This is a genomic window from Achromobacter sp. GD03932 (assembly GCF_029839485.1).
Classification (GTDB): Bacteria; Pseudomonadota; Gammaproteobacteria; order Burkholderiales; family Burkholderiaceae_B; genus Achromobacter; species Achromobacter bronchisepticus_A.
The window spans coordinates 281,349-338,660 of sequence record NZ_JAOCAT010000001.1 but is presented as its reverse complement, the minus strand read 5'-3'; the positions used below and the strand labels follow the sequence as shown (position 1 = coordinate 338,660).

General features: G+C 65.1%; 48 protein-coding genes (2 of these 48 running past the window's edge). 17 read left to right on the top strand and 31 right to left on the bottom strand.

What is annotated here, in order from left to right; translation table 11 throughout:
• The 3 genes from N5C88_RS01575 to N5C88_RS01565 all read left to right on the top strand — a co-directional run.
• Positions 1 to 177, top strand: the final stretch of a protein-coding gene (locus tag N5C88_RS01575; RefSeq protein WP_059377005.1) for an Lrp/AsnC family transcriptional regulator. 249 nt of this gene lie to the left of the window's left edge; the window shows 177 of its 426 coding nt (coding positions 250-426); its start codon lies beyond the left edge, outside the window; its stop codon occupies positions 175 to 177.
• 266 nt (positions 178 to 443) lie between these two features.
• Positions 444 to 1,913: a dihydropyrimidinase gene (gene hydA, locus N5C88_RS01570; RefSeq protein ID WP_280014518.1), complete on the top strand. Its 1,470-nt coding sequence runs from the start codon at positions 444 to 446 to the stop codon at positions 1,911 to 1,913.
• An 83-nt stretch (positions 1,914 to 1,996) separates the two neighbouring features.
• A complete protein-coding gene (locus N5C88_RS01565; RefSeq protein ID WP_187523969.1) occupies positions 1,997 to 2,929 on the top strand; it encodes an N-carbamoyl-D-amino-acid hydrolase in 933 nt (310 codons plus the stop codon).
• On the opposite strand, the gene N5C88_RS01560 is transcribed toward N5C88_RS01565, so the two are convergent.
• The gene (locus tag N5C88_RS01560; RefSeq protein ID WP_251878586.1) at positions 2,926 to 3,882 is read right to left on the bottom strand and encodes a LysR family transcriptional regulator; all 957 of its coding nucleotides are present in this window, start codon (positions 3,880 to 3,882) and stop codon (positions 2,926 to 2,928) included. The two genes, N5C88_RS01565 and N5C88_RS01560, sit on opposite strands and share 4 nt — an antisense overlap.
• 77 nt (positions 3,883 to 3,959) lie before the next feature.
• Between N5C88_RS01560 and N5C88_RS01555 the strand changes: the two genes are divergently transcribed.
• Positions 3,960 to 4,619 carry an aspartate/glutamate racemase family protein gene (locus N5C88_RS01555; protein WP_280014517.1) on the top strand — a complete coding sequence of 220 codons (660 nt, stop codon included), beginning with the start codon at positions 3,960 to 3,962 and terminating at the stop codon, positions 4,617 to 4,619.
• A 5-nt stretch (positions 4,620 to 4,624) separates the two neighbouring features.
• Here the strand turns inward: N5C88_RS01555 and N5C88_RS01550 are convergent, their stop codons facing one another.
• The 5 genes from N5C88_RS01550 to N5C88_RS01530 form a co-directional block, all read right to left on the bottom strand.
• A complete protein-coding gene (locus tag N5C88_RS01550) occupies positions 4,625 to 6,385 on the bottom strand; it encodes an ABC transporter ATP-binding protein (RefSeq protein WP_118932308.1) in 1,761 nt (586 codons plus the stop codon).
• 12 nt (positions 6,386 to 6,397) lie between these two features.
• Positions 6,398 to 7,852, bottom strand: coding sequence for an amidohydrolase family protein (locus N5C88_RS01545; protein WP_280014516.1), 1,455 nt, complete (start codon positions 7,850 to 7,852; stop codon positions 6,398 to 6,400).
• A 66-nt stretch (positions 7,853 to 7,918) separates the two neighbouring features.
• Positions 7,919 to 9,496 carry an ABC transporter substrate-binding protein gene (locus N5C88_RS01540; RefSeq protein ID WP_251878580.1) on the bottom strand — a complete coding sequence of 526 codons (1,578 nt, stop codon included), beginning with the start codon at positions 9,494 to 9,496 and terminating at the stop codon, positions 7,919 to 7,921.
• Positions 9,497 to 9,547: 51 nt separating this feature from the next.
• Entirely contained in the window at positions 9,548 to 10,453 is a 906-nt protein-coding gene (locus tag N5C88_RS01535) for an ABC transporter permease (protein ID WP_059376989.1), read from the bottom strand.
• Positions 10,450 to 11,388, bottom strand: a complete 939-nt coding sequence (locus N5C88_RS01530) for an ABC transporter permease (protein ID WP_059376986.1) — start codon at positions 11,386 to 11,388, stop codon at positions 10,450 to 10,452. The genes N5C88_RS01535 and N5C88_RS01530 overlap by 4 nt, the downstream gene beginning before the upstream one ends.
• Before the next feature lie 414 nt (positions 11,389 to 11,802).
• On the opposite strand from N5C88_RS01530, the gene N5C88_RS01525 reads away from it, so the two are divergent.
• Complete coding sequence (locus N5C88_RS01525) at positions 11,803 to 12,747, top strand: ornithine cyclodeaminase family protein (RefSeq protein ID WP_059376984.1); 945 nt, start codon at positions 11,803 to 11,805, stop codon at positions 12,745 to 12,747.
• A 19-nt stretch (positions 12,748 to 12,766) separates the two neighbouring features.
• Here N5C88_RS01525 and N5C88_RS01520 read toward each other — a convergent pair whose 3' ends face one another.
• Positions 12,767 to 13,666 (bottom strand): LysR substrate-binding domain-containing protein, encoded by a 900-nt coding sequence (locus N5C88_RS01520; RefSeq protein ID WP_059376982.1) that lies wholly within the window; start codon positions 13,664 to 13,666, stop codon positions 12,767 to 12,769.
• Between the two features lie 122 nt (positions 13,667 to 13,788).
• Between N5C88_RS01520 and dkgB the strand changes: the two genes are divergently transcribed.
• The 5 genes from dkgB to N5C88_RS01495 all read left to right on the top strand — a co-directional run bounded on the left by dkgB (position 13,789) and on the right by N5C88_RS01495 (position 22,675).
• A complete protein-coding gene (gene dkgB, locus N5C88_RS01515) occupies positions 13,789 to 14,592 on the top strand; it encodes a 2,5-didehydrogluconate reductase DkgB (protein ID WP_280014514.1) in 804 nt (267 codons plus the stop codon).
• A 178-nt stretch (positions 14,593 to 14,770) separates the two neighbouring features.
• Positions 14,771 to 16,792 carry a hypothetical protein gene (locus N5C88_RS01510; RefSeq protein ID WP_280014513.1) on the top strand — a complete coding sequence of 674 codons (2,022 nt, stop codon included), beginning with the start codon at positions 14,771 to 14,773 and terminating at the stop codon, positions 16,790 to 16,792.
• Between the two features lie 46 nt (positions 16,793 to 16,838).
• Positions 16,839 to 19,667, top strand: a complete 2,829-nt coding sequence (locus N5C88_RS01505; protein ID WP_280014512.1) for a PAS domain-containing protein — start codon at positions 16,839 to 16,841, stop codon at positions 19,665 to 19,667.
• Positions 19,625 to 21,313, top strand: coding sequence for a CHAT domain-containing protein (locus tag N5C88_RS01500; RefSeq protein WP_124260359.1), 1,689 nt, complete (start codon positions 19,625 to 19,627; stop codon positions 21,311 to 21,313). The genes N5C88_RS01505 and N5C88_RS01500 overlap by 43 nt, the downstream gene beginning before the upstream one ends.
• Before the next feature lie 24 nt (positions 21,314 to 21,337).
• Positions 21,338 to 22,675 (top strand): hypothetical protein, encoded by a 1,338-nt coding sequence (locus N5C88_RS01495; RefSeq protein WP_280014511.1) that lies wholly within the window; start codon positions 21,338 to 21,340, stop codon positions 22,673 to 22,675.
• 15 nt (positions 22,676 to 22,690) lie between these two features.
• Here N5C88_RS01495 and N5C88_RS01490 read toward each other — a convergent pair whose 3' ends face one another.
• Positions 22,691 to 23,338, bottom strand: a complete 648-nt coding sequence (locus N5C88_RS01490; RefSeq protein ID WP_280014510.1) for a fused MFS/spermidine synthase — start codon at positions 23,336 to 23,338, stop codon at positions 22,691 to 22,693.
• 290 nt (positions 23,339 to 23,628) lie between these two features.
• On the opposite strand from N5C88_RS01490, the gene N5C88_RS01485 reads away from it, so the two are divergent.
• Positions 23,629 to 24,684: a DnaJ domain-containing protein gene (locus N5C88_RS01485; RefSeq protein WP_280014509.1), complete on the top strand. Its 1,056-nt coding sequence runs from the start codon at positions 23,629 to 23,631 to the stop codon at positions 24,682 to 24,684.
• Between the two features lie 18 nt (positions 24,685 to 24,702).
• On the opposite strand, the gene N5C88_RS01480 is transcribed toward N5C88_RS01485, so the two are convergent.
• The 5 genes from N5C88_RS01480 to N5C88_RS01460 all read right to left on the bottom strand — a co-directional run bounded on the left by N5C88_RS01480 (position 24,703) and on the right by N5C88_RS01460 (position 29,222).
• Entirely contained in the window at positions 24,703 to 25,122 is a 420-nt protein-coding gene (locus tag N5C88_RS01480) for a universal stress protein (protein WP_118932288.1), read from the bottom strand.
• Positions 25,123 to 25,145: 23 nt separating this feature from the next.
• Positions 25,146 to 26,129 carry a TerC family protein gene (locus N5C88_RS01475; RefSeq protein WP_118932287.1) on the bottom strand — a complete coding sequence of 328 codons (984 nt, stop codon included), beginning with the start codon at positions 26,127 to 26,129 and terminating at the stop codon, positions 25,146 to 25,148.
• Between the two features lie 169 nt (positions 26,130 to 26,298).
• Entirely contained in the window at positions 26,299 to 27,075 is a 777-nt protein-coding gene (locus N5C88_RS01470) for an SDR family oxidoreductase (protein ID WP_251878557.1), read from the bottom strand.
• A gap of 12 nt (positions 27,076 to 27,087) precedes the next feature.
• Positions 27,088 to 28,002, bottom strand: coding sequence for a 3-keto-5-aminohexanoate cleavage protein (locus tag N5C88_RS01465; protein ID WP_192330587.1), 915 nt, complete (start codon positions 28,000 to 28,002; stop codon positions 27,088 to 27,090).
• Between the two features lie 5 nt (positions 28,003 to 28,007).
• The gene (locus N5C88_RS01460) at positions 28,008 to 29,222 is read right to left on the bottom strand and encodes an ABC transporter substrate-binding protein (protein ID WP_118932351.1); all 1,215 of its coding nucleotides are present in this window, start codon (positions 29,220 to 29,222) and stop codon (positions 28,008 to 28,010) included.
• 149 nt (positions 29,223 to 29,371) lie between these two features.
• On the opposite strand from N5C88_RS01460, the gene N5C88_RS01455 reads away from it, so the two are divergent.
• Complete coding sequence (locus N5C88_RS01455) at positions 29,372 to 30,121, top strand: Crp/Fnr family transcriptional regulator (protein WP_223283354.1); 750 nt, start codon at positions 29,372 to 29,374, stop codon at positions 30,119 to 30,121.
• Positions 30,122 to 30,253: 132 nt separating this feature from the next.
• The gene (locus N5C88_RS01450) at positions 30,254 to 30,748 is read left to right on the top strand and encodes an Ohr family peroxiredoxin (RefSeq protein ID WP_059376950.1); all 495 of its coding nucleotides are present in this window, start codon (positions 30,254 to 30,256) and stop codon (positions 30,746 to 30,748) included.
• Between the two features lie 58 nt (positions 30,749 to 30,806).
• Here N5C88_RS01450 and N5C88_RS01445 read toward each other — a convergent pair whose 3' ends face one another.
• From N5C88_RS01445 to N5C88_RS01425, 5 genes are read right to left on the bottom strand one after another with little or no spacing between them, the layout of a single operon-like run.
• Entirely contained in the window at positions 30,807 to 31,469 is a 663-nt protein-coding gene (locus N5C88_RS01445) for a hypothetical protein (RefSeq protein WP_059376948.1), read from the bottom strand.
• Positions 31,466 to 32,281: an SDR family oxidoreductase gene (locus N5C88_RS01440; RefSeq protein WP_059376945.1), complete on the bottom strand. Its 816-nt coding sequence runs from the start codon at positions 32,279 to 32,281 to the stop codon at positions 31,466 to 31,468. Before N5C88_RS01440 ends, N5C88_RS01445 begins: the two co-directional genes overlap by 4 nt.
• Positions 32,278 to 32,949, bottom strand: a complete 672-nt coding sequence (locus N5C88_RS01435; protein ID WP_059376942.1) for a biliverdin-producing heme oxygenase — start codon at positions 32,947 to 32,949, stop codon at positions 32,278 to 32,280. Before N5C88_RS01435 ends, N5C88_RS01440 begins: the two co-directional genes overlap by 4 nt.
• Positions 32,950 to 32,955: 6 nt before the next feature.
• Positions 32,956 to 34,434, bottom strand: a complete 1,479-nt coding sequence (locus N5C88_RS01430; RefSeq protein WP_280014508.1) for an AMP-binding protein — start codon at positions 34,432 to 34,434, stop codon at positions 32,956 to 32,958.
• Positions 34,431 to 35,078 (bottom strand): thermostable hemolysin, encoded by a 648-nt coding sequence (locus tag N5C88_RS01425; protein ID WP_223283353.1) that lies wholly within the window; start codon positions 35,076 to 35,078, stop codon positions 34,431 to 34,433. Before N5C88_RS01425 ends, N5C88_RS01430 begins: the two co-directional genes overlap by 4 nt.
• Positions 35,079 to 35,186: 108 nt before the next feature.
• Here N5C88_RS01425 and N5C88_RS01420 point away from each other — a divergent pair, with 108 nt between their 5' ends.
• Together N5C88_RS01420 and N5C88_RS01415 are read left to right on the top strand one after the other, a co-directional pair.
• A complete protein-coding gene (locus tag N5C88_RS01420) occupies positions 35,187 to 35,858 on the top strand; it encodes a response regulator (protein WP_118932282.1) in 672 nt (223 codons plus the stop codon).
• Positions 35,855 to 37,225, top strand: a complete 1,371-nt coding sequence (locus N5C88_RS01415; RefSeq protein WP_280014507.1) for an ATP-binding protein — start codon at positions 35,855 to 35,857, stop codon at positions 37,223 to 37,225. The genes N5C88_RS01420 and N5C88_RS01415 overlap by 4 nt, the downstream gene beginning before the upstream one ends.
• A 17-nt stretch (positions 37,226 to 37,242) precedes the next feature.
• Here the strand turns inward: N5C88_RS01415 and N5C88_RS01410 are convergent, their stop codons facing one another.
• A complete protein-coding gene (locus N5C88_RS01410; RefSeq protein WP_280014506.1) occupies positions 37,243 to 38,373 on the bottom strand; it encodes an MFS transporter in 1,131 nt (376 codons plus the stop codon).
• 92 nt (positions 38,374 to 38,465) lie between these two features.
• Between N5C88_RS01410 and N5C88_RS01405 the strand changes: the two genes are divergently transcribed.
• On the top strand, positions 38,466 to 39,233 hold the full coding sequence (locus N5C88_RS01405) for a helix-turn-helix transcriptional regulator (RefSeq protein WP_059376929.1): 768 nt from the start codon (positions 38,466 to 38,468) through the stop codon (positions 39,231 to 39,233).
• A 30-nt stretch (positions 39,234 to 39,263) separates the two neighbouring features.
• Here N5C88_RS01405 and N5C88_RS01400 read toward each other — a convergent pair whose 3' ends face one another.
• The 12 genes from N5C88_RS01400 to glmS form a co-directional block, all read right to left on the bottom strand.
• Complete coding sequence (locus N5C88_RS01400) at positions 39,264 to 40,616, bottom strand: type II toxin-antitoxin system HipA family toxin (RefSeq protein ID WP_280014505.1); 1,353 nt, start codon at positions 40,614 to 40,616, stop codon at positions 39,264 to 39,266.
• A gap of 4 nt (positions 40,617 to 40,620) precedes the next feature.
• The gene (locus tag N5C88_RS01395; RefSeq protein ID WP_280014532.1) at positions 40,621 to 40,881 is read right to left on the bottom strand and encodes a helix-turn-helix transcriptional regulator; all 261 of its coding nucleotides are present in this window, start codon (positions 40,879 to 40,881) and stop codon (positions 40,621 to 40,623) included.
• Between the two features lie 184 nt (positions 40,882 to 41,065).
• On the bottom strand, positions 41,066 to 42,286 hold the full coding sequence (locus tag N5C88_RS01390) for a polysaccharide lyase family 1 protein (protein WP_280014504.1): 1,221 nt from the start codon (positions 42,284 to 42,286) through the stop codon (positions 41,066 to 41,068).
• Between the two features lie 12 nt (positions 42,287 to 42,298).
• Entirely contained in the window at positions 42,299 to 44,203 is a 1,905-nt protein-coding gene (locus N5C88_RS01385) for a Vi polysaccharide transport protein VexE (protein WP_280014503.1), read from the bottom strand.
• Positions 44,196 to 45,371: a sugar ABC transporter gene (locus N5C88_RS01380; protein WP_280014502.1), complete on the bottom strand. Its 1,176-nt coding sequence runs from the start codon at positions 45,369 to 45,371 to the stop codon at positions 44,196 to 44,198. Before N5C88_RS01380 ends, N5C88_RS01385 begins: the two co-directional genes overlap by 8 nt.
• The gene (locus N5C88_RS01375; protein WP_251878543.1) at positions 45,349 to 46,065 is read right to left on the bottom strand and encodes an ATPase; all 717 of its coding nucleotides are present in this window, start codon (positions 46,063 to 46,065) and stop codon (positions 45,349 to 45,351) included. The genes N5C88_RS01380 and N5C88_RS01375 overlap by 23 nt, the downstream gene beginning before the upstream one ends.
• A gap of 9 nt (positions 46,066 to 46,074) precedes the next feature.
• Positions 46,075 to 47,415, bottom strand: coding sequence for a sugar ABC transporter permease (locus N5C88_RS01370; protein WP_059376917.1), 1,341 nt, complete (start codon positions 47,413 to 47,415; stop codon positions 46,075 to 46,077).
• 7 nt (positions 47,416 to 47,422) lie between these two features.
• Complete coding sequence (locus N5C88_RS01365) at positions 47,423 to 48,577, bottom strand: polysaccharide biosynthesis/export family protein (protein WP_059376915.1); 1,155 nt, start codon at positions 48,575 to 48,577, stop codon at positions 47,423 to 47,425.
• 41 nt (positions 48,578 to 48,618) lie between these two features.
• Complete coding sequence (locus N5C88_RS01360; RefSeq protein WP_059376913.1) at positions 48,619 to 50,673, bottom strand: glycosyltransferase; 2,055 nt, start codon at positions 50,671 to 50,673, stop codon at positions 48,619 to 48,621.
• Positions 50,670 to 53,150, bottom strand: a complete 2,481-nt coding sequence (locus tag N5C88_RS01355; RefSeq protein ID WP_059376911.1) for a hypothetical protein — start codon at positions 53,148 to 53,150, stop codon at positions 50,670 to 50,672. The genes N5C88_RS01360 and N5C88_RS01355 overlap by 4 nt, the downstream gene beginning before the upstream one ends.
• A gap of 39 nt (positions 53,151 to 53,189) precedes the next feature.
• Positions 53,190 to 54,449: a nucleotide sugar dehydrogenase gene (locus tag N5C88_RS01350; RefSeq protein ID WP_118932272.1), complete on the bottom strand. Its 1,260-nt coding sequence runs from the start codon at positions 54,447 to 54,449 to the stop codon at positions 53,190 to 53,192.
• 586 nt (positions 54,450 to 55,035) lie between these two features.
• The gene (gene glmS, locus N5C88_RS01345) at positions 55,036 to 56,868 is read right to left on the bottom strand and encodes a glutamine--fructose-6-phosphate transaminase (isomerizing) (RefSeq protein ID WP_054455423.1); all 1,833 of its coding nucleotides are present in this window, start codon (positions 56,866 to 56,868) and stop codon (positions 55,036 to 55,038) included.
• Positions 56,869 to 57,020: 152 nt separating this feature from the next.
• Here glmS and N5C88_RS01340 point away from each other — a divergent pair, with 152 nt between their 5' ends.
• Positions 57,021 to 57,312 carry the 5' portion of an Lrp/AsnC family transcriptional regulator gene (locus tag N5C88_RS01340; RefSeq protein ID WP_118932270.1) on the top strand. 197 nt of this gene lie beyond the right edge of the window, so only the first 292 of its 489 coding nucleotides appear in the window; the start codon lies at positions 57,021 to 57,023; its stop codon lies beyond the right edge, outside the window.

Below are 57,312 nucleotides of genomic sequence, written 5' to 3'. Positions count from 1 at the left end.
ATGGGCGAACCCAGCGTGGCGGGCCTGCACGACACCAACGGCCGCTGGGACCTGCTGGCCGAGCTGCGCGTGCCCACCATCGACCAGCTGTCCGAAGTGCTGGACCGCCTGCGCACGCTCAAGGGCATCTCCGCCACGGAAACCAGCATCCATCTCAAGACCTTCAAGGCACTCTGAGCGCGGATTGCCCCGGGGAAACCCGATATAAAACTTTGCATAGCCTCCATGATCCAGCGTTATGCATCGTGCGCGGGCAACCTCTCCCTGTCCGTCAAATAGCCCGCCGAATCATGGCCTTAGCGTAAATCCCGCTGAGCCGCTCGCGGCGGCGCGCGGGCCTGCCGCGTGGTTTCCGATTTCCCGATACGCATGCATGCTTGCGTCTTCCGCCGGGCACGCCGCCGCGCGCGCCGCGGCATGCCCTTCCCCGCGCTCGGATTCCCATGACAGACTTCGATCTGACCCTGCACAACGGCCGCATCGTGACGGCCGACGCCGACTTCATCGGCGATATCGGCATCGTGGACGGCGTCATCGCCGCGATATCGACATCGTTGCCAGCAGGCCGCCGCGCCATCGACGCAAGCGGCAGGCTGGTCATGCCTGGCGGCATCGACAGCCACTGCCACGTAGAACAGCTTTCCAGCATGGGCGTGCTGTGCGCCGACGATTGGCACAGCGCCTCCATCTCCGCGGCCCATGGCGGCAACACCACCATCGTGCCGTTCGCCGCGCAGCATCGCGGCCAATCGTTGCGCCAGGTGGCGGATGCCTATGCCACGTCGGCCGCCGAAAAATCGGTGATCGATTACAGCTACCACCTGATCATCTCCGACCCCACACCCGAAACGCTGAACCGCGACCTGCCCGAGCTGATCCGCGCGGGCATCACGTCGTTCAAGGTCTTCATGACCTACGACAAACTCAAGCTGGATGACAAACAGCTGCTGGACGTGTTCGCCATTGCGGCGCGCGAAGGCGCGCTGCCGATGGTCCACGCCGAAAACAACGACGTCATCAGCTGGATCACGCGCCACCTGCTCGCGGCCGGACACACGGCGCCCAAGTACCACGCCGTCAGTCATGACCCCATCGCGGAAACCGAAGCGACACAACGCGCCATCAAGCTGGCTGCAGTACTGGAAGTGCCGGTCCTGATCGTGCACGTGTCGACCCAGGGCGGCGCGCAGGCGATCCATGCGGCGCAAACGCTGGGCGCGCCCGTGTATGGCGAAACCTGCCCCCATTACCTGCTGCTGACCGCCGAAGACATCGACATCCCCGGCGTCGAAGGCGCCAAGTTCTGCTGCAGCCCGCCACCGCGCGACCCGGTATCGCAGCAAGCGCTGTGGCAGAGCCTGGACAGCGGCACGCTGGCGCTGTTGTCTTCCGACCATGCGCCGTACCGCTATGACGAATCCGGCAAGCTGCCCGCCGGCGACGCCACCACGTTCAAGCAGATCGCCAACGGCCTGCCGGGGCTGGAAGTGCGCATGCCGCTGCTGTTTTCGGAAGGCGTGCGCAGCGGCCGGCTCAGCCTGCAGCAGTTCGTGGCGCTCACCTCGACCAACCATGCCCGCATGTACGGCCTGTATCCGCGCAAAGGCACGCTTTCGGTCGGCGCCGACGCCGACATCGCGATCTGGGACCCCGAGAAGACCGTGACGGTGAGCGCCGCCGGCCTGCACGACGCCGTGGGCTACACGCCGTACGAAGGCCGCCAGGTCACCGGATGGCCCGTCACGGTAATCAGCCGCGGCGCCGTCATCATCGACGAAGGCCAGCTGAATGCCGAGCGCGGCCGCGGCCAGTTCATCGCCCGCGGCCTGCCGGCCCCGCTGCAGAAAACGCGCGAGGTCAGTCCGCGCGCGGCCCTGCTGCGCAAGATTTTTCCGACCGTGATCGAGCCGTAGACCACGGCGCATGGCACGCAATCCACAACGACAAGCAATACCTGGAGATCTACATCGTGAGTAACGCAACTCCCGCCCGCAAGATGGGCCTGGCGGTCGCCCAGATGGGCGCAGTCAACCTTGCCGATTCCCGCGCGGCGGTAGTCCGCCGTCTGGTCGAAATGATGCGCGAAGCCGCCGCCCGCAAGGCGGAGTTCGTCGTCTTCCCCGAACTGGCGCTGACCACGTTCTTCCCGCGCTACTGGATGGACGACGCCGAGGCCGTCGAGCGGTACTTCGAGAAGAGCATGCCCAACGCCGACGTGCAGCCGCTGTTCGACACCGCGCGCGAGCTCGGCATTGGCTTTTATCTCGGCTACGCCGAGCTGACGCCCGAAGGCCGCCAGTTCAACACCGCCATCCTGGTGGACCGCAGCGCCCGGATCATCGGCAAGTACCGCAAGATCCACCTGCCGGGCCACTCCGACCACAAGATCGGCGCGCCGTTCCAACACCTGGAAAAGAAGTTCTTTGAAGTCGGCGACCTGGGCTTCGGCGTCTGGGAAACCAACGACGTCAAGATCGGCATGTGCCTGTGCAACGACCGCCGCTGGCCCGAAACCTATCGCGTCATGTCGCTGCAAAGCGCCGAACTGATCGTACTGGGCTACAACACGCCATCGCTGAACATCCACTGGAACGAACCCGCGCACCTGCGCACCACCACGCATGAGATCGTGCTGCAGGCCAGCGCCTACCAGAACGCGGTCTGGGTCGGCGCCGCCGGCAAGTGCGGCCATGAAGACGGCCATCACATGATAGGCAGCTCCATGATCGTGGCGCCGTCCGGCGAAATCGTCGCGCGTTCCAGCGGCGAAGAAGATGAAGTGATCACGGCAAACATCGATCTGGCGATGGGCCAGACCTTCCGCGACCACGTCTTCAACTTCGCCAAGCATCGCAGCCCGCATCACTACCGGCTGATCATCGAACGCACGGGCGCCGGCGATCCGCTGCCGGTGCCGGAAGTGGTCTAAGCCCGGTTGACGATGGCCTGCGTCATCGCAGGCAGTTCTTTTTTGACGATCTGGGAAAACTGGGCCAGAAACGCCTTGGCGATGGACGGCGGAGGTTCGATCCGGGAATGGGAAATGTGCACCGAGAGCGCGATCGCGGGTTCGATCCGGCGCACCACGATGCCCTGCATCAGCGCGTCCGTCAGTCCATACGAATCCACCAGGGCGATGCCGACGCCCTGGCGCACGAAGGAGCACGCGGTCTGCGAAGAACGCACCTCGATGGCCGGCGTGAATCCCTGGCCCAGCGGATCCAGATAGTCGTGCAAGGTCTCGCCCAACGGCGTGTCGCGGCCATAGCCCACCAGCATTTCGCCCGCCAGCATCGCCGGCTCGATTACGCTTTCGCGTGCCAGCCGGTGGCCGGCCGGCAGCACGCAGACGATCTCGCCCTGCGCCAGTTCACTGGTAATCAGGTTGGGATGCTCGGGCTTGAACGTGGAAATGGCGATATCCGCATGTCCCAGCAGCACCTGGGGCAGCAGCGCGTCCATGCCCAGCGGCCGGTAGCGGATGCGCACGCCCGGATTGCGCGCGCAGAATTTCGCGGTAGCGGCAGGGATCAGCCATTCGCCGAAGCTGGGGCTGGACACCACGCTGACCAGTCCCGCGCCATGGCCCGCCATGCCGGCGGCCATGTCGTTCAGGCGGCTGACCCCGGCCTGAATCGATTCAACCTCCTGGAAGAGCTTGCGCGCCTCCTTGGTGGGATGCAGGCGCCCCTTGAACCGCTCGAACAAGGCGTAGCCCAGACGCAGCTCTATCGATGCCAGCACCCGGCTGATGGCGGGCTGCGTCACGTGCAGCAGCCGGCCCGCCGCGCTGAGCGAACCCGTGATCATGATGGCGTGGAATACCTCGATCTGCCGCAGGTTCAACGGCCCGGACCGGACCTTTCCAGGTAACTCCGACATGCTGCTTTATTTCCTCCAGACCTGAACCACGCGCGCACCGCGCCTTACCGCCTCTTTCGCAGGGATTCTACTCAATCGTGTCCAACGCCCGCATCACCCTCGTAAACCCGAACTCCCTGGTCAAGGTCACGGAAGCCATCGCACGCGCGACGGCGCCGTTCCAGGGCATGCCGCTGGATTTCCGCTTCCTGACATCGACCGGCGGCCCCGCCGGCATCCAGACCCAGGCAGAGGCCGACGCCAGCATCGCGCCGATGGCGCAGCTGTTCCGGCAGGAGGCCGCCGCCACCGACGCCTTCATCGTGGCCTGCTTCAGCGATCCCGGCCTGCACGGATTGCGGGACCTGGTCCCGGTCCCCGTGCTGGGCATCGGCGAGTGTTCCGTGCTGACGGCCATGAGCATGGCTACGCGCATCGGCGTGATCGCCATCGCCAGCGCCGCCGTTGCGCGGCACCTGCGCTACTTCCGCGCCATGGGCGTCGCCGACCGCATCTGCGGCGAACTGGCGCTGGACATGAAAGTCAGCGACCTGGCGGATCCGGAAAGCGCCTTCGAGCGCATGACGGCGGTGGGCCGGACGCTGCGCGACGACCACGGCGCCGACGTGCTGATCATGGGATGCGCCGGCATGGCCGACCTGCGCGACAGATTGGAAGAGGCTTGCGGCCTGCCCGTGGTGGAACCCACGCAGGCCGCCGTCGCCATGGCGGCAGGGCGGCTTTTCAGCTGCGCCTGAGTTTCCTAGGCCGCCATCTGCACGTAGTGCCCTGCGGCCACCTGCACCAGTTCGCAGACCTGCGGGTTGTCGCCGACCTTGCGGATCGGGCTGGGAATATCGCGCGCGGTGCTTGCCGCGCGCAGGTGGCGGCGGGCGGGATCGGGAATCGGCACCGCCGACAGCAACCGTTGCGTGTACGGGTGCCGGGGACGATGCAGCACTTCCTGCGTCGGACCGATCTCCACGATCTGTCCCAGATACATCACCGCCACGCGGTGGCTGACTTTCTCCACCACCGCCATATCGTGCGAGATGAACAGGTAGGACAGGTCCATCTCCGCCTGCAGTTCCTTCATCAACTCGATCACGCGCGCCTGCACCGACACGTCCAGCGCCGACACCGGCTCATCGGCCACGATGACCTTCGGGCTCACGCTCAAGGCGCGCGCAATGCACAGGCGCTGGCGCTGGCCGCCCGAGAACTGGTGCGCGTAGCGGTCGAGGAATTCCCGCGGCAGGTTGACCCGTTCCAGCAGCTGAGCGGCACGCTCGCGGCGCTGCTCGCGGCTGAGCCCGCCGTGCACCTTGAGGGGTTCGCTGACCAGGTCCCAGGCATGCAGACGCGGGTTCAGGGAGGCATATGGATCCTGGAAGATCATCTGGATATGCCGCCGCATCTCGCGCATCTGGTCCGGTTTCATGTGAGTCACGTCCTGGCCGGCCAGCCGGATCGCCCCTTCGCTGGGCTGTACCAGCTTCATCAGCAGGCGGCCGGTGGTCGATTTTCCGGAGCCGGATTCGCCCACCAGTGCCAGCGTCTCGCCGGCCCGCAGCGCAAACGACACGCCTTCCACCGCGTGCACGTTCGCCACCACCTTGCCAAACGCCCCCGCCTTCACCGGGAAACGCTTCGCCAGGCCCGCGACCTCCAGCACAACCGGGCGTCCCTGCAGCGCGGCTTCGCCGGGCGAGCCGTCGCCCAGCTTGGGCACGGACGCCAGCAGGTCACGGGTGTAGGGCTGGCCCGGCGCGCCGAACAGCGCGGCGGTCTCGTTTTCCTCGATCTTGTCGCCGTGCCGCATGACCACCACGCGGTCGGCGATCTCCGCCACCACGCCCATGTCGTGGGTGATGAATAGCACCGCCATGCCCACCTCGCGCTGCAGGTCGCGGATCAGGTCGATGATCTCGGCCTGCACCGTCACGTCCAGCGCAGTCGTCGGCTCGTCCGCGATCAGCAGCTGCGGCCGGCAGGCCAGCGCCATGGCGATCATCACGCGTTGGCGCATGCCGCCGGACAGATCGCCCGGATACTGGGTCATGCGGCGCTCGGGTTCGGACATCTTGACCGCGGCCAGCATGGCTTCGGCCTGCTTCCAGGCCTGCGCGCGCGAGATGTCCTGATGCAGCAGATACACCTCGGCCAGTTGATCGCCCACCGTCATCACCGGGTTCAATGACGTCATGGGCTCCTGGAACACCATCGATATCTCATTGCCGCGTACCCGCCGCAAGGCCGACTCTTCCAGTTTGAACAGGTCGACTTCGCGTCCGTCGCGTGGCACGAAGCGGGCCGCCCCCGCCGCGATGCGGCCGCCGGCGCGCTCGATGAGGCGCAGGATGGACAGCGCCGTGACTGATTTTCCGGAACCGGACTCTCCCACCAGGGCCACGGTCTCGCCTCGGCCTATGGTGAAGTCCAGCGATTTCACGGCGCGGTAGGGCTGGCCGCGAGGACCGAACTCCACGCTCAGGCCTTCGACCGCCAGTAGTGTCTCGCTCATCCAGGCTCTCCGTTAAGCGCGGCTGGGGAAAACGCGCGGCGACATATCGTCGATGCTGCGGCCGGCATAGTCACGCTGCGCCACGGTCGCGATCGTCTGCGCCTGGGCACGCTCCACCTGCTGCATCGCGTTTTCGATATCGATGGTCAAGAGCTCGCCATTGCGCACCAGCTGTTCGCCGTCGACGTAGACATCGCGTATGGCCCGGTCCCCGGCCGAGTAGATCAGGCTGCGCAGCGGCTCGCGGCACGGGCGCATGTATGGATGCGACAGATCTACCAGGGAAAAGTCTGCCTTGGCGCCCACGGCCAGCCGGCCGATATCGTCGCGCCCCAGCATCCTGGCGCCATTGACCGTGGCGGCATTGAAGACTTCTTGCGTGGACGCTGCGCGGAAATTTCCCGCCTGCAGCCGCGCCACATAGCAGGCCAGCCGCATTTCATCCAGCATGTTGTGCGGGAAGGTATCGGTGCCGATGCCCACGTTGATGCCGGCGCGCAGGTAGCGGCCCAGGAAACTCAGCGCAATGCCGCGGCGCACGAACACGGTCGGACAATGCGCCACGTGGGCGCCGGAACGCTGCAACAGGCCGAAGTCGTCGGCATGGGGCCAATAGAGCGTGCGGTGATCGTTCAGGAAAATGCCATGTCCGATGATCAGGTCGCTGTTCAGCAGGCCCTGGTCGTCCAGCCATTCGATGGGCGTACGGCCATGCCGGCGCGTCATCTCTGAAAATTCCACCACGCTCTGCGCGGCGTGTATCTGCATCGGCACGCCCAGGCGGCGGGCGGCTTGCTGCGCCTGCTTCAGCAGGCCGGGCGAGCAGGTATCGACTTGCGAGGGGCACAGCATGGCGCTGAGGCGTCCGCTGGGATGATTGATGGCGCTGTCCGCCACGGCCAGCGCCGCCTCGAACGATTTTTCCGCCCCGTCCTCGTCCCAGGTGTATTCGACCGAATGGCCGTCCGTGGTGCGCCATGCGGCGGACCGGAACATGGGTCCCAGTACGCCGCGGATGCCGGTGGCCGCCACCACGTCGGCCCAGCCCGGACGCGGCAGGGACATGTCGACGAAGGTTGTCACTCCGCTCAGCAACATCTCCGACACCGCCACCTGATTGGCATATGGCGCAGTCTCTATGCCCATGCGGAACACGGGCATGTATTCGTACAGCGAGCTTTGGCCCAGCTTATCGCTGCCCAGTTCTTCCAGCAGGCCGCGGTTTCCAGGCTCGGAAGAGGGATGGGTGTGGACGTTGACCAGCCCCGGCATCGCCATCAGGCCGCTGCCGGACACCACCTCATCGGCCGGGCCCGCGTAGCCGGAGCCTGCGTGGATGATGGTGTTGCCGCGCATCACCAGATCGGCGTTTTCGATATAGACGTGCGAGCCCAGTTCGGCGTCCCACGCCACCAGCGTGGACAGGTTCTTGAAATGAGTGGTACGGGATTGATTGCTTGCGCTCACGGAAGGCTCTCAGCGACGTGATGAATGATGAAACGGCGGCGCGGACCGGCCGCGCCGCCATCGCGCTTACTTGAAGGCGATGTCCAGGCCCTTGTAGGCCGCCGCGCCGAAGATGCCGTGCGCCTGCATCGGCTTCATGCGCGGTCCGCCCACCAGGTAGAGCGAGTCGTGGTACAGCGGAATCCAGGCGACCCCGTCCGAAATCTTGGTCAACGCCTTGGACAGGATCGCGTCGCCCTCCTTCGGGTCCAGCGCCTGGCCGCCTTCCTCCAGCCACTTGTCGGTATCGGCATCCTTCCAGTTCATGCGGTTCGGCGTCGGGATGCTGGCCGACAGGAAATAGCTGTTGAGGGCCTCGCCCGTGCTCATGTAGCCAAAGCTCATGCTGAACTCGTCGAACTCCTGCGTGGCCAGCTTGCCCCAGGCCGAGGTCGAGTCGAACAGCTGCACGCGCAGGTCCACGCCGACTTTCTTCATGTCGCCCTGCACGGCTTCCATGATGTCCTTCCAGTAGCCCGTGATCCCGTAATGCAGCAGCGAGAGCTTCTGGCCGTCCTTGTAGCGGTAGCCGTCGGACTGCATTTTCCAGCCGGCCTCGTCCAGCAGCTTTTTGGCGGCGGCCGGGTCATAGCGGTAGGCCTCGTTCTTGCCCGCCGGCGTCTTGGTGGCCAGCATGCTGGTGGCGGGCGCCGCCTCGCCGAAGGTGATGGCCTCGGTCAAGGCCTGGCGGTTGACGGACAGGTTGATCGCGCGGCGCACGTTCACGTCCGCCAGCATGGGCTTGTCGATCTTGAAACCCAGGAAGAAGGTCCAGTAGAACGGGTCAGCCTTGCTCACGAAGAGACGCTTGTCGGCCTTGAGGTCCTTGATCGACCACTGCGGCAGGTAGCGCGACAGGTCCGCCTGGCCGCTTTGCAGCGCCGTCAGGCGGGTGCTTTCCTCCGGCACAATCTTCCAGACGATCCGGTCGACCTTGGGCGTGGGATCCTTGTAGATCGTTGGGCCCCAGTCGTATCCGGCATGCCTGGTCAGCACGACCTCGTTGCGCGGCGTCCAGCTCTGGAAGCAGTAGGGGCCGGTGCCGTCGAAGGCCTTCACGCCATAGTCCTGGCCCAGGGCCTTGACCTGATCGATATTGATGACGGAATGCATGTAGTGCGCCATCTGCTGCAGCAGCTCGTTGTAGGGCTTCTTCAGCTTGTAGACCACGGTGTAGTCGTCGGGCGCCGTGATGCTGTCCACCGGACCCGCGCGCCAGCGCTCCAATCCCTTGGTTTCCGGATTCAGCCAGCGCTCGTAGCTCGCCACCACGTCCTTGGCCGTCATCTTCTTGCCGCTGCAGAACGTCACGTTGTCGCGCAGGCTGAAGGTGTAGGTCAGGCCGTCGGGCGATACGGTCCAGCTCTTGGCCAGCGCCGGCACCGGCGTCTTCATGTCGTAGTCCAGGCCCACCATCGTGTCGGCAGCCATGAACAGCACCTCGGCAGCGCCGCGCGCGGTGGTGCGGTGCGGGTCGTATTTGTCGGTATCCAGCTCGCGCAGGATCAGGACAGTCTTGTCGGACTGCGCCAGCGCGGGCGTCTGCACGGACAACAGAAAGGTCAACGCCAGCGGCGCGAGGGCCAGGCCCTTGGTGATCGTCATGGTTGTGGTTTCCCCGAAGTTGGTCTGATGTGTGGTCAAGCGCGCCGCGGTTCAGAACCGCAGCTTGGGATCGAGCGCATCGCGCAGGCTGTCGCCCAGCAGGTTGAAGGCCAGCACGATGAAGAAGATCGTCATCGTCGGAATGGTGGATATATGCGGGAACACCTGCAGGAACTTGCGTCCGTCGGCGGCCATGCTGCCCAGTTCGGCGAAAGGCGGCTGCGGCCCCAGGCCCAGGAACGACAGCACCGATCCCAGCAGGATGGTGTGGCCTAGCTGCAAGGTGGCGTAGATCATCAGCATCGACGAACAATTCGGCAGCAGGTAGCGCGTGATCAGGTAGAAGTTGCCGAAGCCCATCGCGTGGCCGGCTTCCATGTATTCCTGTTTCATCACCACCATGGCCGAACCGCGGGCGATTCGCGCCATGCCAGGGATGGCGGATATGCCCAGGGCAAGCACCATGCTCAGCGTTCCAGGCCCCATCAGCGCCGACAGGCTGAGCCCGAACAGGATCGCGGGAAACGACAGCAGCACGTCCACCACGCGCATGATCACGCCTTCCAGCGGACGGTAATAGGCCGCCAGGATGCCGAGCGCCGCGCCGATTCCCGACCCGCCGATGACCGCCAGTACGCTCAGCATCAACGTGGCGCGTATGCCGTAGATGATGCGCGACAGGATGTCCCGGCCCTGCACGTCGGTGCCCAGCAGATAGGCCACGCCCTCGGGCGAGGTCCAGCCCGGCGCCTTGCGGGCGATGGACATGTTGGTGGAATAGGGGTCGTGCGGCGCCAGCCAGGGCGCGAACACCGCCGTCAGCACAATCGCGATCACCGCCAGCAGCGACAGCAGCAGGATGGGGTCGCGGCGCAAGCGCGATGCGAGGCGCGCCAGCGGCGCGGCCATGGCCTGAGGCGGCACGCCGCCCAACGAAGAAGTCGCGCCTGCGCTCATGATTTTTGTCCTCGCGGATCCAGGTAGCCGTAGAGCAGATCCACGATCAGGTTGATGACGATGAAGCCCAGCGCCGTCACCAGGATCGCGCCCTGGGCCAACGGGAAATCGCCGGCAAAGATCGCGCCCACGGCCATGCGGCCGACGCCCGGCCAGGAATAGATCTGTTCGGTCACGACAGCGCCGCCCAGCAGGTTGCCGACTTGCAGGCCCACCAGCGTGACGATGGGCAGGAGCGCGTTGCGCAGCGCGTGGCGCAGCACCACGCGGCGCTCGCCCGCGCCTTTGGCCCGGGCCGTGCGCACGTAGTCGCCGCTGAGCGTTTCGATCACGGCGGTACGAGTGATGCGCGCCACCGGTCCGATCAGCACCGAACCCAGGGTCAAGGCGGGCAGGGCGATGGACTGCAGCCCGGCCAGCGTCCACAAGGGGCCATTGCGGCCGATATAGGGCAACAGGCCCGCGCCCCCCACGTGCTGCACCAGCAGCAATCCGACCCAGAACACCGGCAGCGACACGCCGACGACCGACAGCGTCATCACGAACCGGTCGATGAGCTTGCCGCGCCGGTAGGCGGCCAGCGTGCCCAGCAGGATGGCCAGCGGGACCGACCAGACCACGCTGGCCAGCATCAGCTCCGCCGTCGCGCCTATCGTGGCGCCGATCTCGTCGATCACCGGCACGTTGGAAATCATCGACCGGCCCAGGTCCAGATGCAGCAGGCGCCACATGTACATGGACAATTGGTAGGCCATCGGCTTGTCCAGGCCCAGTTCCTGGCGTACCTGCGCCAGCTCTTCCGTGGTTGCCGTAGGCCCGGCGATGACGGCGGCGGGATCGGCCGGCGCCACTTGCAGGAGGACGAAGCACACCACCACCACGCCCAGCAGGACGGGCAGCGAGATGGTGAGGCGGTTGAGCAGTTGCCGGATCATGCGACGCGCGCTCCGGCGGCGGAAATTTGCCCGCGGACAGCCCGGGCCAGCACGGGCCGTCCTGTGGCGGGATGAACTGAACTCGACATGAAACGACCTCTCTTTGCGCGCCCAGGCGCTAACGGTGGTCGAAGCATGCCAGCGGGATTTGCCCCCGTGGACCCAGGGAAATCCACTATGCAGGGATTTTGCGGCGGCTCGGCAAGTTCCAATCAAATCATTGATTCAAAAGGAATTTATGGAACAGAAAAAGCAAGGGGCGCAGGCATGCGATAACGGGGTGTTATGACGCCTGCGCAAAGATTGATAGCCAGCGGCGAGGCCCGCCGCCGCCCTTGCGGCGCGCCACCGACGCGGCGCTGCTAGACTGCCCCTGCTCCCTACGACAGACCGCCCCGCCGCAGGCACCTAACCATGCGCTTCATCGACACCGAACAAACCCGCGACGCCCTGTCCTTCGACGCCGTCATTCCCGCCCTGCGGGAGGCCTTCCGCGGCAGCGCCACCGTGCCGCCGCGGCATGTCCACGCCATCCAGTCGGGCAATGCGCACGGCACCTCGCTGATCATGCCCGCCTGGAGCGACCGCGGCTATTTCGGCGTGAAGATCATCAACATCTTCCCCGAGAACACCCACCAGGGCCTGCCCGGCCTGCACGCCACCTACAACCTGTACAGCGCCACCACCGGCGTCCCGATAGCCCAGGTGGACGGCGACATCGTCACCGTGTACCGCACGGCGGGCGCGGCCGCGCTGGGCGCGGATTATCTGGCGCGCGCCGACGCCAGCACGCTGCTCATCGTGGGCTCCGGCCGCATCGCCGGCCTGGTGGCGCAGGCCATGCGCACGGTGCGCCCGATCCAGCGCGTGCTGGTGTGGAACGTGCGTGCGGCCGGCGCCGAGAAGCTGGCCGGCGAGTTGCGCGCGCAGGGCTTCGATGCGGCAGCCGCCGCCGACCTGGAAAGCGCCGCGCGCCAGGCCGACATCATCAGCTGCGCCACCCTGTCCACGGTGCCGCTGATCCACGGCGCCTGGCTGCGCCCCGGCGTGCACCTGGACCTGATCGGCAGCTTCAAGCCCGAAATGCGCGAAACCGACGCGGCCTGCTTCGATGGCACCTCGGTCTACGTGGACACCAGCGAGGCGCCCACCAAGTCCGGCGACCTGCTGGCCGCCTTCGAAGCCGGCGCGCTCAAGCGCGAGGATATCCGCGGCGACCTGCACCAACTGGCCGCCGGTGAACTGCCGGGCCGCCGCGACGATCAGGAAATCACCGTGTTCAAGGCCGTGGGCAGCGCGCTGGAGGACCTGACGCTGGCGACACTGGTGTACGAATCGGTCAGCGGCGAACGCGCCTGAGCCCGCAGCGCCCGCGCCGCTATTCGAAGCCGCGCGGACCCAGCGCCTGGACCATGTAGTCGATGAAGGATTTGATGCGCGAAGAGATCGCGGTGTTGCGGTAGTACACCGCGTTGATCGGCTGGCGCACGTCCTGCGTCTGCTTCACCAGCAGCTGCTGCAAGGCGCCGCTGGCGCGGTCGCCACGCGTCATGAAATCGGACAGGCAGACGACGCCGCCGTCGTTCAGGGCCAGTTGCCGCAAGGTTTCGCCGCTGAACGCGCGCACGTGCGGCTTGATGTGCAGGGCCTGGCCGTCGGCCTCCAGCAGGGGCCATTCGTTCAGCGCTTCCAGCTGGCTGAAGCCCAGCAAAATGTGCGAAGCCAGATCGGCCACGCGCCTGGGCGTGCCATGCACGCCCAGATAACCGGGACTGGCCAGCACGCGCACGCGGCTGTGGCCCAGCGGCACCGCATGCAACGATGAATCCTTCAGGCGTCCGATGCGGATGGCCAGGTCGGTGCGGCGCTCCAGCAGGTCGATGTTGCCCTCGTTGCTGTTGAGCTCCAGTTCCACCTGCGGATAGCGCTTGCGATAGCCCGGCACCAGCGGCGCGATCACGTGCAGCATGAAGGGCGAGGCCGCATCCACCCGCAAGCGACCGGCCGGCTGGTTGCGGCGCAGGCTCATCAGCTCCTCGCTTTCCTCCACCGCGGCCACGATCTTGCGCGCCTGCTCCAGGTAGGCCCGGCCTTCCTCGGTCAGCTCCAGCCGCCGCGTGGTGCGGCGCATCAGCGTGGTCTGCAGCTTCTCTTCCAGCCGGCTCATGGTCCGGCTGGCGGCGGAAACGGTCTGTCCAAGCACGTCTGCGGCAGCGGTGATGGAACCGCTGTCCACAATGGCGATAAAGACCTGCATTTCATCGAGGGTCGTCTTCATTCTTGCATTTATATCAAAAGTCTTTCGTGAATACCGGACTTTTTCCGCAAGTATCCGCCAGGCACACTGCAGGCATTCCCGGGCATCTGCGCCCGGATCCGCGAACCCATCAGGAGTTACCCATGAGCATTCCCGCCTTCGGCGTCGGCACCTTCCGCCTGCAGGGCCAGGCCGTCATCGATTCCGTGCGCAACGCGCTGGATCTTGGCTACCGCGCCATCGACACCGCGCAAATCTACGAAAACGAAGCCGAAGTCGGCCAGGCCATCGCCGAATCCGGCGTGCCGCGCGAAGCGCTGTTCGTCACGACCAAGATCTGGGTTCCCAACTACGCCCGCGACAAGCTCATCCCCAGCCTGAAGGACAGCCTGGCCAAGCTGCGCAGCGACTACGCGGACCTGACCCTGATCCATTGGCCCGCGCCCGGCAACGGCGTCGCCATCGACGAATTCATGACCGCGCTGGCCGAGGCCCAGGCGCAAGGCCTGACCCGCCAGATCGGCATCTCCAACTTCCCCATCGCCGAAACCCGTGCCGCCATCGCCGCGGTGGGCCGCGAGCAGATCGCCACCAACCAGATCGAACTCAGCCCCTACCTACAGAACCGCAAGCTCGCCGCCTTCCTGCAGGAACAGGACATTCCGGTCACGTCGTACATGACGCTGGCCTATGGCAAGGTGCTGAAGGATCCGGTCATCGGCCTGATCGCCCAGCGGCATGACGCGACACCCGCGCAGGTCGCGCTGGCCTGGGCGTTGCAACTGGGCTATGCCGTCATTCCGTCGTCGACCAAGCGCGAGAACCTGGCCAGCAACCTGCTCGCCCAGGACCTGCGGCTGACGGACGAGGACATGGCGCAGATCGCGGCGCTGGAGCGCAATGGGCGCGAAGTCAGTCCCGAGGGCCTGGCGGCGCAGTGGGATTAAGCCGCACATAGTGCAAACGCACCATTGCAAATTCATGGATTAATACTTTCGGATACTAGCGAAGCAGAGTAGGCGCGCCTATATATCGCAGCTACGGGCGCAATCTTTGCTGTCGTCATATTGTCTTGCCTGAAACCGCCGCCCTCGCGCTGAAAGCCTGTCTCCACTGGAGTACGCCATGGCTGCAAAGAAGCAAGCGGGGCGCGCCGCCCCGGCACGCAAGACGGCGGCAAAGCGGCAGCCCGCCGCGGCCGGCACGGCAGCGGCCAAGACGCCCGGATCCACCCCGAAACGCAAAAGCCGCGCACTGCCGCCTGCGCTGCCGTTTCGCCGCACGGCCAAGCCTGACGCCTTCGACGTCCGCGATCTCCCATTTCGCCCAAACATCTCGGTCACGCCCAAGACCGAGATGATTCCCGCGATGGGATTGACCGTGAAGCACCAGGAAGACACCTCGGCCTGCACCGGCTTCGCCTTGTCCACGGTGGTCGAATACCTGCTGCGCAAATCGGAGCGCGAACCGCGCCCGGCCATCTCGCCATTCATGCTGTACTCCATGGCCAGACGCTATGACGAGTTCCCGGGTTCCGTCGACGACACGGGATCGAGCCTGCGCGGCGCGCTCAAGGGCTGGTTCAAGCACGGCGCGTGCGCCCAGGAACTGTTTCCGGCCCTGGCCATGCCGGCTGCGGCCAACGAAACCGCCGACGACTGGTGGCTGGACGCCGTCAAGCGCCCGCTGGGCGCCTATTACCGCATCGACACGCGCAACATCGTCGAAATGCACGCGGCGCTCAACGAGGTCGGCATCCTGTACGCCAGCGCGGGCTGCCATGCCGGCTGGGACGACGGCCATGGCGTCACCCCGCAGAAGGCGCCTTCCACGCCGGGCGCGCAGCCATTCTGGATCATCCCGCCCGACAAGCAGGACTCCGCCACCGACGGCCACGCCTTCGTCATCGTCGGCTATACCCAGGACGGCTTCCTGATCCAGAACTCCTGGGGCGAGGAATGGGGCACCCATGGCCTGGCGGTGCTGACCTACGACGACTGGATGCGCAACGCCATGGATTGCTGGGTGGTGCAGCTGGGCGTGGTCACGCATGAGCACACCAAGATCTCGAACAGCATCACCCTGCGCACCGAAGGCAAGCGTGTCACGCTGGCCGCGGGAACCGTGCTGCGCAACCGCGAGCTCTCTCCCTTCATCGTCAACGTCGGCAACAACGGCAAGCTCAGCAACAGCGGCACGTTCCGCACCACGCCCGACGACCTGCGCGCCATCGTCGATGTGCACATGAACGCCGCGCGCGAGAAGTGGGGCTTGAAGGACAGGCCCATGGACGTCTGCGTGTACGCACATGGCGGCCTGGTGGGCGAAGAAGATGCGGCGGAAGCCGCCGCCGAATGGATCCCGCTGCTCTACGAGAAACAGATCTTCCCGGTCTTCCTGATGTGGGAAACGGACTTCATCACCACCGTGAAGAACATCATCCAGGACGCCGCCCACAGCGTGCCGCGCACCACGGGCGGCCTGGGCGAGCGGCTGGAGCGCTGGTGGAACCAGCGCCTGGAACGCTGGCTGGCCAGGCCTGGCACGGTGATCTGGGGCGAGATGAAGCAGAACGCCCAGGCCATGAGCGAACCGACGCCCAAAGGCATGGCGCAGGAAGAAGCCGCGATGATCATGCTCTACAAGCACTTCAAATCGCATGTCAGCCAGGGCCGCGTGCGCCTGCACATCGTCGGCCATTCGGCCGGCGCCATCGTCGCCAGCCACTTCGTGCACCGCTTGACGGCTGACGGCGGCGAGCTGGAATCGCTCAACCTGATGGCCCCGGCAGTCACGCTGGACACCTTCCAGAAATTGGTCGTGCCGCACCTGAAGACGCGGGTAAAACGCTATCAACAGTTCCACCTTTCCGACCGGGCCGAGGAAGACGACCCCACCTGCGGCCCGTATCGCCGCTCGCTGCTCTATCTGGTGAGCGAGTCCTTCGAAGGCGGCACCACCACGCCGCTGCTGGGCATGGAACGCTATTTCCGCGATGCCGGCATCGCTTGCGACGCCGTGCACGTCTCGCCCGAAGGCAGCCCTGCGCCCGGCTCCGCCAACCCGCCCGTGGCAGCCAGCACGCATGGCGGCTTCGACAACGACAAAGGCACCCAGCAGCAGATCATTGCGTTCATCAAACGTTGAGCCGGCAGCCGCGCCAGCAACCGCGGCAGGCAGGGAGGGCTTGGATATGTTTGAGATTCCTCAGGCACAGACGGATCTGGAGCATGACCAGTACGTGCGCGTACCGGCGTCCGCTTCGATACCGGGCGATCCCGCGGAAATGCTGCGGGTAATGTCGCGAGCGGGCGTGCCTTGCCTGCTGCTCGGCCAGAACGGCGCAATCCTGGACGCCAGCGATGCGCTCGACCCCAGCGTCCAGGAGTTCCGCGGCCGCGACGTCGCCGAAGCCTATGGCCTGGGCACGGCGCTGACGATGGGTAACGGCGCCGTCGACGGCATCTACCAAGCCAGGGACGGCGCGCCGGTGCCCGCGCAACTGGTGCCGCTGTGCAAACTGGAAAGCGGTGAACTCGTGGTGCTGGTCAACGACGGCACGCCCTTCAGGAAAGCCGAGTCGCGCCGCTTCGAACGCACGCCCTATGCCGTGTTCCGTCTGGACCTGGAGGGCGTGGTGCGCTTTGCCAACCGCGAGGCGGCCCGCGCGCTGGGCCAGAAGCTCGACGAGGTCTGCGGCGAGCCTCTGGCCCGCCATTTCCGCAAGAGCGACGCGCCCCGCATCGCCGATGCCATCCGCTGCTGCGCCCGCAATCAGGAAGGCGATTCCATGGTGGCCGTGATCGTCGCCATGCCCGGACGCGACGGCGAAGAGCGGTTGTTCCAACTGGTCATGACGCCCGACCCCGCGCCCAACGGCGAGCTGCTGGGCGTGATCGCCATCATCCAGTCGCGGGCGCTGGAGTCCGCCCGCGACGAGATTCGGCGCATCGCGCTGGACCCGGCCATCAGCGGTTGGCGCCTCAAGCTCGATGCCATCCTGGAACAGATCCGTCCACTGGTGCCATTCGAGCACGCCGTGTTCGGCATCTACGACGCGCAGGTGTCGCTGTTCCGCGCGATTGCGGTGCGGCCAGAAGGGGTGGAGCTTTGGCCGGCGCGCTGGATGGAGCTGCCGCCCGCGATCCGGCCCTTCCTGGATTCCGGCCAGACCTGGATCGAGGAGATGGAGCCCTTCGTCAGCGGCCACGACTTCGAGCCGGGCGACGAAATCGTGCGCCGCTATCGCGACATGGGCATGCAAGCCAGCGTCACGCTACCCGTCACGCGCCAGGGTGGCTATAGCTCAGCGCTGAGCCTGTGTTCGCGCCAGCCGGCGCAGTATGGCCAACGCCACTTGGATATCCTGCGCGCCCTGGACCTGGAGCCGGTGCTGATGCGCTTCGAGAAAGAACGCGACGACGAACGCACCCTCTTCGCCGAGTCCTTGCGCCAGACCATCATGACGGCAGATTCCTTGCGCACGGCGGCGCGGGACATCGTGCCCAGGCTGGCCCAGTTCTTCTCCTGGGACTACGTGGCGCTGTTCCGCGTGAACCGCAAGGAAAGCCGCTACGAGATCGTGACCCAGCACAGCCTGGCGCCCGAATACGCGCTGCCCGACGGCTACCTGCAGCCCATCGAGCGCGGCATGCTGGGCCAGACGCTGCGGCAGCGCCAACTGCTATCCCTGGATGACGTGGGCGACGCCGACGATCCCAGGAACGACTACACGGGTCCGCCGCGTCCCCTGCGCTCGGCCATGACGGTGCCGATCCGCCTGAACGGCCGCATCCGCTGGCTGCTGGACGTGGAGTCCTCGGTATCGCATGCGTTCAAGGGACCCGACGCCGACGACCTGCTGGAGATCATTGCGTCGCTGGAAGAGGGGCTGGACCAGCACCTGCTCAGACAGACCAAACAAAGCCTGATGGCCGAAACCGAACAGGCCGTCGTGTTCGTCGGCCGCGAGGGCTCCATCATCGAGATGAACCGGGTCGCGGCCGACATGCTGGGCGCCGAACCCGGCCGCTGCCTCGAAGGCGAGACGCCGGTGTCGATCACGGCCTTCGCGCTGCCGGACGACCCCGCGGCGCAAGGACTGCTGAGTTCGGAGGCCGGCGTCAGGCGCGAACGCATCGAGCTGCGCGGCGCGGGCGGGCAGCCGCGCTCGGTGCTGGCGACCCGGACGGACCTGGATCCCAGCCTGGACATGTCGATCTGGTTCTTCACCGACATCGCCGACATGAAGTGGGCGCGCGACATGCGCTTTCTGCGCGAAACGGTGGCCGAAATCGCCGAACAGACCCGCAGCCCACTGGCGCTGGCCTGCAGCCTCGCCACGCAGACCGCCTTGCTGCACGAGGACGCGGCGCGCGGCGAGCAGTCCGAAGCCATCCTCGCCAAGGCTCAGAACCTCGGCCAACGCATCGTGGCGGAAATCGGCAAGGTGGACATCACCTTCGAACGGCTGGCCAGCGCCAACGAAGCGCGCCGGCAGGCTCCGCCCGAGCATGCCCGCGTGGCGCTGCACGAACTGCTGACGCGGGTCATCACCGCCTTTCCGCAGCGGGACCAAGGCCGCATCGCGCCTTTGGCCCAGGCGGGCGCGGCGGGCGGACCCATGGTGCATGCCGACGCCGAAGCGTTATCCGCAGCCTTCCGGTCCATTCTGGCCTATCTGCTGCGCTGCCGCTCCGACGACGCCCGCGTGGAAGTCGACATCAGCGACGACCCGGATGGATGTTCGGTACGCCTGGGACTTAGCGCGGAACAAGCCTGGGACAGCGACCAGCGCACGCACGCCGTGCCCGACGATGCGCTCCTGAACGCGGAACGCGCGGCCCACGATGGCGCCGGCCTGGGCATCGCCCAGATCGTGCGTACCATGCAGGCCCACGGCGGCATGCTGACGACGGACCCGCCCATGGCCGAATCCGCGGCCCCGCCCTCGCAAGCGTATGAATCCGTTCTGCCGCCGTGGCGTTCGTTCACCCTGCGTTTCCCTTCCCGGTCGGGCTAAAGGAGACTGCGATGGAACAACCTGCACAGAACAGCAGCTGGATCCTGCTTGCCGGCGGCGACGATGGCGACGAGGAATGCTGGGCCGACCGCATCCAGCAACTGCCCAGGCACGAGCAAAAATACCCGCGAATCAAACCCTTCATCGGTGCGCCGTTCCAGCACGTCTTCGACCTGGGCAACACGCGGCAGGAGATCGAGCGTCATGGGTCGCTGCCGGGCCTGCTGATCATTGACGCCAAGCCCGCGCCCCAAGGCGGAAAAAAAAAGAAGAGCGGCGCGACGGTGGTCGAGGTGCTGGAGTGGCTGGCCGAGCAGGCGCCCGTACCCGTGTTGATCGTAACGGAGGATCCGTCCGAGGCCCTGCAGCGCTGCGCGCTTGAACGACCCGAAAGGCTTATGTGGAGCAACGAGCCCGGCAAGACGCGCGACGGCAGCACAGCGCTCGCCAGGGCGCTGGACAGCCTGGCGGCCACCACTCAACCCCGCCGGCTGATCATAGAAGTCGCCGAAAAAGCGGTCCGATACCGGCTCCAGTCCGGCCCGCACGAATTCAGGTCGCCGGAACTTCCCTATAAGCGGCAATCCGATATCGATTCGCTGCTGATGCGCGTCGATCAGTTCTCGCCCTATCTTGGCAGCCAAAGAGTGGCCAATTGGCTGGAGTCGCTCAGCGACATGGGAAGGCAGGCGTTTGACGTGATGGTGGCCGACACGGTGGGTCCGCCGATCGCCACGCTGATCCAGCTCGCCCGCGACCAGGAAGGCGTCGTGCCCGCCGACAAACTGGCCTGGGCCGACCTGCGATTCGATTTCAACGTGTCGGACCGCCAGAGCGCGGCCTTCTTCAGCTTGCCCTTCGAACTGAGCTGCAACGCCAGTATCAAGGCCAGTGAGCGGCGCTACCTGTGCCAGCGCATACCCATGGCCCGACGCCTGCACATGGAAGGCATGGACTCCGCCAGCGATCAGGAGGAGACCGTATCCCGGCCGGCCGGCCCCCTGCGCCTGCTTTTCATCGGCGCGAACTTCAGCGGCGTCATCTCGTTCCAACCGGAAGATGGCAGCAACGATATCCCGAGCGTCACGCTGAAACCGCTGACGGCCGTCGCCGAGGAGCTCGCAAACCTGCAAGCCCTGGCCAAGCGTCTGGACGGCCGCCTCGTGGTCGAGGACGTGCCGCCGCTCACCGGCTATGAGCTGCAGGATTACCTGGAAGAAAAGGTGACCGGCGGCGGCTACGACATCCTGCACTACTCGGGCCATTCCCATTCCGTGGGCGACAGCACCATGCTGGTATTGCCGGGCAGCCAGGCCGGCAGGGGCCTGCAATTGTCCATACGCCTGGTCGGCAGCTGGATGAAGGCCGGCAATTGCAAACTACTGGTGCTGTCTTCATGCAGCGGCGCTTCAGTGCGTACCGCGCTGGAGGTCATGCGGGCCGGCGCCATGGGTGTCCTGGCGTTCCGCTGGCAGGTGGAGGATCAAACCTGCGCCCGCTTCATCAGGCGCTTCTACCTCGCTTATTTCGACCTTGCCAATACCCAAGGATTCGCGGAAGCCTACCGGCGCGCCTGCGCCGGCTCGCACGACGAGGCCAGGGGCTCACCCACCTGGGCCTCCGCGCTGGCGATCGTGCGCGACTGAGACCAGCCACCAGGAGTACACGCCATGACTTCCCTATTCGGCATGCTGCGCAAGATCGGCGACCTGGGTTCGTCCACGGACGGCATGGGCGGCTTGGTGCCGACCGTGCCCGCGGGCCGCAATTACTATGCGGAGATCGATCCGCCGCCCGGCGCCGCGTCCTTGGGCGAGCGTGGATTGAATGGGGAAGCCTTCGTCCCCGGGCAATGCTATTTCAGCGTACGCATGGTCGAGATGCGCTTGACCGACGCCGGCAACTACATCGCCGCTTTCCTGCCTCTGTGCGCCTTCTTCCTGCGCTACACCGAAGCGGGCGCGCAGCGCGAGATTCCCTACGTCGTCGGCTACGAGGCGATCCAGCAGGCGATGGGTGAGACGGCGCCAAAATCGGGCGGGGGCAGGGTGGTTTTCCGAAACGTCTACATCGCCCGCAACGTGCCGTACAACAGCGACGGCCTGGAGATGTTCGCCGCGCTGTGCCGCTTCAGCGACACCGGCCTCACCCGCGGCATACTCGACTTCGTCTCCACCACGGTCAGCATGTTCGGCGGTGTAGTGGGTGGCGCCGTCGTCAAGGCTGGAGAAGGCCTGCTCAAACCGCTGAGCAAGCTGTTCGGCACCGACGGCGCCAGCATCCGCTTCGGCATTTTCGACGGCATGGCGCTGCGCCGCAGCGGCTATCGCGTATTGGCGGGCGCGGACTCGCAAGACAAGCTGCAGGGCCTGCAACTGGTCGACGGCGTGCTGCACCGGCAAAATGGAAACGGCGGCCTGGAGCCCGTAAACGACGTGGACTACCTGGTGCTGGCTTTCGAGCAACGCGCCACGCTGGGGGAGGACATGTTCAGCGCCGCCACGGCCTTGCCGTTCCATCGCAAATGGACCGAAATGACCACCGCGCTGGTGAACAAGAACGCCGCGGCCGCCCGCGCCGCATTTCAATCGCTGGCGGTCGACATCGCCGCCTCGCCGCTGCTGATCGAACGGGACCGCTTCGCGCTGCTGGCGGCCTACGCGAGCGAAAGAGAAAAATGGAAGTCCAGCAGTATCCTGAGATCCGCCAGTGACGACAGCAACATCGCTTCCGCCGTTGCGGACAAGCAAAAGGCCGCAGCCGACAGAAGCAGCGCCATCGCGCAACCGCTGGAGGCAGCCATGGTCCTGCTGGCGACCTCCGCGGTCCGCGACTCCGACTCGACGCAAGCCGCAGCCGAACAAGCCGATGCATCGCTGGCGCAGGCGCTCTCCACACTGCTCGCTACGCTGGAGCCCGACGTGGACGGAAAAGCCGGCACCGCACCCGACGCCCTGTCCGGCGCATCCCGGGAAATGTTGTCGGCGATCCTGGAAGAAAAGCCCTAGCGGCTGGCTAGGCCGCTATCTCAGCACCAGCGTCGCGCCGATCACCTTCATCGTCGGCATCAACTGGCGCCAGGCGTCCTTGGGCATGGACGCCGGCCGGCGCAGCTCGGCTGCGGCGGGATCGTCCAGCAGATCGCCCTTGCAGGCGAACACGATGCTGTTGGTCATGTCGTCATCCACCACCTCGAACATGGACGAACCGAACGAGGCGCGCACCCGGTCCATGTATTCGTGATGATCCGGGTGATTGACGTGGAAGTTGATCACCAGGATGCCGTTCTTACGCAGGGCGCGGAAACAATCGGCGTAGAACTCCGCCGAGCACAGCGGACCCGGAATCCCGCCGATGCCGAACCCGTCCAGCAGGATCACGTCCGCATGGTCCGACAGGCCCCGCATGTAGTCGGCCGCGTCGGCCTGGAGCACGCGGAAGCGGTCGTCGTCGCGCGGCACCATGAAGGCTTCGCGCAGGGCAATGACTGCCGGATCGATTTCCACCACGTCGATAGCGCTGTCCGCCAGATAGCGATGGCAGAACTTGGGCAGCGAGCCGCCGCCCAGACCCACCATCAGAATGCGGGCGGGTGCCGGATTGAAAAGCACGAAGCCCATCATCATCCGCGTGTACTCCAGCTCGAGCGCATCGGGGTTGAGGGTGGACATGCTGCTCTGGATTTCCTGCTGCGTGAAATGCAGGGTGCGGCGAGTGCCCGAGTTCTGGACAAAGGGCCGCGGAAGTGCCGCTTGCGGCTCAGCGGGCGAGAAATCTGAGGAGATTTGGGCGTCGTCGGACATGAAACGGGGTGGCGTGCAGGAAAATGGGAAAGATACCATTGCGCCGTGTACCCACCCGGCGATGTAGTCTCTTTGGCTGATACCGACACCCATGATTGCAGCGTAAGCTCGCCGTGCAGGAAGCTGAGCGCCCGGCTTCGGAACGCGGACCCAAGGCAATGGCTGGCTTACATACCCATTACGACACGCTCCAAGTTTCGGAAAACGCCAGCGATGAAGTCATCCGCGGCGCATACCGTTATCTCTCGCAAAAGTGGCATCCGGACAAGAATCCTGACAAGCCCGAGGAAGCCAAGCGCGTCATGGCGCGCCTGAACGAGGCCTACGCGGTGCTTTCCGATCCGAAACGGCGTCAAGAGCATGACGCGTGGATTGCCGAGCAACGCGCCGCTGGCGCGCCCGGCGGCAACGGCAGCGGGACGAACGGGAAAGCACCGCCCGATTCCGGATCCACCGATACGCTGCGCGACTATTACGCCACCGAAATCGCCAAGGGACGCAATTTCTGGATATGGCCGCTGGCCTTCATCGGTTGCGCCATGGCGTTGGGCTTGGCCGCCAACCTCGTTCCATCGCTGGCCAGCCTGCTGATGAAATACCGCTACCTCACCCTGCTGCTGCTGCTGGCCGGGGCATCCGCGGTGACGACCTCGGCCAGGAAAAAACACCGCGATCAACTGCTGCAACAGCACGAGACGCGGATTCTGGAGCAGCGGTACACGGAACACATGCGGCAGAAGACCGTGCGGCAGGTGGTCATCGGCGTCTCGGCCGTATTGGCAATCGGCGGCCTGCTAGCCTATTACGGCATGGGCTGGAATGAACGGCAAGACCAGCTCCAGGCCGCCAAGCCGGACAGCAAGAAGCCAGCGCCGGCCAAGCCCGCATCCCTCCAGATCGAGAACGCCTGCGGCCGCGACTTGAGGTTCGCGGTGCACTATCTGCCCGACGGAGGCGAATGGCGCACCGAAGGCTGGTGGAACGTGGAAGCCAACAGTTCCACCGGCCTGCGCGGCGACCTGGGATTGATCGAATCCACCAACGCCATCTTCTACTACTACGCCGAATCGCTGGACCGGAAGATAGTCTGGCAGGGCCGCGACGACGACGAGACCGACGCGACCTATGCGTTCAAGGGGCGCAACTATCGCTTCGACCGGGTTCGCCTGGCCCGCGGCGCCGATGGCAGCTATCAGCTCAAGCTCACCTGCTAGCGCATCGGCCGCCGATGCTCAGACCAGCAGCACCGGACAAGGCGCGTGGGCAATGACCCGCGAGCACACCGACCCCAGCAATGCGTCCAGGAACGGCGCCCGATGGTGCGACCCCATCACGATGGCCGTGGCGCCCACCTTGATCGCATGCGCCACGATCTTGTCCGGCGTGTGGCCGGTAAGCTCGTGGCACTCGAAACCAACCTGGCCCGCGCGCAGGATTTCGACCACGGACTTCATTGCCTTGTCGCTCTCTTCGTGGTGCCAGGCGTCGATGTCGGCCTGGCCGATGAAGGCTTTGACATCGCCCGTCACGTCCGGCTCGCAATGCAATACGTGCACCGTGAAGTCCCGGTTCAGCAAAGGGCCCTCAACCAGGTAGCGCGCCGCGGCATCGCTATGGCTGGACCCATCGGTGGCAAGAATGATCGTGTTCATGACAGATCTCCTGTTCGTGGACTTCATCCCTTATGGCGCGCGGCCCTGGCCGCGGCCCGTCTGGGCAGGATCAGGCTGGCGCCCACGGATGCCAGCAGGATAAGGCCTACCGCCCCTAGCGACCACTGCACCGGCACATGGAACCATGGCGCGGCCAGCATCTTGCCGCCGATGATGATGAGCACCGCGGCAAGTCCGTGCTTGAGGTAGCGGAAACGCTCGCGCATGTCGGCCAGCAGGAAGTACAGCGCCCGCAGGCCCATGATGGCGAAGATATTGGAGGTGAAGACCAGGAACGGGTCGGTGGTGACGGCGAAGATGGCGGGAATGCTGTCCACCGCGAACACCACGTCGCTCGCCTCTATCATCAACAGCACGACGAACATGGGCGTGGCATGCCGCAGGCCGCCGATGCGCACGAAGAACGACTCGCCGTGATAGTCCTTGGTGATGCGCATGGACGAGCGCAACAGGCGCACCAGCGGATTGCGGGCAATGTCCGGCTGATGGTCCGCCCGGGCCAGCATCCTGGCGCCGGTCGCCACCAGCAGCACGCCGAACACATAGAACAGCCAGTCGAACTTCGACAGCAGCCAAACGCCCGCCAGGATCATGCCGACTCGCATCACGATGGCGCCCAGCACGCCGTACAGCAGCACCCGGCGCTGCAATTCCAGCGGCACCGCAAAGTAGCCGAAGATGAGCGAGAACACGAACATGTTGTCCACGGACAGGGACAGTTCGATCAGGTAGCCGGTGTAGAACTCCAGTGTCTTGCGGTGCGCAATGTCGCGCCCCAGGGTGGCATCCAGATACCACCACATCAGAGCGCCGAACAACGCCGCCAGCGCCATCCAGACGCCCACCCAGAACAAGGCTTCACGGGGCCGCACGCGGTGCGCATGCCGGCCGCCCAGCACATACAGATCCAGCGCCAGCACGACCAGCACAAAGGCTACGAACCCCGCCCACATCGGCATGGTGGCAAAGGTCTCGACCTGATTCATCAGGACCTCCCGCCGTCGCTGCAAAGCCGCTATGCGACGGCCATCGGTACACAGTGCATGTACGAATCCAGTCTAGAACTTCCGGATGCGCCGAACAATTCGCCTGGGTCGAACTGATGGTCAGGTTTTTTGGAACCGTCGCGGCGCGTGGAGCACCGGCATCGGCAACTCAGCCCAGGTACTCCACGTTGCCGCAAACGGAAATGCTCTGGCCGCTGATGATGGCGCCTTCGTCCGAACACAGGTAGGCCACCTGATTGGCCACGTCCTGCGGGCTGGTCATGCGGCGCAACGACACCTTGTCCACAAGCTGCTCGCGCATCGCGTCGTTGCTCACGCCAGCAGCCGCGGCGCGGGCGGCAATGACCCGTTCAACGCGGTCGCCCGACACCACGCCCGGCAGCACGGAATTGACGCGGATGTTCGAAGGCCCCAGCTCCATGGCCCAGGTCTGCGTCAGGCCGGCCAGGCCGAACTTGCTGGCGCTATAGGGCGTGCGCAGCGAAAAGCCCAGCCTGCCCGCGACGGACGAGATGTTGACGATGGACCCGCCGCCTGCCGCGCGCAGCAACGGCACGGCGCTGCGTGCGCACAGGAAGGTTCCCGTCAGATTGACATCCAGCGTGCGCTGCCAGGCGTCCAGCGTGGTTTCCTCCAGCCGGTTGGTCGGGCCGGCCACGCCGGCATTGTTGACCAGCGCGTCGAGCTTGCCCCATTTCTTCGCCAGTTCTCCGAACATGGCCTGGACTTGCGCCTCGCTGGATACGTCCGTCACGCTGACGCCCAGGCGCGGATGCGCGGCGGCAGCGGCCTTGCACGCCGCTTCGTCCACGTCGCAGACGTGCACCTCGGCGCCCGCCTCCAGAAACCTGCGCGCGATCGCCAGGCCTATTCCTTGCGCGCCCGCGGTGACGAGGACGCGTTTTCCTTGCAGTGAATTGCTCATGGCGGTTCCTGTTCAGAGCGCAAACTCGGGACGGATGCCGCTTTTGAGCGGCAGTCCCAGGATCTCGCGCGCCTCCGCGGGCGTTGCGGGCTCCATGTCCATTTCACGGATGATGCGCACGATGCGCTCGGTCAGCTGGACGTTGGTGGCCAGTTCGCCGTGGCGGTAGTACAGGTTGTCCTCCAGGCCGACCCGCGCATGGCCGCCCAGCAGCAGGGCGGCCATGTTGGCCTCCAGCTGCGCGGGGCCGATGCCGCTGACGCAGAAGATGCTGTTCCTGGGCAGCAGGTCCACCATCATCTGCAAATGCCGCACCGAAAATGGCATGGCGTTCTGGAAGTTGCGATGCACGTTCATGACCAGGTTGATGAAATGCGGCCCTTCGTCCAGTCCCTCTTCGATCAGCGTCGTGGCATCCTGCAGGATGTGCGTGGGGCTGAAGACCTCCCATTCGGGCTTGATGCCGCGCGCCTGCATGCCAGCGGCCAGTTCGCGGGCCTTGGTGAGCGGCGTGTTCATCAGGTATTCGCGGTCGCCGAACGCCAGGTTCAAGGTCGTGGCGTCCAGCGTGCACATCTCGGCGCCGGCGTCCATGCCCTTGAGCCGTTCTTCCCACAGGATCTCCCACGTTCCCGGAGAGGTTTCCTTGACCATGTCGCCATGCACGCCGCCGCCGGTCGAATTGTTCAGCACGATGTCGCAGCGGTCGCGGATGAGCCGGTTCATCTGCCGGTACACCGAAGCGTCGCAAGTCGCCTGGTCGTCGGGACGGCGCGCATGCAGCGCCACCACGCTGGCGCCCGCGTTATAGCAGCGGTACACGTCCTCCGCGATCTCCAGCGGCTGCGTGGGCAGGTGCGGATTCTGGCTCTTGAATGCCATGCCCCCGGTCGGGGCGATGGTCACGATGACTTTGCGTTTGCTCATGAGGTTCACTTCCAGAGCGCGCAGCGGCTCTCTTCCTTGGTGGTGAAGGCCTGGTTGCCGTCGATGGTCTGCACGACGTTGAAGTAGTCCCAGGGTTCCTTGGACTGTTCCGGCGTCTTGACCTGCAGCAAGTACATGTCGTGCACGACGCGGCCGTCCGGCCGCACTACGCCGTTCTTGATGTAGACGTCGTTCAGCTTGTTCTCGCGCAGATAGGCCAGCACGCGGTCGGCGTCATCCGTACCCGTGGCCTTGACCGCGCGCAGGTATTGCAGCGCGGCGGAGTAATCGGCCGCCTGCAGCGAGGAGGGCATGGCCTTGCGCTTTTCAAAGAAGGCGCGGGCCCAGGCGCGGGTCTCGTCCGATGCGTTCCAGTACCAGCTGTCCGTCAAATACATGCCTTGCGAGGCGGGCAGCCCCATGGCGTGGATGTCGTTGATGAACATGATCAGGCCGGCCAGGCGCATCGTCTTGGTGATGCCGAACTCATTGGCGGCCTTGATCGAGTTGGTGGCGTCCGCGCCGGCGTTTGCCAGGGCCAGGATCTCCGCCTTGCTGCTTTGCGCCTGCAGCAGGAACGAAGAAAAGTCGCTGGCCGATAGCGGATGCTTGACCGATCCGACCACCGTGCCGCCGCCGGCCTGGACCACCTTGGTCGTGTCCGCCTGCAGCGCGTGGCCAAAGGCATAATCGGCCGTCAGGAAGTACCAGCTCTTGCCGCCCGCTTTGACCACGGCCGCGCCCGTTCCGCGCGCCTGCGCCACGGTATCGTAGGCGTAGTTCAGCGTGTAGGGCGTGCATTGTTCGTTGGTCAGCGCCGGGGCGCCCGCGCCCACCACGATGATGGGCCGCTTCTTGTCGGCCGCAACCTTGGACATGGCCAATGCCGTGCTGGAATTGGTGCCGCCGATCAGCATGTCCAGGCCCATCTGGTCGAACCATTCCCGTGCCTTGGCCGAGGCGATGTCCGCCTTGTTCTGATGGTCGGCCGTCAGCAGTTCGATCTTCTTGCCGTTGATCTCGCCGCCCATCTCCTGGATCGCCATCTTGATGGCCTCGGCGCCGCCCGGGCCGTCCGGCCCCGAGTACACGCCCGACATGTCGGTGATGAAGCCGATTCGAATAACATCGTCTGAAATCTGCGCCTGGGCCGCAGGGGCGTGCAGCAGCGTCACGGCCAGGCCGCAGGCCAGGGCGCTGCGGGACATCATGCCTTGCATGGGCAACATGCTTGTCTCCTCTTGTGGGTTTTGGCGTCTGGGACCTCGGCTATTCTGGTGCCGGCCCCAGACCGCGGACAGTCATCATGGTGACAAAGCACCCTAGGGTTTACCTGAGCGGCACCACAACGGCTACGAAGGAGGCACACATGGGCGAACGGCTTGCCGACGCCGGCGACGAACCCCTGAGCGCGCGGCGGCGGCGCACGCAAGGGGCGGTGGACAAGATGCTCGACGTCGTCCCTTGGTACAAGGGCTTGCCGGAACTCGAACGCGACCTGATCCGCGCGGAATTGCGCGTCGTGACGCTGGCCGCGGGCCAGTTCCTGTTCCGCGCGGGCAGCCGCTCGCCGGGATGGTACGGCGTGGTGCAGGGGCTGGTGAAATGGTCCTCGCCGGGCGCGGACGGCAAGTCCCTGTCTCTGGCCGGCTTCAGCACCGGCAGCTGGTTCGGCGAAGCCACCATGATCCGCCGCGAGCGGTTCGAGTACGAGGTGGTCGCGCTGCGGCCCAGCCAGATCGTGATTCTGCCGCGCGAGACCTGTGAACGTCTCTGGAACAACAACATCGAGTTCACCAAGGCGCTGATGATGCATCTCGCGCAACGCGTGGACTGGCTGATGAGCAGCTTCACGTCCAACGTGCTGCTCGACGTCGACACCACGGTGGCGCGCGCCGTCGCCGCGCAGTTCAATGCGGAGAGGCATTCCGGCACCAACGGACGCCTGAAGGTTTCCCAGGAAGAAATCGCCGGCCTGTGCGGCATTTCGCGGCAACGCTGCAATGCAGCGCTTGCGAGGCTAGCTCGCGCGGGCGTGCTGGAAACCTACTATGGCGGGCTGGCTATCCTTGACGTGGACGAGTTGCACCGGCTTGCCAATATCAAGAAGAGCGCCTAGGAAGCCGGCGCTGACGGTACAAGAAAAGATGCCGGTCAGAACAGAAATTCTGTCTTTTCGCCCATAGGGGACAACTTTATAGTTGCCGCGGAAAAAACAGCAAACCGCATATCCGCACTTGAGGAGTCCCCCATGAAAGCCCCGTCCGCGCCCTCTGTTTCGCTCCTGGAACCCTATGTCGGCACAGAGGACCTGCCCCTGTACACGACCACCGTGTCCGTGACTGGCGGCGTTTCCGGACACGGCAGATCGTCGGGCCGCGCGATCTCCAACGACGGCGAACTGGAACTCGAACTCAGGTTGCCCAAGGAGCTTGGCGGCAACGGCGGCGGCACCAATCCCGAGCAATTATTCGCGGCCGGCTTTGCCGCTTGCTTTCATGGCGCCATGAAGCTGGTCGCCATGAAGAACGGTGTCCCGCTGCCGGCGGATTTCGCCATTCACTGCACCACCACTTTCGCGCGCGAAGCGTTTGACGGCCTGTTCTGCATCAAGGCCAGGCTGGAGATTTCCTTGCCCGGACTGCCGAAGGACCTCGCCTTGGCGCTGGTCCACGAGACGGAATCGATCTGCCCGTACTCGAAGATGGCGGACCAGGGGATCGCGTCGTCGGTGCATCTGACTTGATCATGGCCAGCGCCCGCCCCGCGCACTGATTACCCGCCTCCGGAGCTGGAACCCCGCCTCAGCCACGAACTTTCTTGAGCAGGGCCTCGGCCTCTTGCCTGCGCCCCCGATCGGCGAGCTCGCGCCCAGGGCGCGCGGGCGCACGCAACGCCTTCTCCAGATATGGGGCCGCCTCCGCATTGCGGTTCCGGTAAACCAGATAATCCGCATAGAAATAGTTGGGATCTATGCCATCCGGATTGATCGCAAGCGCCTGCTGCAACAACGCCTCGGCCTTCTTGTTGTCCCCGAAGCCGACCGGCCAGCCAGGAACCTTGTAGTACAGCACACCGAGGCTGTTGAGCGCGGACCCGCTTAACGCGTTGCTGTCGATCTGGATCGCAGTCTCGTATTCGGCCTTGGCCTGCTTCGCGATGCCAAGCGCGCCCAGCCCGCCCTTGGCCCCAGCCCAGGAACTCAGGATGATGCCTTCCCAGATGTGAGGCTCGGCGCGGTTGTTGTACTTCGCGGTCACGGCATGCGCCTTCTGCGCCAGGGCTTCGAAGCCGGTCTCCCGCTTCGCTTCCGGCATCTGATACTGAATCTCCGCCCACTCCTTTTGCAAGGCGCCGATGGCGTTGTCCATGTCGGCCGGCTCCGCTTGGGCTGCGGGAAGAAAGGAATATGCGCTCATGGCAAGCATGGCCGATGAAGCGTAACGCAGGAAAGCTCTGCGGATCATGATGAGACTCCTGATTGCGGCGGCGGCGGCCTCAAGGCGCGCCGATGCTTGGTGAATGCGCCATCGAGCAGGCGCGGAAAGAGTGCGTTGAGCCGGACCGCCAGGGCTTCGAACAGGCCGGCGTAGCGCTGGGCCGTCTCCGCTTCCAGCATGCGCAGCACGGCACGGGCGACCGCCTCCGGGCTGTCCGTCGGCGATCCGGTCGCCTGGTTGAAGGCGATGACGTCAGCCGCATTGAAGGGTGTATCGATGGCGCGCGGGGCGTAATACTGGACACGCACGGGAGAGTCCGCGAGTTCGCGTCTCAGGGATTCCGTATAGACACGCAGGGCTGCCTTGGACGCGCCGTACGCCGCAAAGCCGGGAACGCCCAGGCTGCCCAGCACGGAGCCTATGTTCAAGACCTGAGCGCGTGGCTGGCCAAGCAGCACGGGCAGCAGGCTGGCGGTCAACAGCATGGGCGCGATGGCGTTTGTATCGAAGATCTGCTGGGTCTGCTCAGGGTCCATCGCGCCCGCCGCGCCAAACCCCGCGACCGCCGCGTTGTTGATGAGCACGTTGGCGCGACGCGCCGCGGCGGCATCCGCAATCGCCGCCCGCCCTTCCTGCGTGGTGATATCCACCACGAGGGCGTCTACCGCGCTGCGGTCATGAGCATCCAGGCTCAATGACTTGGCCAGTTCCAGCGTGGGACCGGCGCGCCTTCCGACCAGCAACACGCGCGCTCCTTCGGCGCGCAACATGCGTGCGATGGCGCTGCCCAACCCGCCGGCAGCTCCCGTAAGCACGACCGAGGCCTGATTGATCTTCATGCCGGCACGCTCCCGGCCGCGGCTCGCGGCAGTCCGCGGAAGATCGCACCGTACAAGCGGTAGAACATATGCGCCGCATGGATGACGGCCGCCTGATCGTCGGGATGCTCCAGCCGATTCATCAATTCGGCGAAATGTGCGGTGTGCTCCTGATCGAGCATGCCATGCGAGCGCAGATAGCTGAAGGCCGTTCCGGACAGGCCCAACGCCTGCTGGATCCGGTCCGCAGCGTTCAGAGCCAGCGCGACGCTCGTTCCCTCCAATACGTGGACCATGCCGAAGAAGCCCACGGGGTTGTTCCGCATGATGGTGTCGTAGGCGTAGGCCACCATGATTTCCGTATCCGGGCCGGGGCCCGCGCACTTGATCGCCTCAGCGTCCGCACCCGCCGCGCGCAGGTCGTTCAGTATCCATTCGTCATGGCCGGTTTCCTCCTCGATGTATTCCTCCAGCGCCGCGTCCATCCATGCCAGGCGGCCTGGCATGCGGGTGCGGCACGCGTGCATCAAGGGCACCGTGTGCCGCACATGGTGATAGGCCTCGGCCAGGAAGCGGATGTATGAAGGCAGCGCGACCTCGCCGCGCAGACAGTCCTGGATGATGGGCGCCTGGACCAGCGCTTCCCGGCTGCCCCGCGTTGCGTCCACGAGAGAATCGAAAAATGGCATTTTGGTTTACACCCGAGAAAAGGGCCGGACGCTTTGGAACAGGTCCGGATGCTGTTGAAGAATCGCGCTTCGGCGGGGCCGTCCGTTGGCGGTAGCCATGCCCCCGTCCACCGAGAACTCGGCGCGCGCCTGAAGCCAGCGGCCAATGCGGGCGTAGTCGGGCAGCCGCTGGTTGGCCCGCGCTATGGCCGCGTCGATGGCCGCCGCCGAAGCCATGCCCTGGGGCCAGATCACGGCGCCCAGCTCGGCTTCGCCATCGCCGTACACGACTGCGTGGCGGATCTCGGGCTGATTGCCCAGTTCGATCTCGACCCACTCCGGCGAAACGTTGCGGCCAAAGCCCGTGATGAGAACGTTCTTTTTGCGGCCTTCTACATGCAGGTACCCTGCGGGATCCAGGCGACCAAGATCGCCAGTCGGCCACCAATCGCCGGCCGTCGACGGAACGCCGAGATAGCCAAGAAACGGCGTCCCGGCGATCTCGATCTCGCCGTCTTCGGCAATGCGGACTCGCGCATGCGGCAATGGCCGGCCCGCCGAGCCCGGCAAATCCGCGCCGGGCAGGTTCAGCGTCTGCACGGAAGCGGCTTCAGACAGGCCATATCCTTCGTAGGCGGGAAGACCAAGCCTGCGCGCCTGCTCCAGCAATGGCGCACCCACCGCGGCGCCGCCCACAGCCATCAGGCGCAGCTGCGGTGGAGCAGGCGCCCGGGTCGCTGCCAGCCAGGCGGCGTAGGCGCGCAGCATCTGCGGCAGCACGATCACGCTATTGGCCTCGGACGCAGTCAGCGCCGCGTGAAATCGCCCGGGATCGAATTGGGAGGATCCCTGCAGCCCGACCTCCGCCAACGGCGATACGTGGATACACGCGCCTTCCAGCAGGGGCGCGTAGACGCCGGCGATGTTCTCCAGCAACACGGGCAAAGGCAAGGCAGTGAGATGGCTGCCGATGCCGATCCCGCGCGTGGCGTCGGCCAGGCCATGCGCGACATCCAGCATCTGGGCGCTGCCCAGACATACGCCCTTGGGCTGCCCGGTGGAGCCAGACGTGAACGTGATCTTGGATGTGCCAGCCGGCAAGGGAATCGCCGGAAAAGGCAGCAGCCTGACCGCCAGGCCGCCGAGCTGGGTGACTTCGGACACATTCATGTCGGAGCTTGCTTGCGCATGCCCGCTGGCCGGCGTCAGCAGCAGGCTGGCGCCGGCCGCGCTCATCGCGGCCTGCCGCTGCTCCGGCGTGAAGAACAACGGCAATGGCAAGTGCACGGCGCCCATCGCCAGGCACGCCAGATCGACAACGATCCAATCCGCGCCGTTGTCCAACAGCGTCGCGACTACCCGCGGGCCATATGCGGAGAGCGCGTCCGCGCAAACCCGCACCCGCTCCGACAGTTCTGCATAGGTCAATGCCACCGATGAACGCAAGGCAGGTTGCAAGCGACGGTCGCCGCGCGTCAACGACGCAAGAAACTCCTGACCGGTCATGATTGAGACTCGCCGAATCGATTCAGAATAAGGCTCAGGCGCCCGGCAAATACCTGAGGATCATGTTCGTAGTAGTTGCCCCAGTCGCGCCGTTCGCCAGGATCCAGCCGCGCGGGCGTGGCGGCGGCCAGGGGCTGATGAGCCAGGCCCATGCGCGAGAACAGGTGGTGCAGTTCGGAGGTCAGGGTGCTGACCGCCCATTCGAAGCCCTGCTGGTGCAGATGCAGTGCCAGATGGGGCACCAGCAGCCGTCCCGCGCCCGGCCGGACGGCGGCGAACTGGCCCGTCTCGACGATGTGGCGACGGGCCACGGACAAGTCGCGCTGACGCAGGTACTGCTCCACCGGCGCCGAAAGATAGCGCTCCAGATACAGGGTTTCAGCCGCGCCGCGAAATCCTGCCGCGGCGAGGATCTGGCCTTCGGCCTGCAGGCTGACCAAGGTCGGCATCCAGTGCTTCAGGCGAGCGCCAAAACGCTGCCGGTAGCGCAGGTAGATATAGGATTCGACACAGCCGCGCTGCGGGTCGTCGTAGGGATGCACGAACAATGCCGGGCGGGGCCGCGCGAGCGGAGCCGTGTAAGGCCAATCGGTCGACTGTGGCGAGGCCTTGCGCTGCGGCGTCATGATTTCTGGTCGGTCCATTTGAAGCGCTTGCTTTAACGATGGCCGCAGCGTACGGGCCGAACCTTAACTCCAAATTAACCGCGCCTCGGTGGTAATCTCATCCAAGCCATTAGTAGGAGTTCTTGAATGCGAATTCTTATCGTCGAAGATGACCCGCTGATAGGCGATGGCCTCAAGAACGGCCTGCGGCTGCTGGGGTACGCGGTGGATTGGTTCGTCAACGGTCAAGAGGGCGACCATGCCCTGCGCGCCGTGCACTACGATGCGGTGGTGCTGGATCTTGGTCTGCCATCCGAAGACGGGGTGACGTTGCTGACACGTTGGCGCCAAGCCGGAATCGACGTCCCCGTGGTCATACTGACAGCGCGCGACGCCGTCGAAAGCCGGATAGGCGGACTCGACGCTGGCGCGGACGACTACCTGATCAAACCCATCACGCTGGATGAACTGGCCGCCCGTCTGCGCGCCGTCACGCGCCGGCTGGCGGGCAAGCCCGAACCCGTATGGCGCCATGGGGACCTGGAGTATCAGCCGGCCTCGCATGAAGCGCGGTGGAAGGGACTGGCGGTGGATCTGACCGTACGCGAAGCACAGCTACTGGAGCTATTCCTGACGCATCCCAGCCGGGTGCTGACGCGCGATTTCATCCGCGACAAGCTCTACGACTGGGACTCCGACCTGGAAAGCAATGCCCTCGAGGTTCATGTGCATCATCTGCGCAAGAAGATCCATCCCAAGCTGATCCGTACGCTGAGAGGCGCTGGCTACGCGCTGGGCCAGGTGGAGACCGAGGCATGACGCTGCAGCGCAGGCTGATCATTGCCGTGCTGCTGGCCGCTCCCCTGGCATGGCTGCTGACCATTGCAGGCACCTACTGGCGCGCCGCACACGAAATCAACGAGCTCTACGACACCGACATGCTGCGTCTGGCTGAGCAGACGCTTGCGGTCGCGGCCCTGCTTCCCCCCCGCGCCAGCATTCCCGGCCCGCTTCAGGCACCCCATCCGCCGAACTCTGGAGACGCCAGCGGCAAAGACCTGTCCGTGGCGATATGGCGCGACGCAGGCGCGCCGCTTGTACTGGATGCCGAAGCGCTCCAATTCCCGCGCGACCCGTCCCAGGAGGGCTTTGTCGACAGTACGGTCAACGGCGTGCCATGGCGGATTTATTACCTCGCCAGCGACGACAAGACAACGCGCGTCGCGGTGGGCCAGCGCATCGGTGAGCGCGAAGATCTCATGGTCGCCTACATCGCAAGCCAGATCGCTCCCTGGCTGATCGGACTACCTGTACTCATCGCCATGCTCATTCTTTCCGTGCGCCGCGCTCTGCGGCCCGTGCGCATGCTGTCCCAGGCCTTGGAGAATCGCCGTCCCGATGACGGCACGCCGCTGTCCGAGGCTGCCGCGCCGGCGGAACTCAAAATTCTCGTGCAAGCCATGAATGACTTGCTGGCACGAGTCGCCAGTCTTATCGAACAGGAACGCCGCCTGACCGCGGACGCCGCCCATGAATTGCGCACGCCGCTCGCCGCCTTGCGCGCGCAGTGGGAAGTGGCGCAGCGCGCGCAGGACGCAACGCTGCGAGCGGATGCCCAACGCAGCGTGGGTGCGGGGCTGGACCGCCTGGACCGGCTGGTAGCTCAGTTGTTGACGCTGGCGCGGCTCGACAGCAACGGCCCCTCGGGTTTTGACGACGCCGTCAACTGGAGCCTGGTGGCCGAGCAGGCGGTCGGTGACTGCCTCTGGATCGCAAACCGGCGCGACATCGAGATCGATATCGAATGGCCGGACGGAAAGGAAAACGCGCTTCCGACGGCCGGCAGCAACAATGCGCTGGCCATCATGCTGAAGAATCTGCTGGATAACGCCGTGCGCTATGGCCCGCGGCATACACGCGTGCGTCTGACGCTTGGCGCCCGCGCCATCCTCATCGATGATGCTGGCGCGGGCATCGCGCCCGAGGTCCTGCCACGGCTGGGCGACCGGTTCGTGCGCGCCGCCGGCAATGAAGAATCCGGCAGCGGCCTGGGCGTATCGATCGCGCGCCGCATCGCACACAATCACGGTCTGATGGTGCGCTATGACATGCGCGGCGCGGCTGCCGGCTTTCCCGCCGGCCTGCGTGTTTCGATCCTGCGCCGTGAGAGCACCCAATCGACATGAGGCGCAGGAGCCCCGCCTCAAGCGCCGGGGCGCCATTTCACGTGCACGGCGGCCGCCAACAGGGCACAGCAGCCCAACAATAGATCCAGCCTTTGCCCCAGCCCCGCAAGAACCAACGAGGCCCCCAGCAGGTTGTAGTAGATCAGGCTCAGGATCGCGCCAGCCGTCCCCGCGGCGCAGGCATAGGCGCGCAAGGCATGGGCCAGGATGTTGGGTATCGCGATCGCGTAGGCCGCTGCAATCACGGCCATGCCGATGAGAAACGCCGAACTCCCGACAAGCGCGGCAACCAGCGCCGCGCCTAGCGCCATCAGACCGATACCCAGCAGGACGAGGCGTTCGGACGCATACCCCCGCCGCAGCAACGCCGTGTTCAGGAACGCGCCGCACAGCGACGCCGCGGCCAGCGCCAACCCGCTTTCGCCGAACCCCAACCACGCATCCTGCAAGCGGGCGAAAAGGAATGGACCCAGTTGGTAATAGCCGAAAATCGCCAGGTTGAAAATGGCGATCAGCGCCGCGCTGCGCCAGATCGCCCGGTCTTGCAGCATGGCGCGCAACGTCGGCCAGAAGGGCGCCGCCGCATGGGACTGCGGCCGGGTTTCCGGCCACAGCAATGCGCTGGCCCCGAGCAGCGCGACGGCGAGCAGGACCAGCGCGAGAAAGACGCCCTGGAGCCCGCCGGCCGCCGCGATCTCCTGCCCGGCATACATGCCGACCGCAGGGCTCGCGGCCAACGCCATTCCCAGAATGGAGAAGACCCGGGCCAGCGTCGGACCCTGATAGCTATCCCGCAGCGCCGTCTGCGTTACGATTGAGCCCGCGGCCGCGCCGAAGGCGCAGATCAATCTGGCTGCGAGCAACTGCGTGAAATCGCCCGCTGCCATGGCCCAGCCCGCGCCCAGCGCATATAGCGCCAGCCCTGCCAGCAGCGCCGGCCGGCGGCCCCGGGAATCACATAGGCGACCCCAGAACACCACGCCGCAGGCAAAGGCCACGAACCACAGCGAGAGCGTCTGCGCAGCTTCCTCTGGCGTGGCCCGATAGGCAGTTGCGATCAACGGCAAGGCGGGGCTGTACATCGTCTCGACGATCTGCGGAAAACTCAGCAGCGGAATGACGAGCAGAAGAGGCGGACGGCGGGACATGGCGGTATCGGTAAACGGAGAGTCCGTTTTTTAGCCGGCCGCCGCCTTCGCCGTTGTAGCCAGGAAGACAAAAAGCATCGGAACTCGGACAAATGGCCAGGCTCGCACCCACCGACGCGTTCAACCCCGACACCATGGCCCAGCCGGTGACGGGCATCGCATCGCGCCTGATACGGCACGATTCCGGCCTGCATAGCCATGGCCGGGGCCAACTGCTCTTTGCTCACGCGGGCTCCATCCGCCTCGCAATGCCAGGGTTGATCGCGGTACTGCCTCCGATCCGCGCGGCATGGATACCGCCTGGAACCGAGCACCGCGTCATGATCCGCGGCGAAGTCGAATACCGCTCGATCTATCTGGACACCGCGCGTATCGCGGCGCCCGCGGCCGCCGCGGCCATACTTTCGATGACTCCGCTATTGCGCGAGGTGTTCGAGCGCATCAGCCTGGAACCCTTTGACGCCGACTGGTCTCAGGGCGCGCCGTGCAACCTGCTGGCCGTGTGCATGGACGAATTGCGCGCGGCAAGACAGGAGCCCATGCTGCTGCCCGTGCCCACGGATCGCCGCCTGGCCGGCCTGAACCTGGAGGAACTGCCGCCCGAACTGGATGCGCTATCGCAACGCGTCGGCGCGAGCGCGCGCACCATCACCCGGATCTTCCAACGCGAAACCGGCATGAGCTATCAGGCCTGGCGGCAGCTCTGGCGCCTGCTGCGCGCCGTGGATCTGCTGGCTGCGGGCCAGAGCGTGACCGCGGTGGCGTTCGATCTGGGCTTTGCCAGCGACAGCGCGTTTATCGCGTACTTCCGGCAGATGACGGGGGAGACGCCGGGGCGGTATGTACTCAACGAACGATGAATTGCAGTCGCCGCTACGCACGCGCCAAAGCTACGCGGCGAGCCTGTCCGCCGCCGCCTGCAAGCCGCCCAGTATGCCGTCCGCTACCGCCTGCGGAAATCCTGGCGGCAATCTGGCGCGGACCATGCGCACAGCCTCTGGCGTGCGCGCGATCAGATCGTCCACGACGAACTGGACTCCCTGGCCGTCCGGCGTCACGACGCCATGTCGCGCGCCCACCGTCAGCCAGTGGCGGCGCTGGATGTCGCGCATGCGCCAGTGTGGGTTCTTCGAGCGCACGGCCATCGCCATCTTCGCGCGGACAGGCGACAGTTTGCCTGGCCCTTCGCCCAGGATCGGATAAGCGGACAGCACGTCGTATAGCGGGGTAAGTTCATATGCCCCGCCAGGCCGCAAGAACAGGCTGAAGTTCTTCGCGTGGCCGTCCGTTGCGCATAGCATCCAGAACAGGACCTGAGCCTGGAAAAATGTCCGCCGGTCATGCTCTGCATGGCGCGAGGTTTCGAGCAGACTCATAATGCGGTCGATGCCGGGTCCGCCATCCGCCTCGTACTTCAGGTGCGGCGGGGTGCCGGTGGCCTGACACATGTCTTCCTGCGGCAGGCGGATGAGACCACGGGCTCCGTCTCCGCCGTCCTGCCAGCGGCGGTCGAAACGTTCAACGGCGAGCACCTTCATGTCTTCGAAGCTCAGTACTTCCGTGCGCGCCACGGGCATGCCGTAGGCAGCCAGGATCTCCGAGCACAGCCATTCGTTTTCCACCGATTCGCTCAGATCGAACTTCATATTGCCGACCAGCCCCAATGGCAACTTGAGGATGTGAGTCGTCGGCGTGGCGCCTTGGGGCAAACACCATTGTCCGTCCATCCGCAGCAAGGCGGTCTTCTCTTGCGCACCTGCGATGGAAATGCGGAAATCATCCTCAGCGATGGTCTGGCCGCCGAGAAGCGCCGGCGCCGGCACGCTGCGCAACAGCTGCGCCACCTGGGCATCGTTCAAGGGCGAGGCTTGCACCGACGTCACGTCTGCAGGCGCTGTTCCCGCAGGCAGGATCTGCAAGGCGCCGGCGCAATCACGGCCGATCTCGGCAAGCAGGGCGAACGCATCGGTCGATCCTGCCCGGAACCGGCGCGCAACCCGTTCGCGGATTTCCTTGCTGTCGGGCAGCAGGTTTTCGAAGTATGCGCGGACCACGTCGCCACGATGCGGGCCATTGCCCGGCGTGAAGGGCAGGGACAGCGACAATGGCCTGCCCGGCGCGGAGGCGACCCAGTCCTTGTCGTACTGCAGGACCTCGCCGGCGTGGGGTCGATTGCTCCACTCTCCGACATAGGTGCCATTCATCCATAGGCCCAGGATCTGCGCATGTGAACGTCGCCCCATGGCTTTACCAGCTGGGTTCGGATGTTGTTTCGGGTCCCGGCTGCGCCCCTTGCTGGCGCAGGACCATTTCGACCCCCAGGATGCTCAACAGCTGCAGCAGCCGGTCTGCGCTGACCTTGGCGGCATTGCGTTCCAGGGCGGACAAAGTCTGTTGTGTGACCCCAAGGCGCAAGGCCGTGGCCGCCTGGGTCAAGCCGGCCTCTTTGCGAAACCCCTGGATTAAGGCCGGTAATTGTGTCGCGGTGCGTACGGTGAAATCCATAATACAAACCTCAAGCTGTATTTCAGATATACAAAGTCTAGGCTGTTAATCTGAAATACACAATGTGGTTTGTGGCTTTTCACAGCCTACGATTTGTATTTCCTAAAAACAAATCATAGACTGTATTTCGCGAACAGCACCTAGCTTCTATCCGCATGGTCCGGCTCCGCGTCTGCGAACCGCGAGACTACTGGCCTGGAGATCCCCCGCAATCCGACCCGATCCTGGACACCGGCAACGGCGTGTCCCCGCCCGTATTCCCCGCGAACTTGCGGATCTTCTCCGCCAGCTCCGCCGTGGGCTTCTCATAGCCATAGCAATACGGCGGCGTCGGCGCAGCCTCGGGCCGGTAGTCCTGCAACACCGGCTTCGCGTCGCCCAGATACAGATTGTCCTTCAGCCGCAGGAAGGCCTTGTAATCGCGCGTATAACCGTGTTCGTCCTTCCGCGTCTCATAGGCGCCGCGGTCGGATTCGCCATTCTCCAGCGCGCTGCGCTTGGCGGCGACCGGAATGTAGTGGCAATAGTTCACGTTGATGCCTTCCACCGTGGGGAAGAACTCCGGCTCCACGCATTTGCGCTGCGCGGAGTTCTTGAAGATATTGCCTTCGACCAGGGCCTTGGCCTCCAGGCTGAAACTCATGCCATAGAAATCCCAATCTTCCAGCAGATTGTTGAACAGGTGGAAGGTGCCGAACTGCCCGCGCGGATTGCGCTGCACGGTGTTGAGGAAGTAGTTGTGGTGCAGCGTCACGCGCGCAATCGAGTCGCGGTCGTAGTTGGCGTAAAGGTTCTTCGACGTAATGTTGTTGAGCAACATGACCTTGTTCGAATTGTGGAACTTGGTCCATGAGATCGTGACGTCGGTCGACCCGTTCTTCACGTTCAGCAGCCGGTCCGACATCCGCGACAGATCCATGTGATCGACCCACACGTCACGGCTGTTGTTGGCCACGTTCACGGCCTGCGTAAGCCGCGACAGGCGTCCGTCTATCGTCAGGTGCGTGAGGATGACGTTCTTGCTGCCATACACGCCCAAGCCATCGTCGATCAGGGTGACGCGCCTGCCGCGCCCGTCTATCGTCGTGTTGGACGGCACGCGCAGCTGCGTATCCAGGACGATGGTCATGTCGGAGGCGAAGCGTATCCAGGTCGGTCCCTTCTTCGCCTGCGCCAACGCGGCGCGCAGCGTTCCGGGACCCGAATCCTGATCGGACGTGACGTCGATGAACTTGCCGCCCAGGCCGCCCGTGGCCCGGGCGCCGTAGCCCTCGCGCTGCTGCAGCAGCGCCGCGACGGACGGACAATGCTCGTCCGGGCTTTTGCACGTTTCAGCGGCGGTGGCCGTCCCGCCGTACGACATGGCCAGGGCAAGCAGCCAGCCCGCGGTTTTGATTGCAGCCTTCATCGGCACTCGCTCCTATTGCTGCGCGGACGTGTCCGCGGCCGTGACGTGGCGCCAGATGCCGCCGCTCAGGCGCAGGTTTTCCGGAGGACCGGCCAGATGCTCCCTGAGCCGTTCGAAATAGGCCTGCTGCCAGCGCAGGGAATACGCCTCGGCGTCCTCGCCAGGCTTGGCCGCGGGCAGCATCTCCAGCGTGTAGGCGACGCGGCCGTTCTCCCAGCGCGGCGCGTAGAACACCGAGGGCACGCCCATGCGATGCGCCAGGTGGGACGCGAAGCCTGAGTAAGTCACGTCCTGCCCTTCGAAGGTGGTGCGAGGCGCCGCCGGATTGGCCGCGCCGTCTATCGCCAGGCAGAGCACGTAGCCCGACGTCAACGCGCGCATGCAGGCCTTGGCGACCTGCGCCTCGGTCTGGTCGGCGGTGGAGATAAGCGCCGCGGAGTAGCTGCTCTGCGCGATGCTGGGCGCGGTCGCCAGCCAGCGCGACGGGATGCCCACCAGTTCCAGCGCCATCAACCCGGCATACATGGGGCCGACGTGCGCGGTGGCGACCACCACGCCCTTGCCGCCCGCCAGCAGCGGCGCGAAGAAGCGCTCGCCGGTATCCAGCTCTCCCAACACCTGCATGGCCTCTTCGACGCTTTCCTCGCGGCATTCGAGCCAGTCGAACAGCAGGTGGTCCACCAGATGGCCCCAGCGCGCGCGGCGCTCCCATTGCGCGCGATCGATACTGGTGTCGCCGCGCATCGACCAGGCCCAGTCCAGGCGCGCCTGCGGGATCGGAGCGGTGTGCAGCCGTTCCTCCAGCTGCGTCATGGCCTCCTGGAAGGTCGCCGGCAGCCGCTGGCCGCGTTGCGCCACGTACTGCCCGAAGAGCGTCTCGGCCTCCTGCTTGCGGCCCGCCTGCGACAGCGCGCTGATGGCCGCACGCTGCCAGAGCTGCTTTTCGGGCGACTTCTCCAGCAAATGCATCATCTGGTCGGCCGCCGCGTCATACTGCAGCGTGTAGCGCAGCGCGCGCGCATAGAAGGCCCGCGTCTGCTCCAGATCCGGCGCCAGGTCGATGGCCTGCTTCAACGGCGTCAGGGCTTCCTTGTAGCGCCCGGCGCGCAGCAGGGTCTCGCCATGCAGCGTCAACAGCCTGACATCCGCAGGCGCCGCGCTCAGACCGGCCTCGAAGTGCGCCAGCGCATGTACCTTGCGGTCGTCTTCGGTGCCGCGCCGCAGATGCGCCAGACCCAGGGACGAACGCAGGACCGCGCAGTCGTGGCCCGCGCCCAGGGCCGCGTCGCCGAAGGCGATGGCGGCCGCCACCCTGCCGTCATCCAGCAGGGCGCGCACGGCCATCGTCGCCACGCGCTCGTTGGGCAGCTCTCGCGGGTCCAAGGCGGCGGCCATGCCTGCCGCCTCGGCCGCATCGCCATTGCGCACGAAGGCCATCAGCCAGGGGTAGGCTTCGCCAGGCTCGCTTTCCGCCAGGTTCCTGGTCGCGCGCGCGACCTCGGCAGCCTCGGCCACGCGGCCGGCCTGCACGCGCAACTGGATGCGCGCCGCATGCAGCGCCGCCGCGCCGGGCTCGATGCCGGCGGCGGCGTCCGCCTCGGCGATGGCGCGGTCCCATTGCTCCGTGCGCCCGAACAGGCTGGCGAGCAGGCGGCGCTCGTCGGCGCGCGCAGGATAGACCGCCACCATGATCTCCAGCGCAGCGATCGCGGCAACCAGTTTGCCTTCCCGCACCAAGGGCGAAACCAGCAGGCGGCGGGCATCGCGCCAGCCCTCCGCAGCCTCGCGCAGCGCCGGTTCCAGCATGGACATGTCGTTCAGCGGCTCGGGCGAGGAGTGAATCTGCCTGATCACGTCACGCAAGCGTGCCGCAGCCTCAGTACCAGCGGGACGATCCGCAATTGCCGTATCAACCATGACGCAATCCTCTCAACAACGCCCACGCCACGCGAGCGATGAACATCAGCACAAAACCCAGCGCCAGCGCCTGCAGCAGCAGGATCCCCGTGCGCGGACTGCTCGGGCGGTCCGTGGGCACCGGCTGCGCAATGATGGACAGGTAACGCTGCAGCCGCAGCGTGTCCGTCATGGCCTGCTGGTAGGTCTGCTGCGCCAGGGTCAGGTTCGAATCCGCGAAAGCCTGGGCGTTGCGCAGCGCCTCGTAGGACTTGAGCTGTTTCGCTTCCGTGTTGCCCGCGCCGCTCAGGCGCTGACGAACGGCCGCGATACGCTTCTTCAGGGAAGTCACCTGCATCTCGGCGGGCCGCAGCATGAAATGGTCCTTGTTGCCCAACGCGCGGATCTTGTCGAGATTGATCTGCGCAGTGTTGAGCTCGCCTTCGAGCTGGCTGGAGAGGTTCAGCAGCATCGTCACCGTGGCCGTGGGATCGATGTTGCCGTGCGTGGTTCGCCATGCGGTCAGCGTTTCCCGGGCGGCCAGGGCCTTCTGCTCCGCGAGCTTGACCGCTTCCTCGCTCACTTTCAGCTTGTCGGCGACGCCTTTCTCGTTCATCGAGCTGACGAAGCTCTCGGCCAGCTCGATCAAAGCCCTGGACAGCAGCGCGGCGTCCTCCGAGGAAAATGCGCTCACGCGCAGCACGTCGATCTGCTCCAGCGCATTGAACGAGACCTTGACGGAAGCCCGGTAGGCGCGGAAGAGATCGTCCTCGCTGGCGTCTTCGGCCAGGTGATTCACCGGATCCAGGCCCGCACGGATCAGGTACTGGCGCAGGCCGACCTTCTTGTCCAGCTGCTGCATGGCGTCGCGCGACTTGAGGAAGTCGGCGACCGCCCAACCATCCACGAAGCCGCCCAGCATGCCGCCCGCGTTGCCCGTGGTCAGCAGGCTGGCCGCGGCCCCTCCGCCGCCTTGCTGGCCCGAGGCCGACTGCACGAAGAAGCGCGACTCCGCCTCGTAGCGCGGCGTGGCGAAGAGCAGCAGGTAGACCAGGGCGCACGCGACCGGCGCCAGCACGATGAGCGTGTTGATCCAGCGGTGGCGGCGCCGCTCGCGCAGCGCCGATTGCCGCTCGCCGCGGCGGCGTTCGATTTCGGACCTGCCTTCAGAGGCCGATTCCGCCCTCATCGAAGCCGCCTCCGAGGACGTCGTCGCCTGTGCCGGATTCGCTCCTTGATCGTCGCGGGGGGAACCTGCGGATGCACTGGTCGAGGTCGTCTTCGATGCTGAGTGCGCTTCGTTCATAAATCAAACCCTTGAAGCAATAGTCCGCCAACTGATTCTGGCGGTAACTGGAAAGAATGAGTGTCCGGCCGACCAGGCGCTCTTCGAACAGAGCCAGCCACAGGCGGGTGAAACGGCAAGGCTCGAAAGGGATGGCCCCTTCGATCACGTAGACATCGAACGCCGGCGCCAGCGCCAACGCGAAGGAAAACTCCTGCCGCGCGTAGAGCGGCCAATGCTCCATGGGCTTGGCCAGGGTTCTGGGATCGCTGACCAGGTCGGCGACCAGTTCGTGCGTGGCATCCGCGTCGATCTCGTACATCTCGCTGACGAAGTCGATCATGCTCAGGCCGTTGGCCTTGCCGCGGATGAAGCCCTGGCGGCCTATCGCCCAGGACACGTTGCCATCGTGCTTGACGAAACCCTGGCGCGGCGGCCGCAAGCCGCACAGCACATCGACGATCTGGCGATGCAGTTCCGGCGCGGGCGACAGCAGCGCATAGCGCCCGACCGGAATGTCGAGATCCACGTTGGAAAGCAGCGCCTGCCTGCTGCCGAATGCATAGGGCTCGTCAGTGACGCCATTGAGATGGATCATCTTCTTCCCTCACATCGGCTGGACATTGGGACGGGCCAGACGCTCCGCCGCCAACGCAAGCACCATCATGAAAACCAAAGAGGTCAGGAAGTACCCCAGACTCGCATCATGCGAGGTGTAGGCCTCGAAGTACGCGGAACGCAGCAGCTGCATGCCATGCGCCAATGGCAGCCACAGCATCCACGGCCGCAGGTTCTCCGGCAACTGCTCCGACACGAAGAACACCGCCGCGAAGATCTGCAGAAAGCGTTCAATGATCGGCGCGAGCCTGAGAAAGAAATGCCAATAGGTCGCGATCGATCCGAACAGCACGCCCAGCGCGGCCCCGAAGCATCCCATCAGCACGACAAAAAGCAGGAAACCGGACCAGCTTTTCGGCAAGGTCACGAGTTCCAGCGCATGACCGGCGCTGATCAGCACCAGGAACACCACCAGATACACCGACACATAGATGAACGCCTGCACCAGCGCGCACATCAAGGGCGTGACGCCCTGGAAGTTCAGCAGACCGCGGGCTGACACGTAGGCCGTGCTGCTCCTGAAAGCGATCTGCCGGAACATGATCCAGGTCGTCGCGCCCAACAGCGAGAACGTCTGCACGTCCATGCCCATGATGTAGTGCGTGCCCATCAGGATGTACAGCGACGAAATCAGCGTCAGCAGCACGACCGGGCCCACCAGCGCCCATACCAGGGCGATCCGGCTCTCGCCATGCATCACGCGCAGCTGGTAGATGAACATCGCCAGCAGCGTGCGTCCGACCGGCCGGACCTTCACGGAATGGCTCGGATCGTGCCCCTCATGCAGGCCTTGCAAGCGGGCTCGCAATATCGCGAGATCGCCCGCCTCGTCCTGCGGCACTTCGACCTCCAGCGCAATGTCATTGCGCGAGGCGTGGCGGCGCGCTTCGCGCGCCTCGTCCTGCTTCCGGCGCTCCACGCGCCGCGCGTGCGCCGCGGCCAGGCGCTCGTCTTCGGCCACCAGTTTGGCTGGCATGTAGCCGGGCGCGAACACCTCGACGCCGTCGCGGATATCCATTTCCAGCAGGCGCACGATGACGCGCAGGCGCCGGCGCGAAAAATCCGCCAGCGTCTCGTCGACGTCGCTGCGCGCGATCTCCGCGTCCAGCTCCGCCTGCACCGCTTCGTACACCGCCCGCCGGGCAGCCACGGAATCGTGCGGCTCGCCCTGCAGGCGCGCGACCAGAGGCTTGAGCAGGACGGCCGGCGTGGCCTTTGCTTCAAACAATGCCGCCGGATCCAGGCGCCAGGCCGCGACGCCGGATCCTACTGCGTAGCTACTTTCCTTACGGCGCGAACGCCAGCCCTTGATCCTGTCCTCGTTACTCATCGACACGCTATTGGCTTATGCCGGACGAGCCGCCCGAATCGCTGTCAATGGCGCGCGTGGCGCTGAAGCCGGCGCTCATCGTGACGCGGAACGCGGACAACACCTTCTGCACCTGCGTGAACGGCGCATCCGAAATATAGATGGCCTGGCCTTCCTGCACGGTGAATTCGCGCGCCAGCGCCACTTGCTCCGGACGCGTCAGATCGAACTGGTAGACCACCGGCAACAGATCCGGCTTGCCCTCGGCGCCAGCCTTGGCGGGCGTGAACAGGAACACGGAACGCGGATCCGCCAGCTTGTCGTCCAGGCCGCGGGAATCCGCCAGCGCATCCAGCACGCTGTAGTTGCGCTTGCTGATGGCCACGCGCCCCTGGGTGCCGGCGGCGCCCAGCACGGTCAGGTACTCTTTCGAGTCATAGGCGGTGATGACATCGCCCGCGCGCAGCAGGATGTCGTTGTTCTGGTTGCGGTAGATATCCGACAGCCGCACCGACGCCACCTGGTTGTCGCGGCGCAGGCTGATGACGAGCTGCTCGGGGTTCGTCTGCACCGGCGCGGCCTGGGCCAACGCGCTGCTCAGGCGCTGCGAGGTCTGGGTGATGGGATACATGCCGGGCTTGGTCAGGTTGCCCTGCACCGTCACCATCTGGCCGCGCGCATCCGCGGCGCGCGTCACGCTGACGTCGGCGCCCACGACGAGCCTGGCCAGGCGCGCGACAACGGCGTCATGCAACTGCGCCAGGGTCATGTTGGCGGCATGGAACTTGCCCAGAATTGGGAAGCTCACATTCCCCGCCGGGTCTATCTCCTGGTTTCCCAGGTCGCTCACGCCGGACGGATCCGCCGCGAACACGCCCAGCCCGCCGCGCTCCCATACCTTCACGTTGATGCCGTCACCGGGAACCAGGCGGTCGAATCCGGCCTGCGTGAGATCGCGGTAGCGCACGGGAAAGTCGGCCACGTCGGGCACCCGGCTGGCCTGCACCAGTTCGCGCGACACGGGCATCACGATGACGTCCTTGTCATCGTGCGCGCCCGTCATTTCGCTCAGCATCGGGCCGGAACGGGGCAGCTGGCACCCCGCGAGAGTCAGCGTGGCAAGAACCACCATGGTCAGGGCTGCTTTGCGCCGCAGCCCTGAACCCGGGACGTACATATGCATAAGATCCTTTCGTTTGCGCAGCTTGATCGGTTGGACGCCAATCAGGCTTGCATCAGGCGCATGGGCTCGATATCCATGCGTTCGTCGTTCTCGGACACCACGGGCATGCACAGGCCCATGAACTTGGTCAGCATGGCATCGAGCGAGAACAATTTCTGCGCCCGGTGACGGCTGTGGTCCCTCAGCTGCTCGTTGCTGCGCACCTGGTCCACCATGGACGCGACTTTCTCGCATGCCTCGTGCAGGTCCGGATGATCGACGCAGCTGAGCAGGTGGCCGGTCTCGTTCTCCACAAAGCACTCGCCGGCGCCGCCCGCGGGAGTCGAGATCACCGGCACACCCACCAACTGGGCTTCGATCAGCACGTTGGGCAAGCCTTCGTAGCGCGACAGCAGGACGCTGGCATCCATTTGCGAATACCAATAGCCCACGTGGTTGGAAAGACCGACCAGCAACAATCTGTCCGTCACGCTCAGCTCTTCAGCCAAGGCCTCGATGTTCTCGCGCAGGCGTCCGTCGCCGACGATGACGAAGCGCGCCTGCGGCCTGTCCTTCAGGTACATCGCCGCCAGCTTGATCCATAGCTGTGGCCGCTTGTCCGGCTCCAGGCGGAACACGCCGCCTATCGTCTCGGTGGCATCGTTCGTGCTTTCCTGGAAGGCTTTCCACTTTTCCTCATCCACGGCCGAGGCGTCCGTCGACAGATCGGGCACGCCGTTGTACAGGATGTGAAAGCGCGTGATCGGGATGCCCAGCCATTCCGAATAGGCTTCCGCGGCCTTGCAGCTGTTGCTGACGAAAACCACCCCCGGCACCTGGGCCAGGGCCTGGTAGAGCTCGGGATATTCCTCGCGGAAGCGGTCCTTGCGGATGTTCGGCGGCAGTCCGCGGAAGACCAGATGTATGGTCGGAGCGCCGGCCAGCAGCGCGGCCAGCGCGCCGAACAGGCAGGTCCCGTCCTGCCACAGGCTCACCACGTCGAACGGGTTCTCCCGCAGCACAGGCGTAAGCCGGGTCACGCCGTAGTGCACCGGAGGCGGCAACTGCTCCAGCAGACGGCTCAGGCTGCCTTCGGGCACGGATTGATGAGACACCGAAACGGCTGGCAGCTTGTTGATTTCCGTGACCGGGATCTGTGCCTTCACCAGCACCGGCAGGAAGAAATCCAGCCCCTGCTTCTTGGTGGAGCCCGCTGGCTCGGTGTGCTGCTTGACCATGACTTCGACTTTCTTCGGCATCATGATCACGTCGGCCGGCCGGCGCTCGGGGCACTCGGCCAGGCGTGTCAGTTCGCCCGCAAGCCGCGTCAGCTGGCGCTCGGCGCCGCCGGGCCCGAGGCTGCCCGTCACCAGCGCGACCGACACCGGCTTCTCCGCCGACTGATCCACGATCTTGCGGTCGCGGAAGTGCAGGATCGCATGCTTCATCGACACGATCCTGACATCCTTGCCCACCAGCCCTTCTTCCGATTCGAAGCGTTGGTAGAAGGCGTAGTCGCTGGCCAGGTCGTTGGCCAGCTCCGCCGCCTTGCTGCCGGGCGTCAGGTGCTTCATGACGGGCGCGATCGCATCGAACGCGTCGGCCAGCAACCCGCGCTTGCGCAGGCGCTTGGCGAACTCGACGCGCATGTTGCGGTCGGTGTTCTCGGAAATCAGCCGGCGAAAGAGTTCGTCGGACTGCTCGTGCGCACGGATGTCGCTCAGCAGCTTGGCCCGCGCGAACAAGCGATTGGGGTTCTGCGTCGAGGGCGGAAGATGATGATCGACCAAGGCCAAGGCCTCATCGATCTTGCGTTCCTTCACCAACCGAGTCGCGCAGTAGCGCACGATCAGGAAATCGTCCGGGCACTCCTGCAACAGCGTGGCCCACTGCTCGGCCATGCCTTCGTTCAGGCCCGCCGCCTCCTTCAGCCTGAGCAGCAGGAAGCGGACCTTGGAATCAGCCATGTGGTCGCGCGCCAATTCCTGGGCGCGGGGCAGGTTTTCCTGGGCGACTTGAACCCGCACCGACGCCGTGACGATCTCTTCCAACCGGGCTTGCACCGCTTGCAGATCGGATGCAGCCTCCGCTCGCTCGGTAGTCAATGGGGGATTCATGCTGCCTTCCTCCGGTTGATCTTCTCGATCCACACGAGGCAGCGTTCGATGTAGTGATCGAACTGCGCCGGATTCTCGGAACGTTCCTGCAGCTTGCGCCAGTACGGCAGGGCCTGTTCGAAGCGATGCAGGCGCATGGCGCCCACGGCGGCCAGGCGCAAGCCGATGGGATCTTCCGGAACCAGCTTCAGGATGCGCTCGCCCAACGCCAGGCGTTCGGTCGTGCTGGCCGAATCCAGCGCACGCGCTTCGGCGTACAGCACGGCGATGATGCGCCGCTTTTCATGGTCGACTTCCGACATGCCGGGCCAGGACTGCGCGACGCGCTCCAGCAGATTCCAGGCCGCCTGGTGATCGCCGGAGGAAAGAATCTCCCGCGCGCCGCGGATGGCGCGGGGTCCAAGCCTGCCCAGCTGGCGCTGCGCTTCGTCCTTGGCGCCCTGGTCCGCGCCGGCATGGTCGAGCACGGTCTTGTAGGCGTCGATGGCCTCGCCATACCAGCCGCCGTGGAAGGCCACCCGCGCAAAATGCAGCTGGGTGCTGAACGAGGCGGACTCGCCGGCGGCAGCCTGCTCGAGGTGCCGCATGGCGGTCTTCTTGTCGCCCAGCGCATCGGCCGCGCGGCCGCGCATGGCATGCAGCTCCGGGAAATCGATCTGGCTGTCCAGCGCGATGTCGGTAAGGTCGATGACTTCCTTGTGATTGCCCGCCACCAGCGCGGCCCGCACGCCCAGGCGCATCGCCCGCTCGAAGGCGCGCTGGGCGCGCACGCCGGCCAGCGCATCGGGAGTCAGCAGGCGGTGCGCGCAGATGCGCTCCGCGGCATCGCGCAGGCGTCCTTCTTCCAGCGCGCGGTTGCCTTCCTCGGCCCAGGCTTGCGACTGCGAATTCAGCCAGGCGACGATATCTTCCTGCTCGCTGCTTGCCAGCTTGCACGAAACCGCCAGCGTGGCGGCGGCCATGATGCCGCCGCGCCACGAAGCTTCCTTGACCAGCTCCAGCGCGTCGACATCATTGAGCGCGGGCGATTCGGACGCCAGGTTGCGCAGTCCGGCGCGATCGCCGGCCAGCAGCCGGTCGCGCCACAGCATGGCGAAGCCGCGCCCGTACGCGGGCATGGCCGCGCGGACCTCGTGGATCCAGCGTATGGCGGATTCCATGTCGCCGCTGGCCTGCAGCAGCGCGAGCACGGTGTCGGCGGCTTCCACCGCGACCGCGTCTTCCGGGGAAGAGATGCGGAACAGCTGCTTCCAGTTGCCCAGGGTCTCGTCCACATAACCCAATTGCCCCGCGGAAATCGCCGCAATGCGCACGATTTCGGGGGTTTCGATCTCATCGCCCAGCAAGCCGGCGGCCAGCGAGTACGCCACGTCATGGCGTCCCAGCTTGAACTGGTTGCGCATCAGGATCTGCTCTGCCTTGCTGCCGGACGCCACCGCGCCGTCAGCGCTGCCCAAGAGCGCCAACGATCCTTCGTAGTCGCCCAGTTCTTCCTGGATACGCGCAAACAGCAGCGTGTGGTCGGGCAGGCCGGGATGGCGGCGCAGCACCTCGCGCACACGGCGCGAAGCTTCGCGCAGTTCGCCCGAATCCCAGAGTTTCTCGATGCGATCAGCGCTTTCGTCGGCGGAAAGCTTGGGCGCGGAGGGCTGCGTCGTCGACGCATCCAGGCGCGGACGCATGTAGGTCTTGAACCACTCTGCGCACAGGCGCTCGGCGAAAGCCGGCGTGTAGTGGGTCAGGTCCAATCCGCCATTTTCCATGGCCTCGGACTGGCCGATCTTGTTCATCAGCGGCGTCGGGTCGTAGCAAGGCACGCCGATGCGCTGCGCGCTGGCGAGCACCGCGGCGATCAGTTGCTGGCGTTGCTCGATGGGCGCGTTGTCCGGCGTCATGGCATTGACGTGCGTGACAAACACCACTTTGTCGCGGCCCAGCAGATCGACCAGCTGGTTCATTTCCTGCTCGATCTCCTCATCCGTCTGGTCGCGCTTGACGATACGGGCGAGCAGATTGCGGTCGTCCGGCGTGAGCGCCTTGAAGACCGGCTCCTGGTCCAGCAGCGCACGGCGCTCGGCCAGACGGTCGGCGTGGGCCATGGACCAGAACATCCGGGTGCGCGTGCGGTCGGCGAAGAACTCGCTGAAGTAGCGCACCAGGTAGTTGGACTGTATCGGGTAGCCGTCTATGGTCAGCAGCTTGCGCGAAGACAGTTCGACCACGTAGAGGTCAGCCGGCTTGTGGGCGCCTTTGCGCGCCTGCTCGCCATTCGAAGGCCGGAAGATCACGCGCTGGACGTCGGCAGGAATGTCGCCCTGGCCAAACATGAATCGCGCCTGCTGCAGCGCCTCGGCGCTGGTGTGCACGAAACCGTAGTTGCGCCCGAGTTGCAGCTTGATCGGGTAGCGGCCCACGGCATCGCGCAGCGGCGTATGGATGCGGCAGGTTCCAATCGGAGCGGTGGTAAAAGCAGCCATTCGGAGGCTCTCCTCTAGTGATCGATAGTGAGCCTGAACTTAAAGAGTCCAGTACAGGAGGTCGGACTGAAGCCGTTTGCTGTCCAGCACGGACTTCAGGTCGCACACCATGCCGCCGCTCTTGACCAGCGTGGGCAGGTCGTCCCAGATGGAGTCCATGGTTTCGCGGTGCGGCACCGCCAGGATCAGCACGTCCATGTCGCGGAACTGGTCGCGTTCCACGAGCTTGATGCCGTACTCGTGCTCCATCTGTTCCGGGTCGACCATCGGGTCGCAGGCGACAGGAGTGATGCCGTATTCGCCCAGGGCGTTGTAAAGGTCAACCACCTTGGAGTTGCGGATGTCGGGCACGTTTTCCTTGAACGTCATGCCCAGGATGCCGACGCGGGTCGTGGCATTGAGACGGCCGTTGCGGGCCAGGGTCTGGACCACGCGCGAAGCGACGTGGCTGGCCATGCCGTCATTGATGCGGCGGCCCGACAGGATGACTTCGGGGTGATAGCCGAGCTCCTGCGCCTTGGACGTCAGGTAGTACGGATCGACGCCGATGCAGTGGCCGCCGACCAGGCCGGGCGAGAACTTGAGGAAGTTCCACTTGGTGCCGGCGGCTGCCAGCACTTCCGAGGTGCGGATGCCGACCAGATCGCAGATCTTCGACATTTCGTTCATCAGCGCGATGTTGATGTCGCGCTGGGTGTTCTCCAGCACCTTCGCCGCCTCGGCGACCTTGATGGAGGAAGCGCGGTGCACGCCGGCGTCGATGATCTTCTCGTATACGCCGGCAATGACCTCCAGCGATTCCTCGTCCTGGCCGGACACGATCTTGACGATCTTCTCCAGCGGATGCTCGCGGTCGCCCGGATTGATCCGCTCGGGGCTGTAGCCCAGCTTGAAATCGACGCCGCAGCGCAGGCCGGACACTTTCTCCAGCTCCGGTCCGCAGATTTCCTCCGTGGCGCCGGGATGGACGGTGGATTCAAAAACCACGATGCAGCCGGGGCGCAGCACGGGGCCGATCGAGCGGCAGGCGCGCACCAGCAGCGAAAAATCCGGGTTGTTCTTTTCGTCGACGGGGGTCGGAACGGCCACGACGAAGAAATCGCAGCCTTCCAGTTCCGAAATCTGGTCGGTGAACTGCATCGGGGAGGCCAGCAACACGTCGCGTTCGATCTCGCCGGTCCAGTCATCACCCTCTTTCAGCCGTGCGATTCTCCGCTTGTCCACATCAAAGCCGATGACATCAAAGCGCTTGGAAAATGCGACGGCTACGGGCAGGCCGACATATCCAAGGCCACACACTGCGATTCTCTTTACCACGGGGGACCTCACTGTTTTCGTCGTGTCGGAGACACTAGAAATTGACACCCGGGGGCACGAGATCGATGCAGAATCGAATATGTTTGCCCCGGTTCGGGCGGGCGTATTGCTTAAGAATATTTACAGCTCGATACTTGATCAGACGTGCCAAGCGGCGAGCCAACGAATCGTATAGGTAGCAAACAGCGAAATTCTTTCTAAATATTTTTATTGCTGTGCAAGTAAGTCGGATTCGTCGCAATAAACCCAGGGAAATCCCTCAAATAATTACATTCATTACATAAACCGCAACATGACCCGTCATTGAGGTTGTTAGCAAATATATAAAAGGGTTTTTCTTGGTCCGGTTTAACCAAAATGAAAAAACATAATGTCGGCGCGGGGTTATTTATTAATGGCCGGCGCAATGTCATATTCAAAAACAGCCTGGCTACAGTCATTATTCAGAAATAACAAAGACTGACGCCCGTCCGCAGCACAAGTAAGTATTCGCACACGAGCCGCCCAAAAAGCAAAAAGCCCACCGGGCGGGTGGGCTTTTGCTCGATACGGCTGCGATTGTCCGGCCTTACTCCACCGTCACGCTCTTGGCCAGGTTACGCGGCTTGTCCACGTCCGTGCCCCGCGCGCACGCCGTGTGGTACGACAGCAGCTGCAGCGGGATGGTGTGCAGGATGGGCGAGAGCTTGCCGTAGTGCTCCGGCATGCGGATCACGTGCATGCCTTCGGCGCTCTGGATCTTGCTGTCGGCGTCGGCGAAGACATACAGCTCGCCGCCGCGGGCGCGCACTTCCTGCATGTTGGACTTCAGCTTTTCCAGCAGCTCGTCCTTGGGCGCGATGGTGACCACGGGCATGTGCTCGGTCACCAGGGCCAGCGGGCCGTGCTTGAGTTCGCCGGCCGGGTAGGCCTCGGCGTGGATGTAGCTGATTTCCTTGAGCTTGAGCGCGCCTTCCAGGGCGATCGGGTAGTGCATGCCGCGGCCCAGGAACAGGGCATTTTCCTTGGACGCGAAGCGGTCGGCCCAGGCCATGATCTGCGGCTCCAGGGCCAGCACCGAGCCGATGGCCACGGGCAGGTGGCGCAGCGCCTTCAGGTGTTCGGCTTCCTGCTCTTCGGTCAGATGGCCGCGCACCTGCGCCAGCGCCAGGGTCAGCAGGAACAGGGCGGTGAGCTGGGTGGTGAAGGCCTTGGTGGACGCCACGCCGATCTCGACGCCGGCGCGCGTGATGTACGACAGCTTGCACTCGCGCACCATGGCGCTGGTGGACACGTTGCAGATGGTCAGCGTGTTTTCCATGCCCAGCGAGCGGGCGTGCTTGAGGGCGGCCAGGGTGTCGGCGGTTTCGCCGGACTGCGAGATGGTGACCACCAGCGAGCGCGGGTTGGGCACGCTGTCGCGGTAGCGGTACTCGCTGGCGATTTCCACCGCCACGGGGATCTTGGCGATGGACTCGATCCAGTACTTGGCGGTCAGGCCGGCGTAGTAGCTGGTGCCGCAGGCCAGGATCAGCAGGGAATCGACGTCCTTGAAGATCTTGTAGGCCTGGTCGCCGAACAGTTCGGGCGTGATGGCTTCGATGTCCTGCAGCGTGTCGCCGACGGCGCGCGGCTGTTCGAAGATTTCCTTCTGCATGTAGTGGCGGTAGGGGCCGAGTTCGGCCGCGCCGGTATGCACGTGCACGGTGTGGACTTCGCGGTCCACGTTCTTGCCGTTGGCGTCCACGATCCAGACGCGCGAGAGCTGCAGGTCGACGACGTCGCCGTCTTCCAGGTAGATGATCTGGTCGGTGGTGCCGGCCAGGGCCAGCGCGTCGGAAGCCAGGAAGTTCTCGTTCTGGCCCACGCCCACGACCAGCGGCGAGCCTTGGCGCGCGCCGACCACGCGGTGCGGCTCGTCGCGGCAGAACACGGCGATGGCGTAGGCGCCATGCAGGCGGCGCACGGCGTTCTGCACGGCTTCGAACAGGTCGCCGGCATACAGGTGGTTGACCAGGTGCGCGATCACTTCGGTGTCGGTCTGGCTTTCGAAGACGTAGCCCACGGCCTGCAGCTCGGCGCGCAGTTCGTCGTGGTTCTCGATGATGCCGTTGTGGACCAGCGCGATGCGCGGCTCGTCGTTGCCCAGGCGCGAGAAGTGCGGGTGGGCGTTGTGGGTGGCCGGCACGCCGTGCGTGGCCCAGCGGGTGTGGGCGATACCGGTGAAGCCGCTGACCTTGTCCTGCGCAACCTGTTCGGCCAGTTCGGCCACGCGTTGCGTGCTGCGCGTGCGGCGCAGATGGCCGTCGGCGTAGACGGCGACGCCGCAGGAGTCGTAGCCGCGGTATTCAAGGCGCTTGAGGCCTTCGACGAGGATCGGGGTGATGTCGCGCTGGGCGACGGCGCCAACAATGCCGCACATAGGAGAGTGCTCCGGTAAGTTCGTGTACCGACGCATTGTGCTCGTCCCTGCAAGAAATTTGATTTCTTTATACTGATAAAAATGGAAGTTAATTCCCTTACATGATTGTGATTAAATAATATTTCTTCAAGATCACTTTTTTGAAATTAATCATGCAAAACGCACAGATTTCCCTGCCAGAGCTGGACGATCTGGACCGGCGCATTCTTGAACAGTTACAAGAAGACAGTTCGCTGACCAACCAGGAGCTGGCGCAACGCGTGCATGCCTCGCCCCCGACCTGCCTGCGGCGGGTCCGCCGGTTGGTGGACGAAGGGGTGATAGACAGGCAGGTGGCGATCCTGTCGGCGGAAAAACTGGGCAGCACGCTGACGGCGATCGTGGAGATCACCCTGGACGTGCAGGCGGCTGAAAGCCTGGACGCGTTCGAGCAGAGCATGCTGA

What these genes read in the sequence shown, in the direction of transcription:
- hydA (WP_280014518.1), top strand. Translation starts at nt 444, where the DNA reads ATGACAGACTTCGATCTGACCCTGCACAACGGCCGCATCGTGACGGCC.
- N5C88_RS01565 (WP_187523969.1), top strand. Translation starts at nt 1,997, where the DNA reads ATGGGCCTGGCGGTCGCCCAGATGGGCGCAGTCAACCTTGCCGATTCC.
- N5C88_RS01560 (WP_251878586.1), bottom strand. Translation starts at nt 3,882, where the DNA reads ATGTCGGAGTTACCTGGAAAGGTCCGGTCCGGGCCGTTGAACCTGCGG.
- N5C88_RS01550 (WP_118932308.1), bottom strand. Translation starts at nt 6,385, where the DNA reads ATGAGCGAGACACTACTGGCGGTCGAAGGCCTGAGCGTGGAGTTCGGT.
- N5C88_RS01540 (WP_251878580.1), bottom strand. Translation starts at nt 9,496, where the DNA reads ATGACGATCACCAAGGGCCTGGCCCTCGCGCCGCTGGCGTTGACCTTT.
- N5C88_RS01535 (WP_059376989.1), bottom strand. Translation starts at nt 10,453, where the DNA reads ATGAGCGCAGGCGCGACTTCTTCGTTGGGCGGCGTGCCGCCTCAGGCC.
- N5C88_RS01530 (WP_059376986.1), bottom strand. Translation starts at nt 11,388, where the DNA reads ATGATCCGGCAACTGCTCAACCGCCTCACCATCTCGCTGCCCGTCCTG.
- N5C88_RS01525 (WP_059376984.1), top strand. Translation starts at nt 11,803, where the DNA reads ATGCGCTTCATCGACACCGAACAAACCCGCGACGCCCTGTCCTTCGAC.
- N5C88_RS01520 (WP_059376982.1), bottom strand. Translation starts at nt 13,666, where the DNA reads ATGAAGACGACCCTCGATGAAATGCAGGTCTTTATCGCCATTGTGGAC.
- dkgB (WP_280014514.1), top strand. Translation starts at nt 13,789, where the DNA reads ATGAGCATTCCCGCCTTCGGCGTCGGCACCTTCCGCCTGCAGGGCCAG.
- N5C88_RS01510 (WP_280014513.1), top strand. Translation starts at nt 14,771, where the DNA reads ATGGCTGCAAAGAAGCAAGCGGGGCGCGCCGCCCCGGCACGCAAGACG.
- N5C88_RS01505 (WP_280014512.1), top strand. Translation starts at nt 16,839, where the DNA reads ATGTTTGAGATTCCTCAGGCACAGACGGATCTGGAGCATGACCAGTAC.
- N5C88_RS01495 (WP_280014511.1), top strand. Translation starts at nt 21,338, where the DNA reads ATGACTTCCCTATTCGGCATGCTGCGCAAGATCGGCGACCTGGGTTCG.
- N5C88_RS01490 (WP_280014510.1), bottom strand. Translation starts at nt 23,338, where the DNA reads ATGTCCACCCTCAACCCCGATGCGCTCGAGCTGGAGTACACGCGGATG.
- N5C88_RS01485 (WP_280014509.1), top strand. Translation starts at nt 23,629, where the DNA reads ATGGCTGGCTTACATACCCATTACGACACGCTCCAAGTTTCGGAAAAC.
- N5C88_RS01480 (WP_118932288.1), bottom strand. Translation starts at nt 25,122, where the DNA reads ATGAACACGATCATTCTTGCCACCGATGGGTCCAGCCATAGCGATGCC.
- N5C88_RS01475 (WP_118932287.1), bottom strand. Translation starts at nt 26,129, where the DNA reads ATGAATCAGGTCGAGACCTTTGCCACCATGCCGATGTGGGCGGGGTTC.
- N5C88_RS01470 (WP_251878557.1), bottom strand. Translation starts at nt 27,075, where the DNA reads ATGAGCAATTCACTGCAAGGAAAACGCGTCCTCGTCACCGCGGGCGCG.
- N5C88_RS01465 (WP_192330587.1), bottom strand. Translation starts at nt 28,002, where the DNA reads ATGAGCAAACGCAAAGTCATCGTGACCATCGCCCCGACCGGGGGCATG.
- N5C88_RS01460 (WP_118932351.1), bottom strand. Translation starts at nt 29,222, where the DNA reads ATGCAAGGCATGATGTCCCGCAGCGCCCTGGCCTGCGGCCTGGCCGTG.
- N5C88_RS01455 (WP_223283354.1), top strand. Translation starts at nt 29,372, where the DNA reads ATGGGCGAACGGCTTGCCGACGCCGGCGACGAACCCCTGAGCGCGCGG.
- N5C88_RS01450 (WP_059376950.1), top strand. Translation starts at nt 30,254, where the DNA reads ATGAAAGCCCCGTCCGCGCCCTCTGTTTCGCTCCTGGAACCCTATGTC.
- N5C88_RS01445 (WP_059376948.1), bottom strand. Translation starts at nt 31,469, where the DNA reads ATGATCCGCAGAGCTTTCCTGCGTTACGCTTCATCGGCCATGCTTGCC.
- N5C88_RS01440 (WP_059376945.1), bottom strand. Translation starts at nt 32,281, where the DNA reads ATGAAGATCAATCAGGCCTCGGTCGTGCTTACGGGAGCTGCCGGCGGG.
- N5C88_RS01435 (WP_059376942.1), bottom strand. Translation starts at nt 32,949, where the DNA reads ATGCCATTTTTCGATTCTCTCGTGGACGCAACGCGGGGCAGCCGGGAA.
- N5C88_RS01430 (WP_280014508.1), bottom strand. Translation starts at nt 34,434, where the DNA reads ATGACCGGTCAGGAGTTTCTTGCGTCGTTGACGCGCGGCGACCGTCGC.
- N5C88_RS01425 (WP_223283353.1), bottom strand. Translation starts at nt 35,078, where the DNA reads ATGGACCGACCAGAAATCATGACGCCGCAGCGCAAGGCCTCGCCACAG.
- N5C88_RS01420 (WP_118932282.1), top strand. Translation starts at nt 35,187, where the DNA reads ATGCGAATTCTTATCGTCGAAGATGACCCGCTGATAGGCGATGGCCTC.
- N5C88_RS01415 (WP_280014507.1), top strand. Translation starts at nt 35,855, where the DNA reads ATGACGCTGCAGCGCAGGCTGATCATTGCCGTGCTGCTGGCCGCTCCC.
- N5C88_RS01410 (WP_280014506.1), bottom strand. Translation starts at nt 38,373, where the DNA reads ATGTCCCGCCGTCCGCCTCTTCTGCTCGTCATTCCGCTGCTGAGTTTT.
- N5C88_RS01405 (WP_059376929.1), top strand. Translation starts at nt 38,466, where the DNA reads ATGGCCAGGCTCGCACCCACCGACGCGTTCAACCCCGACACCATGGCC.
- N5C88_RS01400 (WP_280014505.1), bottom strand. Translation starts at nt 40,616, where the DNA reads ATGGGGCGACGTTCACATGCGCAGATCCTGGGCCTATGGATGAATGGC.
- N5C88_RS01390 (WP_280014504.1), bottom strand. Translation starts at nt 42,286, where the DNA reads ATGAAGGCTGCAATCAAAACCGCGGGCTGGCTGCTTGCCCTGGCCATG.
- N5C88_RS01385 (WP_280014503.1), bottom strand. Translation starts at nt 44,203, where the DNA reads ATGGTTGATACGGCAATTGCGGATCGTCCCGCTGGTACTGAGGCTGCG.
- N5C88_RS01380 (WP_280014502.1), bottom strand. Translation starts at nt 45,371, where the DNA reads ATGAGGGCGGAATCGGCCTCTGAAGGCAGGTCCGAAATCGAACGCCGC.
- N5C88_RS01375 (WP_251878543.1), bottom strand. Translation starts at nt 46,065, where the DNA reads ATGATCCATCTCAATGGCGTCACTGACGAGCCCTATGCATTCGGCAGC.
- N5C88_RS01370 (WP_059376917.1), bottom strand. Translation starts at nt 47,415, where the DNA reads ATGAGTAACGAGGACAGGATCAAGGGCTGGCGTTCGCGCCGTAAGGAA.
- N5C88_RS01365 (WP_059376915.1), bottom strand. Translation starts at nt 48,577, where the DNA reads ATGCATATGTACGTCCCGGGTTCAGGGCTGCGGCGCAAAGCAGCCCTG.
- N5C88_RS01360 (WP_059376913.1), bottom strand. Translation starts at nt 50,673, where the DNA reads ATGAATCCCCCATTGACTACCGAGCGAGCGGAGGCTGCATCCGATCTG.
- N5C88_RS01355 (WP_059376911.1), bottom strand. Translation starts at nt 53,150, where the DNA reads ATGGCTGCTTTTACCACCGCTCCGATTGGAACCTGCCGCATCCATACG.
- glmS (WP_054455423.1), bottom strand. Translation starts at nt 56,868, where the DNA reads ATGTGCGGCATTGTTGGCGCCGTCGCCCAGCGCGACATCACCCCGATC.